This is a genomic window from Faecalibacterium prausnitzii, assembly GCF_003287405.1.
Taxonomy (GTDB): Bacteria; Bacillota; Clostridia; order Oscillospirales; family Ruminococcaceae; genus Faecalibacterium; species Faecalibacterium intestinale.
This window is the reverse complement of record NZ_PRLD01000004.1, coordinates 172013-224592: the sequence shown is the minus strand read 5'-3', so window position 1 is coordinate 224592 and position 52580 is coordinate 172013. Positions and strand designations below refer to the sequence as shown.

Annotated in this window: 60 protein-coding genes, 1 pseudogene and 1 riboswitch; of the genes and pseudogenes, 33 read left to right on the top strand and 28 right to left on the bottom strand. The window is 50.2% G+C overall.

Going from position 1 to position 52580, the window contains the following annotated elements; all coding sequences use genetic code 11:
• Positions 1-145 precede the first annotated feature (145 nt).
• The 4 genes from C4N24_RS06160 to C4N24_RS06145 all read left to right on the top strand — a co-directional run bounded on the left by C4N24_RS06160 (position 146) and on the right by C4N24_RS06145 (position 2567).
• Positions 146-478, top strand: a complete 333-nt coding sequence (locus C4N24_RS06160) for a plasmid mobilization protein (RefSeq protein ID WP_005921755.1) — start codon at positions 146-148, stop codon at positions 476-478.
• 108 nt (positions 479-586) lie between these two features.
• The gene (locus C4N24_RS06155; RefSeq protein WP_112090714.1) at positions 587-865 is read left to right on the top strand and encodes a hypothetical protein; all 279 of its coding nucleotides are present in this window, start codon (positions 587-589) and stop codon (positions 863-865) included.
• 8 nt (positions 866-873) lie between these two features.
• Positions 874-1131 carry a hypothetical protein gene (locus C4N24_RS06150; protein WP_112090713.1) on the top strand — a complete coding sequence of 86 codons (258 nt, stop codon included), beginning with the start codon at positions 874-876 and terminating at the stop codon, positions 1129-1131.
• Between the two features lie 53 nt (positions 1132-1184).
• Positions 1185-2567 carry a relaxase/mobilization nuclease domain-containing protein gene (locus tag C4N24_RS06145; RefSeq protein WP_112090721.1) on the top strand — a complete coding sequence of 461 codons (1383 nt, stop codon included), beginning with the start codon at positions 1185-1187 and terminating at the stop codon, positions 2565-2567.
• A gap of 54 nt (positions 2568-2621) precedes the next feature.
• On the opposite strand, the gene C4N24_RS06140 is transcribed toward C4N24_RS06145, so the two are convergent.
• The gene (locus C4N24_RS06140) at positions 2622-2816 is read right to left on the bottom strand and encodes a DUF3873 family protein (protein ID WP_044959886.1); all 195 of its coding nucleotides are present in this window, start codon (positions 2814-2816) and stop codon (positions 2622-2624) included.
• Between the two features lie 232 nt (positions 2817-3048).
• On the opposite strand from C4N24_RS06140, the gene C4N24_RS06135 reads away from it, so the two are divergent.
• The 3 genes from C4N24_RS06135 to C4N24_RS06125 all read left to right on the top strand — a co-directional run bounded on the left by C4N24_RS06135 (position 3049) and on the right by C4N24_RS06125 (position 5811).
• A complete protein-coding gene (locus C4N24_RS06135) occupies positions 3049-3381 on the top strand; it encodes a helix-turn-helix domain-containing protein (protein WP_005921759.1) in 333 nt (110 codons plus the stop codon).
• A gap of 111 nt (positions 3382-3492) precedes the next feature.
• Complete coding sequence (locus tag C4N24_RS06130; RefSeq protein WP_146746794.1) at positions 3493-4005, top strand: hypothetical protein; 513 nt, start codon at positions 3493-3495, stop codon at positions 4003-4005.
• Positions 4006-4473: 468 nt separating this feature from the next.
• Positions 4474-5811, top strand: a complete 1338-nt coding sequence (locus tag C4N24_RS06125; RefSeq protein WP_112090711.1) for an FMN-binding protein — start codon at positions 4474-4476, stop codon at positions 5809-5811.
• A gap of 177 nt (positions 5812-5988) precedes the next feature.
• Here C4N24_RS06125 and C4N24_RS06120 read toward each other — a convergent pair whose 3' ends face one another.
• Complete coding sequence (locus C4N24_RS06120; RefSeq protein ID WP_179859643.1) at positions 5989-6498, bottom strand: ferritin; 510 nt, start codon at positions 6496-6498, stop codon at positions 5989-5991.
• The gene (locus tag C4N24_RS15330) at positions 6488-6649 is read right to left on the bottom strand and encodes a hypothetical protein (RefSeq protein ID WP_181573057.1); all 162 of its coding nucleotides are present in this window, start codon (positions 6647-6649) and stop codon (positions 6488-6490) included. The genes C4N24_RS06120 and C4N24_RS15330 overlap by 11 nt, the downstream gene beginning before the upstream one ends.
• A gap of 220 nt (positions 6650-6869) precedes the next feature.
• Here C4N24_RS15330 and C4N24_RS15810 point away from each other — a divergent pair, with 220 nt between their 5' ends.
• The 7 genes from C4N24_RS15810 (at position 6870) to C4N24_RS06075 (ending at position 12590) form a co-directional block, all read left to right on the top strand.
• Positions 6870-7628: a rhodanese-like domain-containing protein gene (locus C4N24_RS15810; protein ID WP_333530349.1), complete on the top strand. Its 759-nt coding sequence runs from the start codon at positions 6870-6872 to the stop codon at positions 7626-7628.
• 373 nt (positions 7629-8001) lie between these two features.
• Positions 8002-8116, top strand: a riboswitch (FMN riboswitch).
• 151 nt (positions 8117-8267) lie between these two features.
• Complete coding sequence (gene ribD / locus C4N24_RS06100; RefSeq protein WP_112090710.1) at positions 8268-9392, top strand: bifunctional diaminohydroxyphosphoribosylaminopyrimidine deaminase/5-amino-6-(5-phosphoribosylamino)uracil reductase RibD; 1125 nt, start codon at positions 8268-8270, stop codon at positions 9390-9392.
• Positions 9356-9997 (top strand): riboflavin synthase, encoded by a 642-nt coding sequence (locus C4N24_RS06095; RefSeq protein ID WP_044959548.1) that lies wholly within the window; start codon positions 9356-9358, stop codon positions 9995-9997. Before ribD ends, C4N24_RS06095 begins: the two co-directional genes overlap by 37 nt.
• 12 nt (positions 9998-10009) lie before the next feature.
• Positions 10010-11206: a bifunctional 3,4-dihydroxy-2-butanone-4-phosphate synthase/GTP cyclohydrolase II gene (locus C4N24_RS06090; protein WP_097781397.1), complete on the top strand. Its 1197-nt coding sequence runs from the start codon at positions 10010-10012 to the stop codon at positions 11204-11206.
• Between the two features lie 21 nt (positions 11207-11227).
• Positions 11228-11704, top strand: coding sequence for a 6,7-dimethyl-8-ribityllumazine synthase (gene ribH, locus C4N24_RS06085; protein WP_112090709.1), 477 nt, complete (start codon positions 11228-11230; stop codon positions 11702-11704).
• A 20-nt stretch (positions 11705-11724) separates the two neighbouring features.
• Positions 11725-12141 carry a winged helix-turn-helix domain-containing protein gene (locus C4N24_RS06080; RefSeq protein ID WP_112090708.1) on the top strand — a complete coding sequence of 139 codons (417 nt, stop codon included), beginning with the start codon at positions 11725-11727 and terminating at the stop codon, positions 12139-12141.
• Positions 12138-12590: a low molecular weight protein-tyrosine-phosphatase gene (locus C4N24_RS06075; protein ID WP_112090707.1), complete on the top strand. Its 453-nt coding sequence runs from the start codon at positions 12138-12140 to the stop codon at positions 12588-12590. The genes C4N24_RS06080 and C4N24_RS06075 overlap by 4 nt, the downstream gene beginning before the upstream one ends.
• A 61-nt stretch (positions 12591-12651) precedes the next feature.
• Here the strand turns inward: C4N24_RS06075 and C4N24_RS06070 are convergent, their stop codons facing one another.
• The 5 genes and pseudogenes from C4N24_RS06070 to C4N24_RS06050 form a co-directional block, all read right to left on the bottom strand.
• Positions 12652-12882, bottom strand: a complete 231-nt coding sequence (locus tag C4N24_RS06070) for a 23S rRNA methyltransferase (protein WP_112090720.1) — start codon at positions 12880-12882, stop codon at positions 12652-12654.
• Between the two features lie 226 nt (positions 12883-13108).
• Positions 13109-14290, bottom strand: a complete 1182-nt coding sequence (locus C4N24_RS06065) for an FprA family A-type flavoprotein (protein ID WP_112090706.1) — start codon at positions 14288-14290, stop codon at positions 13109-13111.
• 19 nt (positions 14291-14309) lie between these two features.
• A complete protein-coding gene (locus C4N24_RS06060; protein ID WP_097771453.1) occupies positions 14310-15002 on the bottom strand; it encodes a DUF2249 domain-containing protein in 693 nt (230 codons plus the stop codon).
• Between the two features lie 4 nt (positions 15003-15006).
• Positions 15007-15264 carry a DUF2249 domain-containing protein gene (locus C4N24_RS06055; RefSeq protein ID WP_097771454.1) on the bottom strand — a complete coding sequence of 86 codons (258 nt, stop codon included), beginning with the start codon at positions 15262-15264 and terminating at the stop codon, positions 15007-15009.
• A 52-nt stretch (positions 15265-15316) separates the two neighbouring features.
• A pseudogene (locus C4N24_RS06050) lies at positions 15317-15454 on the bottom strand (ferredoxin); the annotation flags it as partial.
• A 115-nt stretch (positions 15455-15569) separates the two neighbouring features.
• Here C4N24_RS06050 and C4N24_RS06045 point away from each other — a divergent pair.
• The gene (locus C4N24_RS06045) at positions 15570-16265 is read left to right on the top strand and encodes a Crp/Fnr family transcriptional regulator (protein WP_112090705.1); all 696 of its coding nucleotides are present in this window, start codon (positions 15570-15572) and stop codon (positions 16263-16265) included.
• Between the two features lie 308 nt (positions 16266-16573).
• On the opposite strand, the gene trxB is transcribed toward C4N24_RS06045, so the two are convergent.
• The 10 genes from trxB to C4N24_RS06000 form a co-directional block, all read right to left on the bottom strand.
• Complete coding sequence (trxB, locus tag C4N24_RS06040) at positions 16574-17503, bottom strand: thioredoxin-disulfide reductase (protein WP_112090704.1); 930 nt, start codon at positions 17501-17503, stop codon at positions 16574-16576.
• Positions 17504-17517: 14 nt separating this feature from the next.
• Positions 17518-17841: a thioredoxin gene (trxA, locus tag C4N24_RS06035; protein WP_112090703.1), complete on the bottom strand. Its 324-nt coding sequence runs from the start codon at positions 17839-17841 to the stop codon at positions 17518-17520.
• 223 nt (positions 17842-18064) lie between these two features.
• On the bottom strand, positions 18065-18913 hold the full coding sequence (locus tag C4N24_RS06030; protein ID WP_242983196.1) for a nitroreductase family protein: 849 nt from the start codon (positions 18911-18913) through the stop codon (positions 18065-18067).
• A 49-nt stretch (positions 18914-18962) separates the two neighbouring features.
• A complete protein-coding gene (locus tag C4N24_RS06025) occupies positions 18963-20006 on the bottom strand; it encodes a ribonucleotide-diphosphate reductase subunit beta (RefSeq protein WP_112090701.1) in 1044 nt (347 codons plus the stop codon).
• A 10-nt stretch (positions 20007-20016) separates the two neighbouring features.
• Positions 20017-22533 carry a ribonucleoside-diphosphate reductase subunit alpha gene (locus tag C4N24_RS06020; protein WP_154266016.1) on the bottom strand — a complete coding sequence of 839 codons (2517 nt, stop codon included), beginning with the start codon at positions 22531-22533 and terminating at the stop codon, positions 20017-20019.
• A 166-nt stretch (positions 22534-22699) separates the two neighbouring features.
• Positions 22700-23911: an FprA family A-type flavoprotein gene (locus C4N24_RS06015; protein ID WP_005946385.1), complete on the bottom strand. Its 1212-nt coding sequence runs from the start codon at positions 23909-23911 to the stop codon at positions 22700-22702.
• Positions 23912-23934: 23 nt separating this feature from the next.
• A complete protein-coding gene (locus C4N24_RS06010) occupies positions 23935-25848 on the bottom strand; it encodes an acyl-CoA dehydrogenase family protein (RefSeq protein WP_112090699.1) in 1914 nt (637 codons plus the stop codon).
• Positions 25849-25870: 22 nt separating this feature from the next.
• Positions 25871-26302, bottom strand: coding sequence for an RrF2 family transcriptional regulator (locus C4N24_RS06005; RefSeq protein ID WP_112090698.1), 432 nt, complete (start codon positions 26300-26302; stop codon positions 25871-25873).
• Between the two features lie 130 nt (positions 26303-26432).
• On the bottom strand, positions 26433-26672 hold the full coding sequence (locus C4N24_RS15150) for a hypothetical protein (protein ID WP_146746793.1): 240 nt from the start codon (positions 26670-26672) through the stop codon (positions 26433-26435).
• A gap of 15 nt (positions 26673-26687) precedes the next feature.
• Positions 26688-27611, bottom strand: a complete 924-nt coding sequence (locus C4N24_RS06000; protein WP_112090697.1) for a helix-turn-helix domain-containing protein — start codon at positions 27609-27611, stop codon at positions 26688-26690.
• A gap of 156 nt (positions 27612-27767) precedes the next feature.
• On the opposite strand from C4N24_RS06000, the gene C4N24_RS05995 reads away from it, so the two are divergent.
• From C4N24_RS05995 to C4N24_RS05950, 9 genes are all read left to right on the top strand, one after another.
• A complete protein-coding gene (locus C4N24_RS05995) occupies positions 27768-29510 on the top strand; it encodes an ABC transporter ATP-binding protein (RefSeq protein ID WP_181573062.1) in 1743 nt (580 codons plus the stop codon).
• Positions 29510-31231: an ABC transporter ATP-binding protein gene (locus tag C4N24_RS05990; RefSeq protein WP_207657270.1), complete on the top strand. Its 1722-nt coding sequence runs from the start codon at positions 29510-29512 to the stop codon at positions 31229-31231. The genes C4N24_RS05995 and C4N24_RS05990 overlap by 1 nt, the downstream gene beginning before the upstream one ends.
• Positions 31232-31328: 97 nt before the next feature.
• Entirely contained in the window at positions 31329-32270 is a 942-nt protein-coding gene (locus tag C4N24_RS05985) for an ABC transporter permease (RefSeq protein ID WP_112090694.1), read from the top strand.
• The gene (locus C4N24_RS05980; RefSeq protein ID WP_098924537.1) at positions 32260-33084 is read left to right on the top strand and encodes an ABC transporter permease; all 825 of its coding nucleotides are present in this window, start codon (positions 32260-32262) and stop codon (positions 33082-33084) included. The genes C4N24_RS05985 and C4N24_RS05980 overlap by 11 nt, the downstream gene beginning before the upstream one ends.
• A complete protein-coding gene (locus C4N24_RS05975; RefSeq protein ID WP_112090693.1) occupies positions 33081-33884 on the top strand; it encodes an ABC transporter ATP-binding protein in 804 nt (267 codons plus the stop codon). The genes C4N24_RS05980 and C4N24_RS05975 overlap by 4 nt, the downstream gene beginning before the upstream one ends.
• Positions 33881-34648 (top strand): ABC transporter ATP-binding protein, encoded by a 768-nt coding sequence (locus C4N24_RS05970; protein WP_112090692.1) that lies wholly within the window; start codon positions 33881-33883, stop codon positions 34646-34648. Before C4N24_RS05975 ends, C4N24_RS05970 begins: the two co-directional genes overlap by 4 nt.
• A gap of 68 nt (positions 34649-34716) precedes the next feature.
• Positions 34717-36363, top strand: a complete 1647-nt coding sequence (locus C4N24_RS05965) for an ABC transporter substrate-binding protein (RefSeq protein ID WP_112090691.1) — start codon at positions 34717-34719, stop codon at positions 36361-36363.
• The gene (locus C4N24_RS05960) at positions 36363-36563 is read left to right on the top strand and encodes a hypothetical protein (RefSeq protein ID WP_098924533.1); all 201 of its coding nucleotides are present in this window, start codon (positions 36363-36365) and stop codon (positions 36561-36563) included. The genes C4N24_RS05965 and C4N24_RS05960 overlap by 1 nt, the downstream gene beginning before the upstream one ends.
• Positions 36564-37571: 1008 nt before the next feature.
• Positions 37572-38063 carry a transposase gene (locus tag C4N24_RS05950; RefSeq protein WP_112090689.1) on the top strand — a complete coding sequence of 164 codons (492 nt, stop codon included), beginning with the start codon at positions 37572-37574 and terminating at the stop codon, positions 38061-38063.
• A gap of 191 nt (positions 38064-38254) precedes the next feature.
• On the opposite strand, the gene C4N24_RS05945 is transcribed toward C4N24_RS05950, so the two are convergent.
• From C4N24_RS05945 to C4N24_RS15800, 5 genes are all read right to left on the bottom strand, one after another.
• Positions 38255-38629: a desulfoferrodoxin family protein gene (locus tag C4N24_RS05945; RefSeq protein ID WP_005946408.1), complete on the bottom strand. Its 375-nt coding sequence runs from the start codon at positions 38627-38629 to the stop codon at positions 38255-38257.
• A 21-nt stretch (positions 38630-38650) separates the two neighbouring features.
• A complete protein-coding gene (gene rbr, locus C4N24_RS05940) occupies positions 38651-39193 on the bottom strand; it encodes a rubrerythrin (protein WP_005946411.1) in 543 nt (180 codons plus the stop codon).
• Between the two features lie 79 nt (positions 39194-39272).
• Positions 39273-39929 carry a Crp/Fnr family transcriptional regulator gene (locus C4N24_RS05935; RefSeq protein ID WP_112090688.1) on the bottom strand — a complete coding sequence of 219 codons (657 nt, stop codon included), beginning with the start codon at positions 39927-39929 and terminating at the stop codon, positions 39273-39275.
• A 1-nt stretch (position 39930) separates the two neighbouring features.
• The gene (locus C4N24_RS15805; RefSeq protein WP_112090687.1) at positions 39931-40332 is read right to left on the bottom strand and encodes a NifB/NifX family molybdenum-iron cluster-binding protein; all 402 of its coding nucleotides are present in this window, start codon (positions 40330-40332) and stop codon (positions 39931-39933) included.
• A gap of 45 nt (positions 40333-40377) precedes the next feature.
• Complete coding sequence (locus tag C4N24_RS15800; RefSeq protein WP_173016327.1) at positions 40378-40710, bottom strand: DUF134 domain-containing protein; 333 nt, start codon at positions 40708-40710, stop codon at positions 40378-40380.
• A 276-nt stretch (positions 40711-40986) separates the two neighbouring features.
• On the opposite strand from C4N24_RS15800, the gene C4N24_RS05920 reads away from it, so the two are divergent.
• Positions 40987-41193: a DUF6219 family protein gene (locus C4N24_RS05920; protein WP_112090685.1), complete on the top strand. Its 207-nt coding sequence runs from the start codon at positions 40987-40989 to the stop codon at positions 41191-41193.
• Between the two features lie 318 nt (positions 41194-41511).
• On the opposite strand, the gene C4N24_RS05915 is transcribed toward C4N24_RS05920, so the two are convergent.
• From C4N24_RS05915 to C4N24_RS05900, 4 genes are all read right to left on the bottom strand, one after another.
• Positions 41512-42300 carry a DUF975 family protein gene (locus tag C4N24_RS05915; RefSeq protein WP_112090684.1) on the bottom strand — a complete coding sequence of 263 codons (789 nt, stop codon included), beginning with the start codon at positions 42298-42300 and terminating at the stop codon, positions 41512-41514.
• A gap of 191 nt (positions 42301-42491) precedes the next feature.
• On the bottom strand, positions 42492-42827 hold the full coding sequence (locus C4N24_RS05910) for a hypothetical protein (RefSeq protein ID WP_097778743.1): 336 nt from the start codon (positions 42825-42827) through the stop codon (positions 42492-42494).
• A 275-nt stretch (positions 42828-43102) separates the two neighbouring features.
• Positions 43103-43306 carry a helix-turn-helix domain-containing protein gene (locus C4N24_RS05905; RefSeq protein WP_242888864.1) on the bottom strand — a complete coding sequence of 68 codons (204 nt, stop codon included), beginning with the start codon at positions 43304-43306 and terminating at the stop codon, positions 43103-43105.
• Positions 43307-43325: 19 nt separating this feature from the next.
• Entirely contained in the window at positions 43326-44153 is an 828-nt protein-coding gene (locus C4N24_RS05900; RefSeq protein WP_112090683.1) for an XRE family transcriptional regulator, read from the bottom strand.
• 449 nt (positions 44154-44602) lie between these two features.
• On the opposite strand from C4N24_RS05900, the gene C4N24_RS05890 reads away from it, so the two are divergent.
• The 8 genes from C4N24_RS05890 (at position 44603) to C4N24_RS05855 (ending at position 51416) form a co-directional block, all read left to right on the top strand.
• On the top strand, positions 44603-44884 hold the full coding sequence (locus tag C4N24_RS05890) for a hypothetical protein (protein ID WP_005928337.1): 282 nt from the start codon (positions 44603-44605) through the stop codon (positions 44882-44884).
• Positions 44884-45591, top strand: a complete 708-nt coding sequence (locus C4N24_RS05885) for an ImmA/IrrE family metallo-endopeptidase (RefSeq protein ID WP_173016293.1) — start codon at positions 44884-44886, stop codon at positions 45589-45591. Before C4N24_RS05890 ends, C4N24_RS05885 begins: the two co-directional genes overlap by 1 nt.
• Positions 45592-46117: 526 nt before the next feature.
• Positions 46118-46405 carry a helix-turn-helix domain-containing protein gene (locus C4N24_RS05880; protein WP_005928332.1) on the top strand — a complete coding sequence of 96 codons (288 nt, stop codon included), beginning with the start codon at positions 46118-46120 and terminating at the stop codon, positions 46403-46405.
• A gap of 813 nt (positions 46406-47218) precedes the next feature.
• Positions 47219-47986 (top strand): type II toxin-antitoxin system PemK/MazF family toxin, encoded by a 768-nt coding sequence (locus C4N24_RS05875; RefSeq protein ID WP_242983194.1) that lies wholly within the window; start codon positions 47219-47221, stop codon positions 47984-47986.
• A complete protein-coding gene (locus tag C4N24_RS05870; RefSeq protein ID WP_112090682.1) occupies positions 47983-48768 on the top strand; it encodes a DUF6551 family protein in 786 nt (261 codons plus the stop codon). The genes C4N24_RS05875 and C4N24_RS05870 overlap by 4 nt, the downstream gene beginning before the upstream one ends.
• Before the next feature lie 30 nt (positions 48769-48798).
• Positions 48799-49044 carry a helix-turn-helix domain-containing protein gene (locus tag C4N24_RS15765; protein WP_005933015.1) on the top strand — a complete coding sequence of 82 codons (246 nt, stop codon included), beginning with the start codon at positions 48799-48801 and terminating at the stop codon, positions 49042-49044.
• Positions 49045-49134: 90 nt separating this feature from the next.
• The gene (locus C4N24_RS05860) at positions 49135-50025 is read left to right on the top strand and encodes a helix-turn-helix domain-containing protein (RefSeq protein WP_005928318.1); all 891 of its coding nucleotides are present in this window, start codon (positions 49135-49137) and stop codon (positions 50023-50025) included.
• On the top strand, positions 50025-51416 hold the full coding sequence (locus C4N24_RS05855; RefSeq protein WP_112090681.1) for a tyrosine-type recombinase/integrase: 1392 nt from the start codon (positions 50025-50027) through the stop codon (positions 51414-51416). The genes C4N24_RS05860 and C4N24_RS05855 overlap by 1 nt, the downstream gene beginning before the upstream one ends.
• 57 nt (positions 51417-51473) lie before the next feature.
• Here C4N24_RS05855 and C4N24_RS05850 read toward each other — a convergent pair whose 3' ends face one another.
• Positions 51474-51878 carry an AbrB/MazE/SpoVT family DNA-binding domain-containing protein gene (locus C4N24_RS05850; protein ID WP_112090680.1) on the bottom strand — a complete coding sequence of 135 codons (405 nt, stop codon included), beginning with the start codon at positions 51876-51878 and terminating at the stop codon, positions 51474-51476.
• Positions 51879-52580: the final 702 nt, after the last annotated feature.

Sequence of the window (52580 nt, the reverse complement as noted above, 5' to 3'; positions counted from 1 at the left end):
CCTCGCAGGATGCTCCCGAAGAAACCGAGGAAACCGAAACACCTGCAACTCGTCCGTCTGTGCTGGCTGCACTGGGGGAAAAGACCAATCAGCCGGAGCCTGTCAAACCGTTCCGCAGCTATTATGATAAGGATGGTGATGCACGATGAAAGAAAAGCGGGATGAAACCATCATCCTGCGCTTGAGCAAAACAGAAAAGAACCGTATCTATGAAAAGATGCTCAGCATGGGCATCCGAAGCCTGAGTGCCTATATCCGCAAGATGGCACTGGACGGCTATTGCCTACACCTTGACTTGAAAGAACTGCAACGCATGGCATATCTCTTGCAGATGTGTAGCAACAATCTGAACCAGTACGCCAAGCGTGCCAACGAGTGCGGCAAGGTCTACGCCGCCGACATGGAAGATCTGCGGCAGCGTCTGGATGAACTGATTGACATTGGCAAGCAAATTCTTTCCAAGCTGGCAGAGCTATAAAAATTCCCGCAGTTGGAGGACTGCGGGTGTACATATAATGCTTGACATCCTTGCAACGTAGTAGTCGATACCTTTATAATAAGGGCGAACAGAAAGGAAGTGCTTGATATGATGTCTATGCTGAAGAAAATTGTTCTTTTCCCGATTTCTCTCTTTGTGGCGTTTCTGGCTCTGATGGCAAGGTGGCTGCTAATCCTGTCCAGCTATGTAGTTGCTCCGCTGATGCTCTACATCTTCGGCTGCGGCATCTACACTGCTTACCGTCAGACTTGGAATCAGTTCTTTATCTTGCTGGTAGCCGAATTCCTCTGCTTTGTCTTCTTTTTCGGCGCAACTGCCATCACCGAGGGCATCGGGCGTTTCAGTGAGTGGCTTGCAGAACTGTGAGGGATATTATGGACAAACAGAAGTTAGAGGATTATTATTTTGAGCGCAACAGCACGATCTTTTCTGAAATGCTGGACGAGGACGAAAACTATCAACGGCTGAAAAAAGCCAAAAGAGCAGCCGAGAAAGCATTGCAGAACGTCATCAGCAAAGAAGCATGGAAGCAATATCTCGCCTTAGATGAGATCGGCAACGAGCTGGAGTGCACCCGATATAAGGCAATGTATCTGGCAGGTGCTACCGATTACGAAAAATTATCCAAATGATCTCGATGCCGCCTCCGGGCGGCATTTTTTCTTTGCAATAGGGGGTGATGATGCTGGCAGCAACACGGCTGATTGCGCTGCACAAAAACAAGGGCATGACCGTTGCGGCCTGCCTGAAAAATCGCACAGACTATATTGAAAACCCGGACAAGACCGAGCAGGGACAGTTTGTCAGCAGCTATGCTTGCAGCGCCCTGACAGCAGATGAAGAATTTATGCTTACCAAGCGGCAGTATGATCTCGTAAACGGACGCAGGCAGAAAAGCGATGTGATCGCTTATCAGATACGGCAGTCCTTTCGTCCGGGGGAAATCACTGCAGAGGAAGCTAACAAGGTGGGCTACGAACTTGCCATGCGTTTTACCAAGGGCAAGTATGCGTTTGTTGTTGCCACCCATACGGACCGGCAGCACATCCACAACCATGTGATCTTTAACTCCACGGCACTGGATGGCACCAGAAAGTTCCGGGATTTTTTCTTTTCGGCGTTGGCAGTGCAGCGGTTGAGCGACCTGATTTGCTTGGAACACCAGTTGTCCGTCATTGAGAAGAAGCCCTATCGGGAACGGCAGAAGCGTGTTCTCTATCCTCCCAAGGAAAGCAACAGGGACCGCCTATGCGGAATCATCGACACAATCCTTGCAGAAAAACCGGGAGATTATGAAACGTTTCTGCAAAAGCTAGAGCAGCAGGGCTACGAGGTGAAGCGTGGCAAGTACACGGCGGTGAAGGGCAAGGGACAGAAACGCTTTATTCGGTTCCGAACTCTGGGCACCGGCTATGGCGAGGACGAAATCAAGGCGGTGCTGGAGGGAAAGGCGAAGCACCAGCCGTACCAGAAAAAGCAGGCCAAAGAGCAGCCCTTCCAGTTGCTGGTGGACATTCAGGAGAAAATGGCAGAGGGCAAAAGTGTTGGCTACAAAAAGTGGGCAACCAAATTCAACCTGAAGGAGATGTCCAAGACGCTGCTGTTTTTACAGGAGCAGAAAATTGGCAGTGCCGAGGAACTGCGAGAACGTACAGCGGCGGCAACGGAACGCTATCATGCCATGGGCGATTCCATCAAGGCAGCAGAAGCAAGGCTGACAGAGATTGCCGTGCTGAAAACCCACATCATCAACTATGCCAAGACTCGCCCGGTCCATGATGCCTACCGCAAGTCGGGGTACAGTAAAAAGTTTTTGGAAGCCCATCGGGAGGAAATCACTCTGCACAAGGCGGCGAAAGCTGCCTTTGACGAAGCCGGGCTGCAGAAGCTGCCGAAGGTCAAGGAGTTGGATGCGGAGTTTGCAGAGCTACTGACCAAGAAGAAAGCCGCTTACCCGGACTACCGCAAGGCACGGAACGAGATGCAAGAACTGGTTCGGGCACAGAAAAACGTGGAACGATTTTTTGCGGGAGAAAAGGACACCATCGAAAAAGCGCAGACCCGATAAACGAATACCGCCGAGGACTCTTCCCATTTTGGGGAGATGTCCTCGGCGGCTTTTTTAGTTTATATAGCAGCGGTCCTGTTTTATAAGCCAATCTTCACACAGCCGCTGGGCTTCGTCCTTTGTGCAGCAGGTGCAGTTGAAAAGTTTGCCACGGATGGAACAGTAAGTGTAGTGTACCTTCGGGACTCCATTAGCATCTCGAAAATCAACGCAGCGTTCCTCACCGGGCAGCAGATAGATCGTATCCACGTTCAGCAGCTCCTTTTACCTTCGTTCATGTGCCAAGGGGCACAACATTTGCTATTGTACCATGTACCGTCCCCAAAGACCATTGCTTTTTTGACCAAAGATACGCACAAAAATTTTCCACCTTGAAATTATCCGAATAGCGTTGAATAAACGCAAATGGATTGTGTATAACAAAAATTGCGACAGGTATGCTATTGGTGTGCAACAAACACAATTAGAATGTGAGGTCGCTATGAATACGCTTTTGGGTCAACGAATACGAGAGCAGCGCAAGGAAAAAGGCTGGACGATTGAACAGTTTGCAGAACGGGTCGATTTGTCAGCAAATTATGTTGGAGATTTAGAGCGCGGAGTAAAAATCCCCAAACTGGAAACCTTTATCCGAATCGTAGAGGTGTTGGACGTATCTGCTGATGTGCTAATCCGGGATTCCGTTCCATCCGCATCCCATGTGGCAGATGACGAACTGAGCAGAAAGCTGAGCCAGCTCACACCGGGGCAGAAGAAAGCTGCCATTGACATTCTGAATGCATACACCGACAACATTCCCTATATTACAAAATAACACCTATGTCAGGGAGCGCAGCAAACGTGCTGACGCTCTTTCTTTTTGCCCTCAAATAGTTTATAATCAACACTAGAAGCGTGTATCTAACGCCAATGGCAAGTATTTGAGGTGAATGACATGACAATCCTACCCAATATCGAAGAAGCAATGGAAGATGCCCGGAATGGAAAGTTGAGCCCGTATTGGCAGAATAATCTAAAACGTGAATGCCTGCATGGAGAGCTATCGGCTGAAGAGCGGCTGGCTCTTTCGGAACTGAATTGCATTTTGTCCGAGACTCCACAATGGAGTAGCGAAGAAGAACTGTGCCATGACATGGAGAATATCGGCGGCAGGGTTCGCTTCTGCCGCTTTTGGAATGAGCACTATTCCATGGTGCAGTTGACGGAAGATCGCAACGGAAAATACTCCACAGCCTACGTTCTGGATACAGAAACCACCCCGGATGTGCGTAAGGTAGCGGCATTGCAGGCACAGAAAGAACTTGCGGACCGTATGCAAGCGTGGGGTGTTTCGCTTCTGGATACGTCTGTTCCCGAACAGATGAAGTACGATTTTCTTGCAGAAGCTGCTTCTCACCTCATGCAAGTCCTCAACGACCCGGAGCATATCACCGGGTAAAAAAGCGTCCCGTAGGGATGCGCAGCCTGCATTGGAAAATGCAGATCAAAGGGGCTTGGGGCATTCCCCAACAAGCGTTTTGCAACGCAAAATAAGCAGATGTATATACGTCTGCACTGCTTGCCGGTACAATGTCATCGATGAAACAAAACTAGTTTTATCAAAGACGGTTATATGGTTGTGCCGATTTCCAAAACATAGTAATATTGAAGTACTAACTGGGGCCGAAAGTGGCAAAACTGCTTGCTTGGTTTCCATTCAGGAATTACTAACAGCGTAGACCGTCCGTTCGCTTCGTATACCGTCAGCGTCACAAATTGACACCAATTTATCATTCTTCACGAAGTATGTGCTAAAATCTCTTGACAGCACCTCGCAAAATATGTTATCTTTTGTAAACATTCTTGAAAAGATATGACCTTTTCTGTGGACCGAACATAAACCGATTTTTCTCTGGAGGAAAGACCCATGAAACAGGAGATCATCCGCAAACTGATCGCTGCCGTGGCCATGAGCCTCGTTGTTGGCGTCTCTCTGGCCGCCTGCGGCGGCGGCAGCAGCTCCACCGCCGCTGGTGTAACTAAGACCGGCTCTGCCGAAGGCTTTGGCGGTGCTGTCACCGCCACTCTGACCGTGGATGCCAACGGCACCGTTACCGACTGCAAGCTGGAAGGCGCACAGGAGACCGAGAGCATCGGCGGCGCTGCACTGGAAGAGCTGTCCAAGCAGGTCGTGGCCGCCAACGGCCCCGCCATCGACGGCGTTGCCGGTGCCACGGTGACCACCAAGGCCGTCCGGAAGGCCGTTGCCGCCGCACTGGGTGTGGAGCTGGCCGAAGAAGCCCCCGCCGACTCTGCTGCCGCAGCCCCCGCTGAGCCCGCCGCCATCGTCCCGGTGGAAGGCGGCATCCAGATCGGTCAGGCTTATGCTGCCGCCCACGGCACCAAGTGCTTCACCGAAGCGGTGGCTGTGGTGAAGGATGACGTCATCCTCGCCGCCTACCTCGACGATTTTCAGTTCACCAGCACCGATGCAGGCGTGACCGCCGTGCCCAACTCCGACTCCGACTTTGCCGCAGGCTACGCCGAGGGCAAGGTGCTGATGTCCAAGCGGACCAACGCCGATTATTACAGCAAGATGATGGCTGAAAAGGGCGGCTCCACGGTCGCTCTGGATGCAAACTTCGACGCCATCCAGAACTTTGCCGTCGGCAAGACCATCTCCGAGCTGGAGGATGTAGCCGCCAAGGGTGCCGAGGCTGTGGACGCCGTCTCCGGCGCAACGCTGGTGGATACCGCCGGTTATCTCTCTGCCATCGTGGATGCCGCCAAAAACGCCCAGACCACGCAGGCCGTGGAGTTCAACGGCAGCTCCGAGGACCTGAAGCTGAATGTGGTCTATGGGGCCGCACACGGCACCAAGTGCTTCACCTCCGGCGCTGTCGCCACTGCCGGGGACACCATCGTGCTGAGCTACATTGACGAGTTCCAGTTTGCCGGTTCGGACGCCGGGGTCGTCGGTGTGCCCAACTCCGATTCTGACTTCGGCGCAGGCTACGCCGAGGGCAAGGTGCTGATGTCCAAGCGGGTCAACGCCGATTACTACAGCAAGATGATGGCCGAAAAGGCTGGTTCCACCGTTTCGTTGGATGCCAACTACGACGCCATCCAGAACCACGTGAACGGCATGAGCATTGCCGACGCCGAGGCTCTGAGCAAAGATGAAAAGGCTGTGGACGCCGTTTCCGGTGCCACGCTGGTGGATACTGCCGGCTACGTTGGTGTGCTGGTGGATGCCGCAAAGTAAGACAAGAAAAATAACGTTCCTCTGAACACAGCAGCGCCCGCCGGGAGATCTCCCGGCGGGCGCTGCTTATTTATTATACGCAGTTAGCAAAATCTAACCGTCTGGTGGAAGAAAAGGCAGGCCACCTGTATGCAGTCTGCCTTTTGCCTGATGCGAAAGCCCGCAGACGCGCGGGGCTTACAGCACCAGCGAGGGCGCGGTGTAGACCCGTGCCTTCAGCTCGCTGTTTAGCATATACAGCCCCTTGCTGTCACCGCCGAACAGCTCCATCTTGGTAATGAGGTCGGCGGCGTTCTTCTCCTCCTCGCCCTGTTCCTTGATGAACCAGTCCAGCGTCTGCATGGTGCGGAAGTCCCTGACCTCGTGTGCGGCGGCGTAGATGGCATCGATGCTGGCGGTGACCAGCTTCTCGTGCTCCAGTGCCTTTTTCAGCGGGGTCATGTGATCGACTCGCTCCCACTCCGGCTTTGCGATAGCCTCAAAGGTGACGCCCTCGCCGTTATTCTGCAAATACTGATAAAACAGCATGGCGTGATCCCGTTCCTCCTGCGCCTGTACCCGGTACCAGTTCTCAAAGCCGTCCAGTCCGACGGCGGCGTAGTAGTTGGCAAAGTCCAGATACAGATAGGCGGAGTAGAACTCCTTATTGATCTGCTCGTTGAGCAGCTTAGATACGTTAGCATTCATAATACTTCTCCTCCATAAGATTGTCTTTTTCCTGCTCCCGGCAGGGGGACAGATATACCGTACCCAGAGCGACACTGGGATGCTCCCTTTTCATCTCCAGGAACACCTGCTCCGCCTTGGGATGCTGCTGCAGCTCCGTTACGGCGGCCAATATCTCCTCTGCGTATTTTGGAATACCGCCAACCCTCTAAATGCAAGAATGAGTCTTATTATTTTGCTTTTATTATACCTATATTTTTTTCTCTGTCAACAACCACAAAGGGCTTGTGCTCCAAAAGCTGCCTCGAAGTACCTTAACAGTTTTAACTGTATCTGTTATATTTCAATATAAACTGTATCAGCAGTAAACACAGTTGCATTGGAGGTTGATTATGCGTCAGATATTGCTTTTCGCGGCACTTGCCGCCGTGCTTGCACTGCTTCTGGTGAGCTGCGGGGGAACCAAGGACAAGCCGGTGCCGACAGAGGAGGACGCTCCCGGCAAGGCGGCGTATCATAAGATCAGCGCCGAGGAAGCCTATGAGATGATGATCTCGCAGGAGATCGTGGTGGTGGATGTCCGCACCCGGGAGGAATACGATGGCGGGCATATTGAAAACGCCGTCCTTGTGCCCAACGAGAGCATCGGGAGCGAAATGCCCGAGACGCTGCCCGATAAGGAGGCGACGCTGCTGATCTACTGCCGCAGCGGCCGCCGCAGCAAGGATGCTGCACAAAAGCTGCTGGCGCTGGGGTATCAGAGCGTCTGCGACTTCGACACGATCCTGATTGTCCAAACTCAATTCAAGGTCATGGTCGATGATGGGCAGCTTGAACCAGACGGACTTCAGCCACTGTCCATTAGGCTGGCGTTCCGGGCAGATCTGCACCTCGTCGATCAAAATTTCCACCAGTCTGCGGCGTTCCGCCTCGGTCATGGTGGCATAAAACTTGTCAAAGCAAATCAGGATCTTATAGATGTTGTCGCCTGTGATTTTGTCGGCTTCAATGGCCTGCTTCTTTGCCCGGGCATCCATCAGTCCATTTTCCACCTCTTCGATTTTATCGTACATCTTATAAAGGCGGTCGTCCGGGTCAAGGCTGTCGATCTCCTCCATAAGCCGGGATTTTGTGGAGTAGTGCTGCCGTAGCTGCTTCTCATAGGCGGCGATCTCCTGCTCAATGGCAGTGGTATCTACCTTCATGTGTAGACCTTGGTCTTTTCTGCTGCCATTTCCAGCACCTCCCATTCGTACCGTCTTGTTCGGAATAGACTTTGCAAGCAAAGTCGTGTGCCAAAGGGCGCTGCTCTCGCCTGTCGGCTCGGTCAAGCGCTTCAAAATGCAACGCATTTTGAGGTCGCCACTGGCGACCCGCGCCCCTTTGGATTCTCCGTTCACATTGTCCTACGGACGATGTGATTTTATTGTTGTAGCGATTCGCTTCATCCCGGTTTCGTCCCGGTTTGCAGAATGCCCTTGCAATCCGAAAGGAGCCGTGCTATAATGCCGCTGTAATTGAATCAGAAATCTTCAGGGCAGGGTGCGATTCCCTACCGGTGGTACAGCCCACGAGCCGTAAGGCATGATTCGGTGAAACTCCGAAGCCGACAGTACAGTCTGGATGAAAGAAGATACCAAGCGCAGAGTCCGCACGGTTCTGCGCTTGTGGAGGCTGCTCTGGGATGCGTTTGCATTCTGGAGCTTTCTTTTTTGCACAAGGGTCCCTTGTGTCTTTTCGGCTTGCCCTGAACGTTTTTGTTCAGGGCTTTTTCTTTTGGAGGCGACACGATGAACGACAAAGACTATATGCGTCTGGCTTTGCAGCTTGCAAAAAAGGGTTGCGGATGGACATCGCCCAACCCGATGGTGGGTGCCGTGGTCGTAAAAGAGGGCAGGATCATCGGACAGGGCTGGCACCAGAGATACGGTCAGGCTCATGCGGAGCGCAATGCGCTGGCATCCTGCACTGAAGATCCGCAGGGAGCGACCCTGTATGTGACATTGGAGCCGTGCTGCCATTACGGAAAGCAGCCGCCCTGCGTGGATGCGATTCTGGACGCGGGCATTCACCGGGTGGTCGTGGGTTCTGCTGACCCGAATCCGCTGGTGGCTGGAAAAGGAATTGCAATCCTGCGCGCACACGGCATAGATGTGACCGAAAATGTTCTGCAAGAGGAATGCGATGCGCTGAACAAGGTGTTCTTCCACTATATCACCACAAAACGCCCCTTCGTTTCCATGAAATACGCCATGACGATGGACGGAAAAATCGCCACATACACAGGCGCTTCCAAATGGATCACCGGGGAAATTGCCCGGAATCATGTTCAACGGCAGCGACACCGATTCCGCGGCATTATGGTGGGAGTCGGAACCATCCTAGCAGATGACCCGCTGCTGACCTGCCGGATAGAGGGTAGCCGTGATCCCGTCCGGATCATCTGTGATACACATTTGCGGACACCGCTGCAATCACAGGTGGTCACGACCGCCAAACAGGTTCCGACCATTCTTGCGACCTGCTGCGGCGACCCGGAGAAGCAGGCGGCATATCAACAGGCCGGGTGCCGGGTCCTTTGTCTGGAAGCGCATTGCGGTCATGTGAATCTTCTGCAACTGATGGAACAGCTGGGGCAGGAGCAGATCGACAGCATTCTGCTGGAAGGCGGCGGAACCTTGAACTGGTCTGCACTGGAAAGCGGCATCGTGCAGCAGGTACAGGCTTACATTGCCCCGAAGCTGTTCGGAGGAAGGGATGCCAAAGCACCCATTGAGGGTGCGGGTGTCCCGTTTCCGGATGCTGCATTCCGCCTGAAGAACAGCCGATTGGAACAGCTTGGCAAAGATTTTCTGATCGAAAGTGAGGTGGAGTACCCGTGTTTACCGGAATCGTGGAAGAAGTCGGAACAATAAAATCCATCAATCGGGGACAGCATTCCGCCGTACTGACTGTTCGTGCAAAAACGGTTCTGGAAGGAACCAGGATCGGCGACAGCATCGCCGTCAACGGCATCTGTCTGACCGTCAGGCAGCTCTTCCCGGATAGCTTTGCTGCGGATGTCATGCACGAGACCTTGAACCGCTCTGCGCTTGCACAGCTCACCGTTGGAAGTGCTGTCAATCTGGAACGTGCCATGCCGGCCAACGGACGTTTTGGCGGACACATCGTAGCAGGCCATGTGGATGGCGTCGGACGCATTGCTAATATCCGAAAAGACGATACGGCTATCTGGTACACTATTCATGCAGATCCTGCGATCCTTCGCTATGTCGTTGAAAAAGGCTCTATCACAATAGACGGTATCAGCCTGACCGTGGCTGCGGTGGAACCTACGGGCTTTTCCGTGTCCACGATACCGCACACCGTCCGTCAGACGAACCTGAATCAACGGCACAAAGGGGATTTTGTCAATTTGGAAACCGATGTTGTTGGAAAATATATCGAGAGGCTGCTTCCATCAGAAACACCGAAGCAAAACACGCTCACAAAAGAAATGCTGCTGCGCTGCGGCTTTTAAGGAGAGTTTACGATGAACTTCAATACCATTCCCGAAGCTTTGCAAGACCTGAAGCAAGGAAAAATCATTCTGGTAACGGATGACCCCGACCGTGAAAACGAGGGGGACTTCATCTGTGCTGCCGAATTTGCCACCACCGAAAACGTCAACTTTATGGCGACCCACGGCAAAGGTCTGATCTGTATGCCGATGTCCGAGGCTTTCGTCCAGAAGCTGCAATTCCCGCAGATGGTGCAGCATAACACCGACAACCATGAAACGGCATTTACGGTGTCCATCGACCACGTTTCTACTTCTACGGGCATTTCTGCCGCAGAGCGTTCCATTACGGCGATGGCTTGTGTGGACGATCACGCAAAAGCAGAAGATTTCCGCAGACCGGGTCATATGTTCCCCCTTCTGGCAAAAAAGAACGGTGTGTTGGAGCGCAACGGTCACACGGAAGCAACCGTTGACCTGTGCCGTCTGGCAGGGCTGAAAGAATGCGGCCTGTGCTGCGAGATCATGCGGGAGGATGGCACGATGATGCGCACCGCTGAACTGGCAAAGCTGGCAGAGCGTTTCCAGATCAAATTCATCACCATCCGTGATTTACAGGAGTACCGCAAGTGTCACGATAAACTGGTCGATCAGGTGACGGCAGTGAACCTTCCCACCAAGTATGGCACCTTCAGAGCGTATGGTTTTGTGAGCCGCCTGAACGGAGAGCATCACATTGCACTGGTAAAAGGTGACATTGGCGATGGAAAGGATATTCTGTGCCGCGTCCACTCGGAATGCCTGACAGGAGATACATTTGGCTCTTTGCGTTGTGACTGCGGCCAACAGCTGGCCGCTGCCATGACGCAGATCGAAAAAGAAGACCGGGGTATCCTGCTCTATATGCGGCAGGAAGGCCGGGGCATCGGTCTGATCAACAAGCTGCGTGCCTATGAACTTCAGGAGCAGGGCATGGATACGCTGGAAGCCAATCTCGCTCTGGGGTTCCATGGAGATGAACGGGAGTATTATCTCGGCGCACAGATCCTCCGGGAACTTGGCGTAAAAAGCCTGCGCCTGCTTACCAATAACCCGGACAAAGTATATCAGCTCTCCGAGTTTGGGCTGGAGATCTCCGAGCGCGTACCCATTCAGATGACGGCGACCCCGTATGACCTGTTTTACCTGAAAACGAAGCAGGCACGGATGGGACATCTTCTGGAATATTAACAACGAAAGAGGTATTTAAAAATGAAAACATTTGAAGGTAAGCTGGTTTCTCAGAACGTCAAGGTCGGTATCGTAGCTGCCCGATTCAACGAATTTATCACGTCCAAACTTCTGAGCGGAGCAATGGATGGTCTGCTCCGGCACGATGTGCAGGACGCTGATATTCATGTTGCATGGGTTCCGGGTGCTTTTGAGATCCCACTGGTTGCCTCTAAAATGGCAAAAAGCGGAAAGTATGATGCTGTGATCTGCCTTGGTGCCGTGATTCGCGGTTCTACCAGCCATTACGACTATGTGTGCAATGAGGTTTCCAAAGGCATTGCCACGGTCTCGCTGGAAAGCGGGGTTCCCGTCCTCTTTGGTGTTCTGACCACCGAAAACATCGAGCAGGCCATCGAGAGGGCAGGCACCAAAGCAGGTAATAAAGGCTATGACTGCGCAGTCAGTGCCATCGAGATGGTAAACCTGCTCCGGGAAATGGATACCGCCGCAGAGTAAAATACACGCAGGAGTTTGCCATGATCGTTATAAAAACCCGACAGCCTGACCCGGAATTGGAGCAGAAGATCCGGATGCTTCTGGAACGAGAGCACATCGAGGCAGAGCAAATATCCATTGATTCATGGGAGAAGTTGGTTCTTCCGGGGCTTACACTGGATGGAATGACCCACGAAGTGTCGTGCAAAGGCAGAAAAGTCTCCCTTACACGACTGGAGTTCGATTTGCTGCTGATGCTTGCCTCCCACGAAGGACAAATCTTCTCAAAAGAAGAGCTTTTCCGTGCTGTGTGGGGACAAAACTGTGACGACACCTTAAAGGTCGTGGCAAATACCGTTTCCAATCTGCGAAAGAAGCTGGCCGGCTGCGGCAGCTTTATCCGCACTACCCACGGCGGCTATACTTTTGTAAGCCAAAAGGAGAACGACCCGGCATGACCAGAATCTTATTTATTTGTCTCGGAAATATCTGCCGAAGCCCAATGGCAGAGTATGTGATGAAAGACCTTGTGTCTAGGGCAGGACTTTCCGAGCAATTTGAAATTGCATCAGCCGCCACCAGTGCATGGGAAATCGGAAATCCGGTCTATCCTCCTGCACGGCAGAAGCTGGCAGAACATGGCATCGACTGCAACGGCAAGACCGCCCGGCAGATGACCCGGCTGGATTATGCACGGTATGATCATCTGATTGGCATGGACGAAAGTAATCTGTGCGACATCCTGCGGCTTGTCGGCGGAGACCCACAGCATAAAGTCTCGCTGCTGATGGCGCATACGGATCATCCCCGTGAAGTGGCAGACCCATGGTTCACAGGAGATTTTGAAGCCACATGGCAGGATATACTGGAAGGATGCACGGCATTGCTTGAGGAACTGCGATCATAACAGATTATCATAAAAATGGACGATGTCTGCCAGTTGACAGACATCCGTCTATTTTTTTATTTCAAATCATCTTAAAATACTTCAGTGCCTCCCGGATGGCTTTTTCCTTCTCCGGCGGGCACTTAAGCTGCTTGGGGTTCTCAGCCTTAGGCTTGTTGTAGTTCTGCCGCTCCTTGATGCCGCACTTGCGCTTGACCTGTGCAATATAGAGGTTGCTCACGTTCAGACCGGTGTGCTCCTTGACGTACTCCCGGATCTCTTCATATGGAGCAGATCTATGATACGCTTCCATGTAGCACACTTCGTGTCTCTTTAGAAACCGAGGGTAACGGTCAAAGCCATCCGTTTGCACCATGGTCAAAATGCAAAAAGCGCAGCCGCAGATATTCTCTACGGCTGCGCTTCGATCCATTTTCAAAGCTTCGGCATCACTCAACGCCATATTGTTGTCTAAATAAATCAGCGACGATGTTTTGCTTTTGAGGCATCGGGCGGCCGGACGAAGCCAGACTCGCCGCCTACTCCGCGCAGAGCTCCGCCACCAGAGCGTCCATCTGCGCTTCGCTGGTTTGGTTCAATGCACCACGCAGAGACACTACCGTTTCGTAAAGGTAGATATCCTTCATCTCCTCCAATTTGGTGCGCATCAGCCGAGCGGCAGCAGGGGCCCAAGAGCCGTTTTCAATAAGGCCGATCCGGCGGTTTCGGAATCCCTTTGTCTGTAAATGATCCAAAAACTCCTTCATGGGCGGAAACAGTCCTCCGTCATAGGTGGCGCAGGCCAACACCAGTTTCCCACAGTAGAATGCGCTGGTCACGGCATAGGAAAGGTCTGTTGCCGTCAGATCGCACATGGTGACTTGCGCACCTTTTCCCTCCAGCTTGCTCTTGAGGGCCTCCGATGCGTATGCGGTATTTCCATGGATGGACGCGTGGACGATCAGGATGCCCTCCGGTTCTTCCGGTTTCCATTGTGACCAGAGATCATAGAGCCGCAGATACTTCCCCAAGTCTTCTGTGAGCATGGGGCCATGGAGCGGGCAGATCGTTTTGATCTCCAGCGCGGAGATTTTTTTCAGCAGCGCCTGCACCTGTGCGCCATACTTTCCGACGATGTTGTAATAATACCGCCGGGCCTGCGGCGCCCAGGGGGCACGGGCAGTCCGTTCCAGTGAACCGAAGCGGCCGAAGGCATCCGCCGAGAACAGGATCTTTTCCTCCTCTTCATACGCTGCCATCACCTCCGGCCAGTGTACCATCGGCGCCAGCAGAAAGCGCAGCCGGTGCAAACCCAAGGAAAGCGTATCTCTTTCACCAACCTCCAGCATACGGTCTTCCGACAATGCACCTGTGCCGAAGAACTGCTTGAGCAGGGTAAATGTTTTCGCGTTTCCCACGATCTTCATCTCCGGGTACTTTTGTGCCAGCTGCATGAGGCTGCCGGAATGATCCGGCTCCATATGTGTGACCACAAGATAGTCGGGGTTGCGCCCCTCCAACACCTGCGCTACATTGGAAAGCCATTCCTCCGCCGCCCGTGCGTCCACGCTGTCCATCACGGCGATTTTCTCGTCCAGAATGACATAGGAGTTGTAGCTCACTCCCATAGGCTGGACGGGGTACTGGTTTTCAAAGAGTGCCAATGTGTTATCATCCACCCCTACATAGCGGATGGCATCTGTTACCGTTTGAATGGTCATAATACAAAACAACTCCTTATCATCTGTTCAAGACCTGCATCTCTGGGTTCTTCTCCCCGAATTTCTCGCGCAGCGCGCTGCAGATATCCTCCCGGGACTTGCCCTGCTTCTCACCGTTTTTAATGAGCTTGTACGCCTGAAACAGCGCCGAGGGGCCGATCTCGCTGCTGAAAAAGCCGATGCCCTGATTCCATGCCAGCAGTTCGAACACGTCGTCCAACGCGGCGCTCTCCACACCGTGGATATATGCCTTTACCAGCTCCCGCGCCGCCTGCCTCATCCGGCCCGCACCGACAGCGTTGGTCAGGGACAGCAGCAGCCGCGTTTCGTAGGGCAGTACGCGCTTCTCGCTCTGCCATGTGGTCTCCCAAAAATCCACGGCGATCTGCCCCAGCTTTTCATCGATCATGGGATAGTTCAAAAGAGCCAGCGGCTTGAAGGGAGCGGAGCTGTCGCCTTCCTTCTTCTCCACACGGCAGAACCAGACATGGAACTCCGCCTCACTCCGCCGCTCGGTGTGGTGCTCGTAGCCCAAGCCCTCCATGACAGCGTACAGTGGATGCGGCTCAAAGGTCTGGATGATGTGTAATCCTTCGCCCACCTCCAACGCCTCGGCTCTTTTCTTCAGCCCTTCAAAGAAGCTGCCCTGTATATGGCGCACATCCACGGTCTGAAACCCCTGCGCCTTATTCTTCCAGTTTTCGTAGCTCATGCGGTTATTCTCCTTTCTTCACTCGATAAAACCAGATGTGATATTCGCTGCCGCTTACCTTCTCCGTGTGATGCTCAAAGCCCATAAGAGCCAGCACCGGGTACAGGGGGACAGGCTCGAAGGTCTGGATGATATGCAGTCCTTCGCCGTTTTTCAGCGCGGCAGCCTTCGCCTTCAATGCGGGGAAGAAGTCCATCTTTTTGCCCCGCACGTCCATCACTTCAAATGTGCCGATTTTGTCCTTCCAGTTTTCATAACTCATAGTCTTTGCCTCTCTTGCAGAAAGCTCACGCCTCTTCGAAGGAATCCTTACCCACGCCGTCCAGCTTAGGACAGCCCACCAGGGTGGTGTGTCCCTTGATGAACCGCTCGTGGAAAGCGGCGTAGGCGTAGGCGGTGCAGTCGGCGGCAATCAGGAGCCGTGCGCCGTCAAAATACGGGGCGTTTATCCTGATCGATTTCAATGATCCGTCGTTTCATGTTCGATCCTCCTGTTGCCTTTGTGCGTTCATTGTACTATACTAAGAGCAACAAGTCAGTTGAATTTTCAACGAAAGAGAACTTTTTATGAAAGAATTTTTTCCGCTACTTCATACGGCGGCGCTTTTCTCCGGCATTTCCGACGATGAGCTTGCCGTCATGCTCTCCTACCTTGGGGCGAGGATCGACACCTTCCCCAAAGGCTCACGCCTGCTCCGCGCCGGGGAGCCGGTGGAGGAGGTGGGTCTCGTGCTGGCGGGCAGCACCCTCATCGTGCAGGAGGATATCTGGGGAAACCGCAACATCCTCTCTAAGACCGGGCCGGGGCAGACCTTCGCGGAGGTATTCGCCTGCGCGCCGGGAGCGGTGCTGAACGTGAGCGTAGAGGCGGAGAGCGCGGTGACGGTGATGTTTCTGCACATAAGGCGCGTTTTGAGCGTGTGCCCCTCCGCCTGCTCCCACCACAGCCGGATCATCCGCAACCTGCTGGACGAACTGGCAGAGAAGAACCTGCGGCTCAACGAAAAGCTCACCCACATGGCCCAGCGCACGACGCGTGCAAAGCTGATGTCCTATTTTTCCGCCGAGGCACAGCGGCGCAGCGTCTATGAGTTCGACATTCCGTTTTCAAGGCAGCAGCTTGCGGATTACCTCGGTGTGGATCGCAGCGGGCTGTCTGTGGAGCTTGGAAAAATGCGGGATGAGGGCCTGCTCGACTTTCACAAAAGCCATTTCCTTCTCAAAACGCCGGAGACTGACCGTCCCTTTCCTTCTGCGCGTTAAGGAGCCCTCTTTGGGCGTATTGGCAAGTGCGGATAACCCCGTCAGCCACGGAGCGTCGGGGTTTTGCAGATGGAAGAAGCAGCTATACTACGCAAAAAAACACAGCCGCAGAGTACATCTGTGGCTGTGTTTTGTGTTCAGTTGCTTACTGTTGCGTGGACTGGATATGGAGAGACAACATATCTCCCGATCTTACATGGGTTTCTTATCTGCCATCACTCTGGCAGTTTGCCTTGCAGATATGTCGGCATCCCCACTGCGGTCGTATCCGGCCTGACCTTAAACATGGCTTTTTCAATCTACCTTCCTTATCGGTTTTCCGCGATATACTTCTCCGCCATGTGAACTGCCACCGCGCCGTCCGCCACGGCGGTGACCACCTGACGGAGGGGCTTCGTCCGCACGTCGCCCACGGCGTAAACGCCGGGAATACTGGTTTCCGTGGTCTCTCCGGCCACGATATAGCCGCCGCCGTCCAGCTCCAGTTGACCCACCGCCAGCGCCGTGGCGGGCTGTCGGCCCACGCTGACAAATACGCCGTCGCAGTCCACCACGCTTTCCTCACCGGTGACGGTGTCCCGCAGGCGGACGCCGGTCAGCCTGTCCCCGGAAAGCAGTGCGGAAACGACGCTGTTCCAACGGAATTCCACGTTTTCGGCCTGTGTCAGCGGCTCGTGATAGATTTTGGTGGCCCGCAGGGTGTCTCTGCGGTGGACGAGGATCACTTTTTTCGCCACGCGGCTGAGAAGGAGGGCATCTGCCGCGGCGGAATTGCCGCCGCCCACCACGACCACCGTTTTGCCCTTGTAAAACATCCCGTCGCAGGCGGCGCAGTAGGCCACGCCTCGGCCCACCAGTTCCGACTCTCTGGCCACGCCCAGCTTTCTGGGGTTCGCACCGGTGGCCAGCACCACGGTTTTCCCCAGGAAAATCCCCTCGCTGGTCTCCACGAGCTTGGGAACCGCCGTCAGATCCATGCGGAGGACTTCTACGTATTCGCTGCGTGCCCCGAAGCGCTCCGCCTGCTTTTGCATCTTCTCCGCCAGAGAGAAGCCGTCGATCCCGTCCTCAAAGCCGGGATAGTTGTCGATCTGCTCGGTCAGGGCCATCTGCCCACCGGCGGACAGTTTTTCCAGCACGATGGTGTCCAGCCCCGCCCGTGCCGCGTACAGGGCGGCGGTGTAGCCGCCCGGTCCGCCGCCCACCACGAGCATATCATAAACATGATTGTTGTTCATATCTGAACCCTCCGTTATTTCGCCAAGGCTTCCTGAATGAAACGGTCGATTTCTGCCTTTGAGCCGGGCGCGATGATGGAATCCACGGCCTTTCCGTTCCGGTACAGCACCAGAGTTGGGATGTCCTCGATCCCCTCGGCCCTCGCCAGCCGCGGCTCCTCGTCAATGTTGATTTTGCCGACGGCAAGGCTGTCCGCGTATTCCTCTCCAATCTTCTCATACGCAGGGCCGATCCTCCGGCAATAGCTGCACCAGGGCGCCCAGAAATCCACCAAAACAGGCTTTTCCTCCCGGATCAACTGCTTAAACTGCTCCTGATTCATATTCATAGCTGCCATATCTGTCAGCTCCTTTCCTTTGTTTGGGTATTCTCAAGACTCCGGTCTCGCCCCACACCACATTGTGACCTCATCCTGAGATGACGGTAGCCATATAAAAAATACCTCCTATTTTCCTTACTCAGACTCTGACTGATAGGTTCTTCCTTTCTAATGAAACATACGCTCAACCGCGGATCGACGGTCGCGCATTTCACCGTTGCCTTGCTTCCCCCCAGAGTCGTTACATGTGGTACACCGCAGCGGAGCGAAGTCCTTCCGGCAGGCCGTCGGGCGCAGCAGGTGAAAGTTCCCAGCGTACCTGCCCCGCCCACTGGGAGGCGACGGCGGAGAAGTGGAGCATGACAATACCGAGATCCAATGCGGCATCCAAATTATCGGTGTAGGCATCCTCCTGCTGCACCAAATAGATGCTGTGGTCCTGCACAAGGAAGCCATAGGGCTGACGGTTGAGATAGCTGGGGGAGAGCGAAGCGGCGTAGATGGACTGCCAGAGCATATCGTCGTAGAAGTCCATCATCTCGTCAAGCCCAGACTTGTTGCTCCAGCTCCCCATGTGAACCAAATCGTGCACGCCCTTTTTGGGCGCGTAGTACTGCTGCTCGGCCCGCACATCGATCTGAGACATACTTAGGATATTCAGCCGCAGCTTTTTTGCGGTCTTTTCCCCGTAGCCAAAGGCAACGATTGCCGCCACCTCTAACGGGGTGGCGAGAGACAGTGCCATTTTGATTTTGTCGCTGTCGGTGAAGGTCATCCAGCAGGTGTCAATGTCCAACTCAGTCAACTTGAGGACGAGATCTTCCATCATGTAGCCGGCGTTGATGGCCGCATAGGAATGCGGGGCAGACATAAGGAGCAGGTAGTGCGGTGCTCCGATGAGAAATTGATTATAGCCCGCTGAGCTCTCCAGCGCCGGCTGTGCATCCTTGTCCAAGACGATCAACTCCGTTGCAATCTCCGGGACAAGACGGGGGCAGGTCTTTTCATAGTAGGATCGGAGCTGGCCGATAGCCTCGCTCGGAACTTCCTTTTCGCGGAATGCGCGAACGGATCTGCGATTTTGAATCATAGCGCTGTAATTCATAGTAGTATCTCCTATTCTGATGTCTTTGGTTTTCTTATAAATCGTCTATCAGTGCGGTGCTCTTGGCGTAGGCGGTACTGCGTGCCTCAAAGAAATCGGTCTTGACCATGTTGGCGTCGGCGTACTGGCTGACCCATTCCATGCTCTCCGGTTCGCTCTCAAAGCCTGGATACAATGCGGGATAGCCAAGGCTCGTCCAGCGGAGGTTGCCGAGATAGCGGATGTAATCGCTGATCATCTGCCGGTTCAGCCCTGGGATGTCGTCGCCGATTACATAATGCCCCCATGCGATCTCCTGCTCCACGCCCTCACGCATCATCTCGCGCAGCGCTTGTACGCTCTCGGCGGTGAACAACTCCGGCTGCTCCTTTTGCAGCTCCGTGATGATATTGCGGAACAGCCACAAGTGCGTGTTCTCATCGCGGTTTATGTAGCGAATCTCCTGCGCCGAGCCGGGCATCTTCCCGTTTCGGGAGAGATTGTAGAAGAACATAAAGCCGCTGTAAAAATAGATGCCCTCCAAAATATAGTTTGCCATCATCACGCGCAGCAGCGTGGGAGCGTCCTTCCGCTCCTGAAACGCGTTGTAGCAGTCCCCAATGAAGGTGTTGCGGCGCAGCAGATGCTCGTCCGTTTTCCATTGGTAGAGGATGTCATTGCGCTCCACGGGGGAACAGATGGTGTCGAGCATATAGCTGTAGCTCTGTGAGTGGACACACTCCTGAAACGCCTGAATGGACAGGCAGAGATTGACCTCGTTGGCGGTAATGTAGGCGCCGATATTAGGCAGGTTCGCTGTCTGAATGGAATCCAAAAAGACAAGAAAACTCAGAATTTTATCGTAGGCGTTGCGCTCGGCTGACAGCAGGCGGGGATAGTCCTTCACATCCTGCGAGAGATTGATCTCCTCAGGAATCCAAAAGTTGTTCATGGCCTGCCGGTACCAGTCGCTGACCCAAGCGTACTTCATATTGTTGAAGTCGTTGAGGTTAGTGGTATTGCCGCCGATCATGCGCCGCAGGCGCACATCAGGGTCGCCCTCCGGGTTAAAGAGGGGCTTTTTCTTCAGTTCCGTCATGCTATCCTCCTTATGACGAGCAGCTTTCGCAGGTCTCGACCTCAAGGGCCTTGCTGCGGACATAGTAAATGGTCTTGACGCCGGCCCTCCACGCCTCCAAATACAGTCTGAGCACCTGACGCATGGAATAGTCGTTGGTGATATAGAGATTCATGCTCTGCGCCTGGTCAATATGTCTCTGGCGAAGGCCCGCGGCGCGTACCGACCAGCTTTGGTCGATTAGATGCGCTGCCTTATAGTACCACCATGTGTCCATAGAAAGCTCCGGAGCAACGCGGGGCAGCATGCTGCCCTTTTTTTCCTCTAAGAAGAATTTCTTCATAATTGGATCTATGCCCGCCGACGTGCCGGAGAGGATAGATGTGCTGGAGGTCGGTGCGACCGCCAGCAGATAGGCGTTGCGCATTCCCTGCACCGCCACCGTTTTCGCAAGTGCCCGCCACTTTTCGGAGGTATAACCCCGCTTTTCAAAATACGCGCCCGTCTGCCAGTCGCTGCCCTCAAAGAGCGCGTAACGACCCTTTTCCCGTGCCAGTGCTGTGTCCGCCTTGACGGCGGCGTAGTTGATGAGCTCGAACACTGCGTCGGTGAAGGCAAGGTGCTCATCGCTCTCCCAGTGGATGCCGCGCTTTGCCAGCATGTGGTGGTAGCCGCTGACGCCCAAGCCGATGCTGCGGTACTTCTGATTGGTAAGCCGCGCGTATTCCAACGGGTAGAAGTTGAGGTCGATCACATTATCCAGTGCGCGGATGGCCGTTTCCACCGTGCGTTCCATATAGGCCTCGTCCTCCACCGGCAGATTACCGAGAGACAGACTCGCCAGATTGCAGACCACAAACTCACCTGGGCGTGTGGCCGTCACCACTATTGTGTCGCCGTTCTCCGTGTGCACCTCAGTGCTGATGTGCTCGATGGGCGCCATGTTCTGCGCGATCTCCGTACAGAGATTGGAGCAATAGATCATTCCCGTGTGGCCGTTTGGGTTCATATGATTTACACTGTCGCGATTGAAAGCGAAGGGCGTGCCGGTCTCCACTGCCGAGCGAAGCACCAGCCGCACGATGTCCTTGACGGTGACGCTGCGCTTTTCGATGCGCGGGTCATTGACGCAGTCCAGATACCGCTTCTCCCATTCTGTACCCCAGTAATCCTCCAGTGCGTAGCCCTTGACCGTGAGGATCTCATGCGGACACATGAGATGCCACGGCGCGTCTATGTTCTCCTCCGCCAGTCGCCAGAAGAGATCCGGATAGCACACGGCGGGAAACACATCATGTGCCTTCATGCGGTCGTCGCCGTTGTTGGTGCGCAGTTGAAGGAATTCCGGCAGATCCCGGTGCCATGCGTCTAAGTAAACCGCCACAGCGCCCTGCCGCATCCCCAACTGATCCACAGCCACGGCGGTGTCATTGACCAGCCGAATCCAGCGGATAACACCGCCCGCCGCCCCTTGAAAGCCGCGGATGGTGCTGCCTGCAGCGCGCACCTTACCGAAGTACATCCCCATTCCACCGCCGAATTTAGAGACCTTTGCGAAGTTGTCCAGCGAGCGGTAGATGCCGTCCAGACTGTCCGGCACAGTGTCCACAAAGCAGCTTGAAAGCTGATGGTAGGGCTTTCGTGCGTTGGACATGGTAGGTGTCGCCATCGTGACCTCCATACGGCTGAGCATATCGTAAAAGCGTTTTACCCACCCCATGCGGTCAGAGCCTTCGTTCATAGCAAGATGCAGCGCGATACCCAAAAACATCTCCTGCGGTGTTTCCAGCGGCACGCGGCTGCGTGACTGGATCACATAGCGTTTGAGCAGCAGGTCAAGGCCGGAGTAGGTGAACAGCTCGTCCCGTTCCGGGCAGAGAAAGTCCTCCGCCATGGCAATCTCCTCGTGGGTATAGTGGGCAAGGATATAGTCACCGTAGAGTCCCTTATCCGTCAGATAGCGAAGCTTGCCATAGAGGTCGCCGACGCCGCGCCCCTCCCATTCCTGTGCGTTGCGACAGCGAAAGGAGTGGTTCAGAAGCCGCGCCGCGATGAACTCCCACTTGGGTGCCTCTGCCGTAGTCAGCTCTACCGCTGCCTTGGTCAGTGCCTCAGCCCGCTCATCCTCCGTCATGCCCAGGCGACAGAAGCTCTCAAACTTCATTTGAAGCGCCGCGAGGGAGTAGACTTCCTCGGTAAAATCCATCTGGATGCGACGCAGCACCTCGTCAAGCGAGTCATCCCCTACCGTCCGCGCGATGGTATGCCGGACACGGCGCAGCGCAGACCGCTTTTCGCGGTAGAGAATGTACGCCTTGGCCACCTCATAGTGTCCGCGCTCCATGAGCGTTCGCTCCACCTCGTCCTGCACACGTTCTACGGTGAGCGGCACTGTGACGGAGAGATTGTTGAGAACGGTGGCGAGGATCTCATCCATCTCTCTGCTCCCGATCTCCTTGCCCTGTCCGTCAAACGCCTTTTTCATGGCGTTGAAAATTTTCTCCTGTTGAAAGGGAACAGACTCCCCGTTTCGTTTTCTGATCTCCATTTCGATCCTCTCATCTTCTCCGGTCACTTCTCATGTCCTTTTGGGCAAAGAGCGGGCAAGCGCAGTATCACGCTTGCCCGCTCTGTTTTTGAAAGCCGGTTTTTCTGCAGCCGACGCGGCGGGGCTGTTTGTTGTCTGTTGTCTTGGTTTTGGCTTTCCTTGCCAGTTACTTCATAGATTCCAGAATGGCGTCCGCCAGTGCTTCCAACTCAGTGCGCTTGTCCGTGCCCATGGACGAGGCGAGACTGAGCCGCTCGTTGAGCACCGTCATGTTCTTAAGCTCATTGTTGACGAATTTCTGCATGAGGTCACCGGACTTCACCGCCCATGAGCCGTTTTCAATGATGGCAAAGGTGCGGTTTTGCAGATTCAGTGCCTTCATATCCATGAGGAAGTCATGCATGGCGGGGTAGATGCCGAGGTTGTAGGTCACAGAGGCCAAGACAATGTGACTGTACTTAAACGCCTCGGAGATTAGCTGGGAGACATGAGTGGAGGACACATCGTACATCGCCACCTTGCTCATGCCCTTATCGCAGAGCGAGGTCGCCAGCGCCTGCGCCGCGTTCTCCGTGTTGCCATACATAGAGGCGTAGACGATGAGCACGCCCTGGGTTTCAGGGGCATAGCGGCTCCATGTGTCGTACTTTTCGATGAACCAGCCCAGATCCTTGCGCCACACGGGGCCGTGGAGCGGGCAGATGTACTTGATCTGATCCAAAACGCCGCCGGCCTTTTTCAGCAGGAGCTGGATGTGGGGGCCGTACTTGCCCACGATGTTGGTGAGGTAACGGCGGGCGTCGTCCAGCCAGTCCCGCTCGAAGTCCACCTCGTCGGCGAACAGCTTGCCGTCCAGCGCGCCGAAGGTGCCGAAGGCGTCGGCGGAAAAGAGGACGCCGTCGGTGACGTCGAGGGTCACCATGGCCTCCGGCCAGTGAACCATAGGCGCGCCCACAAAGGTGACGGTGTGCTTGCCGAAGGAGAAGGTGTCGCCCTCCTTCACCTCGATGCACTCATGTCCGTCCACATGGAAGCCGAACTGCCGCATGAGCATGAATGCCTTCTCGTTGGAGATCAGTTTCACCTTGGGATGGCGCAGCAGGATCTCCTCGATGCAGGCGGCGTGATCCGGCTCCAGATGGTTGACCAGCAGGTAGTCCAGCTCGCGGCCATCCAGCACATACGCCAGATTTTCCAAAAGCTGGCGGCAGGCAGACCAGTCCACCGTGTCAAAGAGCACCGTCTTTTCATCCAGCAGGCAGTAGGCGTTGTAGCTTACGCCCCGGGGAATGGGAAAGCAGTTTTCAAACAGGGCCAGGCGATGGTCGTTGGCGCCCACCCAGTAGAGGTCGTTCGTTACTTTACGCACGCAATACATCTTATCTTGCCTCCTTCACGGCCTCAAGCCTTTACAAATTGATCCTTCGCCTCCGCGCACTCGGGACATACCCACTCGGCGGGAAGCTGCTCAAAGAGCGTACCGGGCGCGATCTCGCCGTCCTCGTCGCCCAACTCCGGCACGTACTCGTAGCCGCAGCCGCTGCAGACGTAGCGGTCGCCGATGGGGGCGGGCTTCGGCGGCGTGGGTCGCTTCATCTTTACCATGGGCGGCGCGGGCAGCTTTTCGCCGCTATCCAGCGCGGCAGTGAGCAGGGGCAGGATCTCCTCCACATCGCCTACGATGCCGTAGTCGCAGTTCTTGAAGATAGGCGCGTTACCGTTCTTATTGATGGCCACGATGGTGGAGGCGTCCTTGATGCCCTTAAGGTGCTGAGATGCGCCGGAGATGCCGCAGGCGATGTACAGATTGCCGGTGAACTTCTGACCAGACATACCCACATAGCGGTTCAGCGGCAGATATTTGAGAGTCTCCGCCACAGGGCGGGAAGAACCGATGGCCGCGCCGGCGGCCTTGGCCAGCGACTCTACCAGTTTCATGTTCTTTTTCTCCCCGATGCCCTTGCCCGCGGAGACCACCCGCTCCGCCTGCGGGATGGGCGTATCCATAGGAATGCCGACGGAGAAGTCGTGACCATCCTTCTTCAGCGCCGCCACAAGGTCGGCCACCTGCTGGGCAGCATCCCCCTCCCGGAAGATGGTCTTTTTGCGAATGCCGGTGATGGGCGCGGGTTTCTTGGCCGCCGAACGGCTCTCGCCGCCGGAGCTCTTGCCCAGCCTGCCCAACAGATGAGAGGCGATGACCACCCGCTGGATCTCATTAGTGCCCTCGTAGAGGGTGGTGATCTTGGCGTCGCGGTAGGCCCGTTCCACCTCCATGCCCTTGAGGTAGCCGCTGCCGCCGTGGATCTGCAAGGCATCGTTGGTGACCTCCAGCGCGATGTCCGAGGCGTACATCTTCGCCATGGCGGACTCCATGCCGTAAGGCGCGTGCTGCTCCTTCAGCTCCGCCGCGGAGTAGATGAGGAACCGGGCGCAGCGCAGCTTGGTTGCCATATCCGCCAGCTTGAAGGCGATGCTCTGCTGGGCCGCGATGGGCTTGCCGAACTGGACGCGCTCCTTGGAATAGCTCAACGCGTGCTCAAACGCGCCCTGGGCGATGCCCAGCGCCTGCGCGGCGATGCCGATGCGTCCGCCGTCCAGCGTGGACATGGCAATCTTGAAGCCCTCGCCCTCCTTGCCCAATAGGTTTTCCTTGGGAACCTTCACGTCGTTGAAGATCAGCTCCGCCGTGGAGGAGGAGCGAATACCCATCTTGTCATAGTGGTCGCCGAACTCAAAGCCCTTCCAGCCCTTCTCCACGATGAAAGCGGAGATGCCCCGAGTGCCGATGTCCGGCGTGGTGACGGCGAAAATCACATAGGTGTCCGCCTTAGGGGCGTTGGTAATGAAGATCTTGCCGCCGTTGAGGAGGTAGTAGTCCCCCTTATCCAGCGCCGTGGTCTCCGTGCCGCCGGCGTCGGATCCGGCGTTGGTCTCCGTAAGGCCGAAGGCGCCGATCTTCTCGCCCTTGGCCAGCGGAACCAGATATTTCTTCTTCTGCTCCTCGGTGCCATAGGCGAAAATGGGCCATGAGCCGAGGGAGACGTGGGCGGAGAGGATTACGCCCGTGCCGCCGTCCACACGGGCCAGCTCCTCCACCGCGATGGCGTAGCTCAGAGCATCAAGACCGGCACCGCCGTACTCCTTGGGGTAGGGAATGCCCATCCAGCCCAGCTTACCCAGCTTCTTGACAGCCTCCTCGGGAAACTCATTGTTCTGATCCATTAAAAATGCGAGGGGCTTGATCTCCTCCTCCGCAAAACTCCGGATCTTCGCGCGCAGCTCTTCGTGCGCCGACGTGGTTTGAAACAGCATACGGGTACCTCCTTTTACAATTTTACAGCTTGCTTGTATCTTGGGGATCGGATCCGCCGGTCAGCAGCCTGCGCAGGCTCACGGCACGGAACGCCTCGTCCTGCTTTTTCTGCAAGGCCGCCAGCTGACAGTGGATGGCGCACCGCCCATGCTTGTCCTGCCAGCGGCATTCATATCCCGGCTCCATGCAGGCGCACAGGATGCCCCGCTCCCCCACGACCCCCATGAGATCGTAGAGGGAGGTCGCGTCCAGATCGCAGGACAGCTCGCAGCCGCCGAGAGCGCCGCGGCTCACCCGCACCAAATTGCCGGCGGAGAGCTTGCGCAGAATCTGGTAGGCAAACTGATTGGGGATCAATTCCGTTTCCGACATCTCGGCCACCGAATGCTTCTCCCCGTCCAGCAGCACCCGCAAAATGCGCAGCGCGTAGTCCGTCTCTTTGGTGATGATCATGCTCCACATCCTCTTTTCGCTTGCTTGTTAATACCATCATATCAATCTTGATAATTTTTGTCAAGATTATTTCAAAAAAAATATCGCTTTATTACAGACCGCCCCAGCCCGGGTCAGCTTCGCTTTCCATTCAGCGAAAAGCCATGTTCCTTTTCATATTGACAATCTCCTGATCGGGATTGAGCTTGATTTTCATGTTCGCCACCTCTTTCTTGTTTATTGATTGTGGCTTTATCATACCGCAGGGCAAAGTCTTTTTCTGTGACGAGGTTACATTGATAAAAAGGGGCTGCTGCACTGGCTTTCTTCCTTGTGCAACAGCCCCATAACGATTGATTTGGTTGATTTTTAGGGGGTTAGGTTTATCCAAATTAGTATAACACTTTTATTTTCTGTATTTTGAGGGAGTAAATCCATAATACCTTTTGAATATTTCAATCAATCTACTGGGGTTGGAGTATCCAACAATTCTTGAAATTTCCGCAATGGTGAGGTCGGTCTGAATAAGCATATGCTCGGCTACAGAGATCCTTTTCCTCTGAATGTATTCAGTAATGGACATATTATAAACTGACTTAAATAGCTTTTTCATTTTGCTTTCACTCATACATGCAATGGTGGAAAGCGTCTGCAACGTAATATTAAAACTGTAATGTTCGTCCATATAATGCGTTAGTTCATCTAATGCCTGCAAATCTGTTTTGTTAATGGGTTGGCCATTCTCTTCATTTAGTCTGTTTTCTTTCAAATATGAAGCAAGATAAGAGATGATTTCATATATTTTTACTTCTACTGTAATTCTGGACGCTTTCATGGAAAGCAGATACTCATATAGGCTTTGCATAGCATGATTAACATTTGGTAAATAGAATTTCCCTTTTTCTTTGAAAAAATCAGAAAAGTTTACTTCAAGATCACCGGAAATTTCCTGGAGATACTGATCAATAAATTCCTGGTCAAACTGCACGGTAATACATCTTAATGGAATCTGAGGATGATAAATAGCTTTATACTTTTCAGATGGTTCATAGCAGCGCAATGTATTCGGAGAAATATTTTGATACGGATAGAATTCATCTCCTGCGCCACTAATATAGAGAGCAAGTACATAACCAGACCCAATATGTTCTCCGACCATAGTTTCCTGGTTAAATCTTATATCTGTCACTGTAATGATGAAATCGTGGTGAACCTCACTCGTCCATTGAAATCCGGTTCCATATTTTGGGTTGATCTTATAATATGTTCCGTACTCTATTGGATTCTTTATCGATTCAACAAAGAAATCATCTCGTTCAACTTCTATCATTGGCTCCTCCCAAGGATACCTCGTTTAGATTTATTAATACCTTGTTTAGACTTTATATCTGTTTTGTCCTTTACAGTTAGCTACATCTAATTATAATGAAAGAGCTGATGTATGTCAAACCGTTTTTAAGCAAAAAGAGGTGTATATTTGAAGTCAATGCGCAGTTTATATAAAAAACTATTTCATTATGTCCCAGATAAAAGAATTTTGGCATATTTCTCCATGGCACTATCTGCCGCTGCCGTCTGCTCATATATGGGAGCATATTGGTTTCTGTGGCGGTTCATTGTGTCTATTCTGGTTATTCCCGTATATGAGAAGGCTATGTATGACGCAATTATTGTAGTCATACTTATGATTTTACGAGGCATTCTCAACATTGCATCGGCAACGTGTTCCCACTACTTAGGCTTCCGGCTTGAAACAAACTTAAGGAAAAATGGGCTTCATAAATTATTGGATGCCTCTTCTTCCTTTTTTGACCATAACAGCTCTGGAGAAATTCGAAAAATTATTGATGATAACGCAGCAGAAACACACAAAACAGTGGCCCATTTGATTCCGGACAACGTCACTGCTGTTATGACGCCGGTGTTAATGTTTGTGCTGATGTTTGCAATAGACTATCGCCTTGGTATTCTCCTGATTCTTACAACTGTGATTGGTGTTCTTCAGTATCGTAAAATGTCCGGTGGTACTGAATTTCTGTCTGGCTATTCAGCGGCGCTTCAAAAGATGAGTGCGGCAACAGTAGAATATGTCAGAGGAATGCAGATCATAAAAATCTTCGGTGTAACTGTACAGTATTACAAAACTCTGATTAACTCGATCAAAGAGTACAAACAGTACGTCTATCAGTATAGCCTCAGCTGTAAGAATCCCTACGTTGGATTCCAGGTTCTGTTCAACGTGTTTTATGCTTTTGCTGTACCAGCCGCAGTTGTATTCATCAGCTATGGAGAACCTGCTATGCTAATCCTGGCAAAGATTGTTTTCTTTGCTGTGTTCTCCGGAGCTGTATTTACTTCTTTCACATCGATCATGTTTACGGGGCAGGATAACTTTGGCGCACAAAATACGCTGAATCAGCTTGATGAGCTGACTACTTCTATGGATCAGGCAAAGCTTCCACATGGAAACGAAGAGACCTTCCAAGATTTCAATGTTGAATTTCGTCATGTTGACTTTAAGTATGATGACAACTTCGTGCTGAAGGATTTCAGCCTGACACTTCATCAGAATAAAACTTATGCGCTCATCGGGTCTTCCGGGGGAGGAAAATCTACCATTGCAAAGCTGATTTCAGGTTTTTATCCTGTCGATGGCGGCGAAATTCTGATTGGTGGAAAGAACATTCAGAGTTATTCTGAAAAAGCTCTCATTCAGAACATCGCATTTGTTTTCCAGCGCAGTCAATTACTAAAGACCTCAATTTACGAAAATGTCCGAATCGGAAATCCTCAGGCAACACGGCAGCAGATTATGGATGCACTTGACGCAGCGAACTGCACATCCATCCTTGACAAATTCCCCCAGCGGGAGATGACCGTCATAGGGGCAAAGGGCGTATACCTTTCCGGTGGTGAGGTGCAAAGGATCGCCATTGCAAGGGCTATTCTAAAGAATGCGAATATCGTCATTATGGATGAGGCTTCTGCAGCTGCAGATCCGGAAAATGAATACGAGTTGCAGCAGGCTTTCCAAAAACTGATGAGGGGCAAAACAGTTATCATGATTGCACACAGGCTGTCCTCTATTCAGAATGTAGACCAGATCCTGTTTGTCCAGAATGGAAAAGTTGTGGAACAGGGAACCCACAATGAACTGATGGCCTGCAATGGACGTTATAAGGATTTTCAGGATGTATACTGCAAGGCAAATCAGTGGAGGTTGGCATGATAAAGACATATCTAAAAAGAGCCTTCCAGCTGAGTGATTCGGGTGTGAAGGGCCTTGAAAAATCAATCTGGTCATTCTTTCTCTATTATGTTTCTTTTGTACCGCCGATGATCTGTGTTTTTCTGTTTGCAGACAGGCTGTTGAATGGAAATGCCGGGAAACCGGTGGTATATCTCCTGTTTATGCTGGCAGCGACCCTGGTGATGTACTTAGTTATTAACTATAACTATAAAACGACCTATGATGAAACCTACCAGGAATCTGCAAATTTAAGAATTGATCTGGCGGAACAGCTTTCCAAACTGCCCCTATCCTATTTTTCAAAGCACAATTTGTCTGACCTTGCTCAAACAATCATGGCAGATGTGGCTTCGATTGAGCATGCTTTTGCGAACGCAGTGGCTAATTCCATAGGGTTTGCAATTTACTTTTTGGTTATCAGCGTAGCCCTTCTGATCATGAATTGGAAATTAGGTCTCTGTGTATTGCTTCCCGTTCTTACTTCTGCTTCGGTTCTTTTCTTGACAAAGAAACTGCAGGTCAGAGATGTAAATAAACATTATGATAAGTTGAGAGATATTTCCGAAAGCTTTCAGAATGCAATCGAACTGAATCAGGAAATTAAAAGCTATGGGTTGAAAGAAAAAGTAGAAGCTCAAATGGACCAGCAGTTGGATGAGTCAGAAAATCTTCAATGGAAAGCTCAGATCACCCAGACAATTCCTGTTACAATCGGCCAGACTTTATCTATTCTTCCTATTGGAATCACGGCGACTGTTGGCCTTTCAATGCTCGCCTCCGGTCAGGTAAGTATCCTGATTCTTCTGGGCTATATTATTATGGCGGCGAAACTCAGCGGGGCCATGGGTGGTGTTTTGCTCTATCTGACGGAAATCTTTTATTTGGACGCAAGAATTGCCCGGATTGGTGAAATCAAGAATCATGAACTTCAGGGTGGAGAAAAGGCAGTCCTTTCAGATTTCAATGTAGAAATAAAGGATGTTTGTTTTTCCTACCAGAAAGACACCCAGGTGATTCGCCATGCATCCTTTACGGCGGAGCAAGGACAGGTAACCGCATTGGTCGGTCCCAGCGGCTGCGGAAAAACAACAATGCTTAAGCTCATCAGCAGACTATATGATGCAGATTCCGGTACCGTTCAGATCGGAGGAACCGACATACGAGAAATTCACACTGATAGCTTGTTCAAGTATGTTTCCATTGTTTTTCAGGAAGTCATTCTATTTAATACTTCTATTATGGAAAATATTCGCCTTGGGCGGCTGGATGCTTCTGACGAAGAAGTAATACGAGCTGCAAAACTGGCTGGTTGCAATGAGTTTGTCAGCCGTCTGCCAGACACCTACCAGACAATAATCGGGGAAAATGGAGCCAAACTCTCCGGCGGAGAACGTCAGCGGCTGTCCATTGCCAGAGCAATCCTGAAGGATGCTCCAATTATCATTCTGGATGAGATTGCTGCATCGTTAGATGTGGAAACAGAAGTCCAGATACAGACTGGATTAAATCATTTGATTCAAGGCAAGACCGTGATTGTTATTTCACACAGACTGAAGTCTATTGAAAATGCAGATAAGATCGTCGTTATGAAAGCAGGTACGGTAGAAGCCTGCGGAAAACATGCTCATCTGCTGAAACAGTCGCCCACATATAGAAAGATGATTGAAAAGTCCAATCTGGCAGAGAAATTTAACTACTAAGCAGGTTACCCTTCAGATGCAGACCGCACTGTAGGGTAACATAAAGGCATTTGATTAACTATGTCTAACTGATTTCTGATGTGAGGAGGTGCATTATTTGAAGAAATATATTGGAAAAAGGATCATTAACTTCCTCATTGTGCTGGTAGGCGTCAGCATTCTAAGTTTTTTGTTGATTGCTTGGTCCGGAAAAGATCCTGCAGAAATTATTGCACACCGAGGCGTATCCAATCCTACGCCGGAACAGATTGAGATGATTCGGGTGGAAATGGGATTGGATCAACCTCTCCCTGTGCGATATATTCAGTGGCTTTCCGGAATGTTTACAGGAGAACTTGGGACTTCTTTGACCACTCATCAACCGATTGTAAAGGATCTGCACAAGTATCTGGCTACGACCACATCTCTTGTAGGGATGGCCATTCTATGGATTATCGTACTCACCGTTCCGATTAGTTTGCTCTGTGCCAGAAAGCGGAACCGCCTTTTCGATCAGGTTACCAGAGGCATTACTATCTGCGGTATTTGTATGCCAACTTTCTGGCTGGGATTCCTTCTTCTACTGTTCTTTGCGATTCATCTGAAATGGTTCAGTGTCTTACCAAGTCCAGGTTGGAGGGGCTTTTTACTACCTTCATTTGCCCTGGCGGTCCCCAGTTCGTGTTCACTCATCCGAATTATGCGTTCCTCTCTTCTGGCTGAATTATCTTCTGATTATGTTCGGTTTGCAAAAGCCCGTGGACTATCTGCCAACAGAATCCTGGTATGCCACATTCTGCGAAATGCCTTACCGCCTGTTGTTACAATTTTCTTTCAGCAATTCGGCTTTCTAATTGCCGGAGGGGCGGTAATCGAAAGTATTTTTTCAATCAAGGGAATCGGAACTTATCTGGTGGACAGTGTGATTGCAGCAGATACGATTGCAGTTTCTACCTGTATAGTCGTCATTGCAGCAATTTTTGTCGTCGCAAATTTCATGGCAGACATAATCAACCGTCTGCTTTGTCCATGGATGGTGAGGGAAGAAAATGATACATAAGCTACTCAAAAGGCCGCAGGCAATTATCGGTCTGTGCCTGATTGCTATTGTGATTGTGATTGCGATTGCAGCACCTGCTTTTTCGCCTCACGACCCTGAATTGGTGAATTTATCGCAAAAGTATGCTCAGCCTGACGCAGAATACCCTCTTGGAACAGATCAATTGGGCAGGTGTACCTTATCAAGGCTGCTGTATGGAGCCAGATATTCCATCGGAATCAGTTTACCTGTGCTGCTGATTTTGTCTGTGATTGGTCTGATTGTCGGTACTTTTAGCGCCTGTGCTGGAAAAAAAGCAGACCATTTCATTACTATACTCTGTGATGTGTTTATTGCTTTTCCTTCTCTTATCATTGCTATTGCTGTTATAGGCGTTCTGGGGAACGGACTCCAAAACATTGCCGTTTCTGTTGTGATAGCGACCTGGGCTTGGTTTGTTCGTGTTGTCAGATCTTATTCCGTTCAAGAAATGGGTAAAGATTATATCTTGGCAGCCCGGATTTCTGGGTGCAATACAGGAAAGCTGGTCTTCAGACATCTGATTCCTAACATTCTGCCACAGTTTCTTGTGTATGTTTCCACTGGTGTCGCTTCTTCCATCATTATGGTTTCCAGCTTTGCTTTCCTCGGACTTGGCCTTCCCTCCGGCACACCGGAATGGGGTGCCATGTTAAATGATGCCAGGACAGCGCTTTACTCTCATCCGGAATTGCTAATCTATCCAGGCTTGTGCATCTTCGTAACGGCAGCAGGCTTCAATTTATTTGGAGAAGCACTCCGTGATATTCTGACGCCGGAGGAGGACAGCCTATGATGCCATCACTTATAATTGATCATTTAAGCATTAATCTTCGGCCAGGCACGGATAACTTGGTTTCTGAAATATCCTTTGCAATCAAAGAAGGAGAGTCTTTGATCTTGTTAGGCCAGTCAGGCAGCGGCAAAACAATGACCTGTAGTGCGGTGCTAAACTTATTGGACCCTAAAAAATTTAAGGTGTCGGGTTCCGTTTTCTTCGGCGAGACTGATCTTTTGAATTCGTCAGAAAAGCAGAGACGAGGAATATACGGAAACCAGATTGTCTATATCCCGCAAAATCCAATGACTGCATTGGACCCTTCTATGCGTATTGGCAGACAGATGGATGAAACGCTACGGCTTCATTCCGACAAATCCCGCCAGCAACGTTACAACTATATTCTGCGGCTTCTGCATGATGTAGGCTTAGATGATCCTGACAGGGTATACAGAGCATACCCCCATATGCTTTCCGGAGGAATGCTTCAGCGTGTCATTATCGCAATGGCTATGATGCTTGATGCAAAATTCGTGCTTGCCGATGAGCCAACAACTGCTTTGGATGTGATTCACAGAAATGGAATCATAGATTTATTTTCGCAGATGAAAGCAAATGGTGTTGGGATTCTTATGGTAACTCATGATTTCGCAACAGCTCTTCAATTAGGTGGAAACATATTGGTGATGAAGGAAGGAAAAATTATAGAATCCGGTGAAGTTCAATCTGTCTTCGATCATACCACAGAACCTTATACAAGGTCGCTGATTGAAGCTTACTCCCTTTCCTATGCTTTCACGAAAGGGGCGGAATCATGATTAAAGTCAACAACCTATCAAAAGAATTTCACGAACAAGGCACAAGCAACGAGCTTCTGGCCGTTGATCATGTAGATTTTACTATTCAGAATGGTTCATTTTGCGCTTTGGTAGGAGAAAGCGGATCTGGTAAAAGCACTTTGGCTCAGCTCATGTGCGGTCTTCTGGTTCCATCTTCTGGAGAGGTACTGTTTGAAGGAAAAAACATTTCCCTCTGCCGGGGCAAGCAAAAGCAGGTACTGCAATCTAAAATACAGCTGATTCTTCAGGATGGCAAGGGAGCAATGGACCCTCGCTTTACGGTATATCAAATCATTGCAGAGCCAATTCGCAATTTCAGAAAACTCAGCAAAAAGGAAGAAGAACGGGAAATCAATGATCTTCTTACCATGATGGAGCTTCCCGAAGAGATCAAGCTGCGAAAAGCTCATGAGCTATCCGGTGGACAACAAAAACGTGTATGTATTGCAAGAGCGTTAGCGGCTCAACCGGATGTGTTGATTTTTGATGAAGCAGTCAGTGGGCTGGATGTCCTGGTTCGTAAACATATTCTTGATTTGCTGAAGCGACTCCATCAGGAGCGAAAAATGACTTGCTTTTTCATTACCCATGACCTGGACGTTGCGCTATATCTTGCAGACCGTGTAATGGTGATGCGCTGCGGTAAGATTATCGAAGACCGTACATTTCACGGTTCGACAGACTGCTTTACACATCCGTATACCAAGCTTCTGCTGCATTCTATTGCTCCATATTTGGGTTAAACCATTCAATAAATACGTATACCCTGCTGAAAAGCATGATATAACAATAAATAAAGGAGATTTTGTACATGAAACTGAAAAAACTTTTAGCTTTCGGACTCGCACTTGTGATGTGCCTTGCTATGGCAGCTTGCGGCGCGAACCCTGACGAGAAACCGGAGGAATCCACCTCTCAGACCGATGCAGAGCCGGTCTCAATCACTGTCACCGAGAATTGGGACTTTTCTGTAGGCTTCTATCCTGTCATCACGCCTATGGTATCCAGCACTTACGGTGCCGGATTCTGGAGTCGTAATTTTTACAACACTCTGGTAAGCTACGATGATAACGGGAAGATTCAGGGCGAGTTGGCTGAAACCTGGGAAATCAGTGATGACGGCAAGACTTACACCTTCCATCTGCGTGATGGTGTCAAATTTTCTGACGGTACTCCTCTGACTTCCGAGGCAGTAAAGATGACCCTTGAAGCAGTAGTAACCAATCTGGGGCCCCAGAATGGTGCCTTCGGTAAGCTCACTACTTTGTTTGACAAGCTGGAAACCCCGGATGAAAAAACCTTTGTAATGACTTTGAAGACCCCTTATTACGCTGCTCTTGACAATCTGACCATGGCGCTGCCTTTTGGTATTGTGAATCCCGCAGCCTTTGAAGGCGGCGTAGAAAAGGCTTACGAGAATTGCGTGAGTGCAACTATGGGTACTGGTCCCTATATGTTTGACCGGGTCGAGGAAGATACCTATACCTTTATCCGCAATCCCTACTACTGGGGCGAAGCTCCTGAAGTGGACGAGTTCAAGGTCAAAGTGATTCCTGATAATGCTGCAAAAATTCTTGCTCTGCGCAACGGCGAAATCGATGCGATTCTCGGCTCCAGCAGACTTAGCGCAGAAGGCTACACGGAAATTTCCCAGGATGCCGCTTTCGGTCATGCCATGGATGACAGCACCAACCAAACTCGTTATCTGGGTATGAACCTGAATAAGGCTCCCTTTAATGATCCTCTTGTAAGGGAAGCAATATCCTACGCTGTTAATCAGCAGGAGTTGGAAACCTCTGTTTTCGATGGCCTGGAGACTGCTGCCGAAACCCTCTTTACGAATGAAAAGCCCAACTGCGGTGTGGAGGTTAAGACCTATCCTACCGACATGGAAAAGGCAAAGCAGCTCATGAAGGAAGCCGGCTATGAGGATACCAATGATGACGGTATCCTGGAGAAGGACGGAACTTCTCTCGCCATTCATTTCAACTATTCTCAGAGCCTTGCAAGTGTTGACAATGCAGTTCTTTCTATTGCAGCTTCTCTTAAAGAACTCGGCTTCGATGTTACTATTGATGCAGTAGACATGAACACCTGGTATGGAGCCTTGATGGCTGGCGAATATGATCTGACCTTCTACAATACTGCTGGCGGTTCCTTTGACCCTGCAACAGATATGAGCAATATGGCTCCTGGCGCTATAGGTGATCCGATCCTCTGCCAGTTCTCTGCTTTCTTTGAGAATCCTGAAATTTTCGCAGAATTGGACTCCACTTCTGATTCTCAGCGTGTGCAGGAAATCTATGGAATGATTCTGAATGGTATTGCAGATCAGAATCTTCTGGTGCCTGTAACCGGCACTCACGATCTGGCTCTGTGGAATACTGATAAGATAACTGGCTATGACTTCTACACAGATGCCAGCTACGTAGACATTGCATCTGTTCATGTGAAATAATGTCCAGCAGTGTGGCTGAGGCGGTTACAAAAGAAAGACTTCATTCTTCAGGAGAAGACTATCTAAAAGCCATATTTATTCTTGAAGCGCAACATGGTTCAGTTCGTTCAGTAGAGGTTGCTGAGTACATGAATGTATCTAAAGCGAGCGTTAATCACGCAGTTAGGCACACGCGAAATCAGGCACATTATTTTGAATAATCAGGTTGTCAACTCATTCAGGGCGCTCCATTCACTCAAACACACCGTGCCAAAATCACACAAAAATATTGCCATACATATGGTAGATCACATTAGAAGATTGGGCGTTTTCCCAGCTAACTACGCATTAGATTTAGGCGAATTTATTGACAGCAACGGTAATTCGTATATAGACATTGTAGAGTTAAATCCCATATCATGTTCTATGTGCTATGTAAATAATAGCATCTATGCTGATGTGGTTCCTGAGATTGGCGAATGTCAGCGCCAACTAATGATGGGTGCTGAGTTTTGCTACGATGCCATCGCAAATCCAAAGGATTACGATATGCTGAGAATATCCAATAAGAGTTATACTTATACTTCGGATAACCAATACGCTCTTTTATAGTTTGCATATCATAGAGGGTTTTAGAGCAATTCTGGAAGTGACGCTTGTTTCTTTCTCTGTGTTAAATCTCCGATAGAGTGAGTCCTTCTGGGAGGTCCATCATGAACCTCCCCTGGGTTCAGCAAATGGGGGGCTGTTGCACAAGCCCCAACAAAAAGACCAGAGTTATTTAGCCAAAAGGCTTTACAACTCTGGTCTTTTGCTTTAACGTTAACAGTGCAAAAATGAAACGGATAAAGCAAGAACAGCATATCGAAATTGAGGAGAAAAGTCAACAGTTAAAATTTCGAATGCAGACAGAAATTCAAATCGACAAACATCATGCGCTCTGTCAGGCAAGCGACCAGCTTGAGGAACTGGACTATACAAAATTGTATTTCGCTTATTCGGGAATCCGAAAATCGCAGATCGAGCCGCGTGTGTTATTCAAAGTGCTGGTATGCGCCTACATATATGCAAAGGAAACACGGACAGAAGTACGAGAAGGTCGTTGCGGATTCCGGTTATGAAAGTCTTGCCACTACCGCTGGCTCGAAGAAAATGGGCAGACCGCTTTCATTAAGCCTAACAATTACGAATCTGGTCAGAAGCATTCCTTTAAGGCTCAGATCGGCAGAATGGAAAACATGGGCTACTACAAACCGGATGACTGCTTTATCTGCAAGAATGGCAGACATCTGGACTATGTTTCAAAATATACTTCTCACGCCAAAGATGGTACAGAGCGAGAAATCTCTGTTTACCGTTGTGAAGACTGCTCGGATTGTCCTTACCGTTCTGTCTGCTGCAAGGCAAAAGAGGAGAACAGAAGAAAAGAGATTTCCGTCTGCTGGGAATTCCAGAAAATGCGCCAGCAGTCTTACCGGAATATTACCACCGAAGAGGGAAAACTGCTTCGGTGCAACCGTTCCATCCAGGTGGAAGGAGCTTTCGGACAGCTCAAGCACAACCGCAGCTTCAAACGCTTCCTGACCGGTGGGAATATTAAGGTTCTGGCAGAACTGCTCTTTCTGGGGCTTTCTCAGAACATTGCACATTTCGTTTCCAAGTGCAACAGCAGCTTACAGAAACAGCATCTCATCCAGCCAAAAGCCTACCTGAAATTCTGATTTTCTGAAAATCGAAAAAGCAGACTCTTCCAAAGACTTCTAAAAGTCGGAAGGGTCTATTTTTGCTGACTGAGTTTTCAACATTTTACTCGTTTGACGCTTGTTTTCCACATTTTTACGCCGAGAGATATATAAAAAGGGCTGCTGCACTGGCTTTCTTCCTTGTGCAACAGCCCCTTTAAGAAGGTGAATTACGCTTTCCACAGACTGTGGAGGTTGCAGTAGGCGTAGACCGCCTCGACCTCATCGCCCTCGCAGAGAGCGAAGCAGACCTCCGGCTTTTCGCCGGGATGCAGTTCCTTACGCTGATTGCCCTGCTTGGTCTGGAGAGATACCCATTCAATGTAGTGCTCCGGCAGCATGGGGTGCTCCACAGAGCCGACCTTGACATGGACGATGCCGTTTTCCACCGTCCAGACAGGGACGTGCTTTTCCACGGCGGCATCGGTGGTGCCGGGAACGATCTCGCTCATCGGCTCGCCGCAGCAGACAACAGGGACGCCTGCGTCCTTAACTTTGGCAATGATGTTACCGCAATGCTTGCAAATGTAAAACTTCTGCTCCATGATAATTCTCCTTTTCTTTCTTTAATAGTTTTCTGCGTGAATTTCAAAATAGCTCTGGGGATGGTTGCAGGTGGGGCAAACCTCCGGAGCCTTCTCGCCCACGACGATGTGACCGCAGTTGCGGCACTCCCACACCTTGACCTCGCTCTTGGCGAAGACCTCCGCCATCTCCACATTGTGCAGCAGGGCACGGTAGCGCTCCTCGTGATGCTTTTCAATGGCGGCGACCAGGCGGAAACGCTGAGCCAGCTCATGGAAACCTTCCTCATCGGCAGTTTTGGCAAAGCCATCGTACATATCCGTCCACTCGTAGTTCTCACCCTCAGCGGCGGAGAGAAGGTTTTCTGCGGTGTCGCCAATGCCGTTCAGTTCTTTGAACCACAGCTTGGCGTGTTCCTTCTCATTATCAGCGGTTTTGAGGAACAGTGCCGCGATCTGCTCAAAGCCTTCCTTCTTGGCCTTGGATGCAAAATAGGTGTACTTGTTGCGTGCCTCGGACTCGCCGGCAAAGGCAGCCATCAGGTTTTTTTCGGTTTGAGTTCCTGCGTATTTCGTCTCTTTCATGGTGGATACTCCTTCCTGCTTTTCTGCTTTTATTGTAGCAAATCTATGATTTTATTCCGTGACGAAGTCACATTCCTTTTTATTTTAGACGATTTAGTCTGTTCTTATCCCGCAGCGTGATTGCACCACGCTTCAGCTCCACCAGTCCGTCCTCCGAGAAGCTTTTGAGCATCCGTGCCACTGCCTCCCGTGCCGAGCTGATGTGCTGGGCGATCTGCTCATGGGTCATACGTATCGTGTCGGAGCCGGTACGTTCCGCTTCGGCAAAGAGAAATTCTGCCAGCCGCTGATCCAGCCCCTTGAACATGATCTGCTGCATCGCCCACATCACATCAGAAAACCGTTTCGTTGTCAGTTCATAGAGAAAACAGCGGACATGGAGATTTTTCTCCTTGAGTGCAGCAATGACATTTGCAGGGATAATCAGAACGTCCGTATCCCTTCCGGCAGTCATTTGCGTATCAAAGGTGATCTGACTGATCACGCAGGAGGCGGAAAGCACGCATAGTTCGCCCGGATACAGGCGGAACAGCGTTACCTCCCGCCCCTCATCAGAGAGAAGATAGGTGCGGATCTCGCCGGAAAGAATAAACAGCATTCCGAGACATTCATTGTCGCTACTGTGAACGAACGCACCCTTTTTATAATGACGAACAAAGGCACTTCGGCGTAGTGTGTCCATTTCGCGTTCGGTCAAGGATGACCAGAACGGAAGTTGTGTCAGTGTGCGTTCCATATCAATGGCAGCTATGCTTGCCGCAGCCGTGGTCACCGCAGGAGTGACCAGCCTCGCCGTGCTCATGGTCATGGTGGTCACAGTGAACATTGGGATCGTAGCCCAAACTTCCGTTGAGCAATGCGCTCACCGCCGCGTCAGCGTCCCCGCTGACACCGCCGTAGAGCTTGATGCCCGCTTCGGCGAGTGCTGCCTGCGCACCGCCGCCGATGCCTCCGCAAACCAAAGTGTCCACACCGTGCTGCATTAGGAAGCCTGCCAGTGCGCCGTGACCACTGCCGTTGGTGTCAACGACTTTCGCATGAGTGATTTTGCCGTCCACAGCTTCATAAAGCTTGAACTGCTCGGTGTGACCGAAGTGCTGAAAGATTTGACCGTTTTCATAGGCAACTGCAATTTTCATAATAGAATCTCCTTTGCAAGTTTTGCCTGATTTTTCCATGTTGGCTCACTGCATCCGGCAGCAACGGCTGCAGTGAGATGCCTCCTGTCCTCCGCAGATGCGGTAGTTTCCCCCGGTGATGTGCAGCGGTTTCCCGTGAACAAGACACGCTGCGATCTTGCTCCGTGCGCTTTCGTAAATCTCCTGCACGGTAGAGCGGGAAATGTCCATTTGAGCGGCACACTGCTCGTGGGTTTGCTGCTCCAAGTCAACCAGCCGAATGACCTCGTATTCGTCTAGCGTCAGCAGGATCGGCTCGGTATTCTCGCACCCGTTGGGACAGAATGTATCGACCTGTGGTACGCCACAAATTTGACGGCACCGTGGCGGTCTTGGCATGGGAGCTTTCCTCCCTTTGTATTCGGTATATTCCGATTGTAGCACTTTGAGCAGAAAAAAGCAATTTTTTTCAAAAGCTGCTACATTTTCCGTCCTCATATGTGTGCCGGCTGATATTCGGAGTCGAATGCTACATGTGAGCCTTGTTCGTAATGCCCACCGATCATGACCGTAGCGGCAGTCACAGCATCCACATGAAAGCGTTCCCGGTAATGCTTGCATTTTCGTAAAAAAACGTTATAATTGAATCAGTTAAATCAAAGGAGGTATCAAATCATGAAATCACATAAATACTGGTCCTTAGGCGCACTTTTCTGTATGTTTGGATGCATTTATTCTGGAATCAAAAAATCTATGACTGCGCATAAATACTTTGCCTATTCTTCATTGCTTTGTATGGGTATGTCCATTTATTCCGGTCACAAACTGGTTTCTCCAAAGAAGAAAAAAATCACTAAATCAAATAATAGTGAGAATAGTTAAACAAAAAATTTCCTTTATTCATCAAAGACAAAGTTGCTGGAGAATTTTTTTCTCCAGCAACTTTCTTTCATAGAGAAAACGCTGGGAGAGATCTCCCAGCGCAAGCAGCCCTAATCACAGTACCGACGTGTGCCAAGCCAAAGTGGACCCAGTACCCACAACCAAGGCAGTGAAAACGTTCTCGTCACTTTTAATACCGTAAGCACCAGCGTTAAAGCATACAAGAGGCTCATTGTAATTATTTCGGAACGGTCAGGTTTCTTATCCATACGCAGACCACCTCGAAAATCCGGTCACATCTGCGAAATAGTATAAAAGTCAGTATGCTTCATCCGGTTCGGTAGGTGCTGCGGTAATATCGCGGTAGAAAGTGGCCCATGCAGCTTCCTCATAGGGGCGTACAAAAAAGAAGCCAATGCTCAATGGAATTGTCAGCAGAAGAACAAGAGAAATCGCCATAGCCTCTGAACCGGTGAAATATTTGAGAACCAGAAAACCCCCGGCATACAGTGGCAACGAACAGAGCAACTCCCAGCCAATGAAGCTGAAATCCAGACAGAACAGCCGCCATTTGTTGCCATTCATGATCCGCCGGGATTCTGTGATCGCTTCATTTGCGGTCAGCGAAGGATGTTCGGACATGATGTAAGGTGTCATCGCATAGCTGTATGTTTTCACGATTCCCGGAATCACCAACAGCAGCGACCAGAGGGCGATGTACAGACCCTGCAGGAATTTCATGCAGAAGCCATCCCACAGACGGTCTTTCTGAGAGAACAAGTCCGAGATGGCAGCATCATTTCCATCTACAAGGTTCAGATTAAAATGAGCATATCCCAGTTGAACTGCACCGCCCACGATCAGTTGGAGGATTGCCCACAGACCAATGCCGACAAGCAAAACAGCAAGCAGCCGACCGCCGTTTGGCTGGGCGAACAGGTTAAAATGAATGTCCTTTGCCTGATTGGAATTGGAAACGACACTGTTGGAACTGCTCACAATGGTAGCACCGAGCGCACTGGCGGCAATACCTGTCAGAACAGCAGTTTTCCATTTTCCGCGCAGAGCATCGAGAGCGAGCATACGATAGTCGGCAGATATTTTCATAAAAGCAACCTCCTGTCTGAAAATGGCAAGTATGTGTGAAAAGGAATATGATATGCCACTTTAATTTAGATACGTTTGAAACGCTGAAAAAATTGCAGCATGAATGAAAAAGAGGCTGTTGCACCGGCTTTTATCCGTGTGCAACAGCCCCTTCCTTTACTTCAGCAGCTTGTCCAGTTCATCATATTGCATTACTGGAGCTTTGCAAGGATTTCTTCAGCCGTCATACCGCTGGCAAGCAGCTTCTTCAGCACATCTTCTGCTTCGCCCTTCTTTGCTTCTTCTGCTGCTTTTGCTTCGGCGGCAGCTTTTTTGTTTTCGGCTTTGGCAAGTTCCTTGGTGGCGGCTTTCAATTCTGCTTTCTTGGCTTTCAGCTGCGTTTTCAGATCATCGAGATTTGCAGTCAGCGTAGCAACCTCAGATTCGATTTTTTCCTTTTCAGCGGTCTTTTCTGCAACGACGGCTGCATAATCAACGCTGGCCTTTACAGTACGAGCCTTATTCTTGCTTCCCTTGGGTCTTGCCATAATAATTTCCTCCCATAAAGTGAAATAATTTGATCCTTACAAGTATATTTCCAAATAGTCAGAATTGCAATAGGTAACATGAGCCGTTTTCTACTGCCAATGCAAATCTTATTCGGTATGCCCGAAGATCGTCGCAAATGTATTCCTTCAATGGTAACAATCATGGAGATTAGTGTTTATCTGGAGATTACCAAAGGATAAATAGAAGCAGTATTAAAGCCGTTCACCACGCAGATTTTCCAGCGTGGCGAACGGCTTTTTTGCTGCCCCTATATTTACAGGTAGGAGGAATCGAAGAAGTCTTTTAATGTAATTCCTAAACCCTGACAAATTCTTTCAATCGTCTCTACGCTTAACTGCCCTCCCCGACGGGCGGTGGTTTGAATCGTGGAGTACGATATTCCGCATTTCTTTGCCAACACACACAGATTCATATCACGCGCTTGCATCAAATCCTGAACACGCTTGATCGTATCCACGAAAACTCCTCCCATCTTTTTAGTTCAAAACTTTTCCAACAACCTCGAATCTTTGCTCTGGAGATATAAGGATCGGCGAATATTTGGTGTTAAGAGAAACCAAAACCGGTTGGTTATGCACCACGCCATAGCTGTCGGTAAGGAACTCTGCTTGGGATTTGTCTGGGGTATGTTCATCGTATTTTTTCAGATATCCACAGTCATCATATACGAATATCCCGATATCCCCGCATTTAAGTTCTTCGCAGCGCTTCACCCATACGATTTGTCCGTTATGATAACGTGGCTCCATACTATCACCGCTAACGTATATCCCGAACTCGGCACCAGCCGGAACGCTACTGGCAGGCACTTGTATCTGCTGGAACATTTCACCCTCAAGAAAAGCTCCTAGACCTGCCGATACTGGCAACTCTGATACAGGCATCATTATGTAGTCGATTTCCGCGGGCTCTTCTGCGTCTGGCTGGTAGCGCCGGGATGCAATCAAGTCCATTTCGTACTCAGCGACTTTTTTTTGCCCGATGTCATTTAGAAGGGCGGGTTTCTGAAAGTTCTTTGTAAAGTAGGAAGGACCCTCCTTGATGTTCAATGCGTAGCAGATTGCAACTAGTTGATAGATGCTAGGAGTGGTATAGCCTTTTTCCCATTTGCTGATTCCTTTATCACTGACATCGACGCCATAGTGACGGAGAAGTTCAGAGAAAGCTACAAGTGAATAGCCATTCCTTTTTCGTGTGCCTGCGAGAATCTGACCAACCTCATTGCTATCCCTCGCAGCGACTGCATCATAGCGCACTGTGGATGGGGCTATGTGTATTTTGGTGAGCGTGGTTTTCTTTTTCATAACAAGAACACTCCTTTGTGATCCGGTAGCTCTATTATAGTATAGAAAATACAGGAAATCAATAAGAAATCTCTAAAATAGCGATAAATGCGTAATTGACATCTCCATAAAGTAGGTATATAATCGAATCAAATCCACGAATAACAGCTTTTTGGTGTTGATTCTGGACCGAAATCGTATTTGTTCGGTGTTTTTAAGAGGTGATATTATGAGAAAAGAAAACGTAAGATGCCCGATGTGCGGAACCATGAACTATGATGTAGATCTTGATGCAACCGATGGCTAGACAAAATGCCGTCTGTGCAAAGCAGTAACCTGCTCTATGGATGAGTGGAAAAAGCATACAGTGTCCGTTCCTCTGTTAAACGAAAAACAGTTCGTGGCACGCAGTATGACTCGCAAGTAATGCACGCTGCATTCTGATAAATCTGCAAAAAGGAGGAATTCTGATGTGTGGTGATTACAACCTTCGCCGTGAGAAAAGATACGTCGAAGTGGATGTTCGTTTTACTCCTGACGGCAAGATCCGTCCTCTTGCCATAAACTATGACAAGACTCGCACTTATGGAATTGATCGTGTCTTGGCAGTCAAGCACGGTACATCACGTTTTGGCGTGAAAGGACATTGCTTCACCTGCCTGATTTGCGGGCAGAAGCGGAATCTTTGGCTTGAAAAGGGCAAGTGGTTCGTGGAAGCCTACTGTGCCACATCAGAAGGTAGGGCTTCATAATGGCAAGATACTTATCGCGTGCAGAACTTTCGTACATAGCAGGCAAATATATTGAAATGTACTATGCACTCTTCGGAATAAGCAAAAATGACCCCGCTCCTATTAACCCAGAGCAGTTTGCAAATTCTGTTCTTGGACTGAACCTGAAGATGTTGCCGCTGTGTAGCGATGGTCACATCCTTGGATTAACGGTTTTCCAGAGATGTAGCTTCACAGCAACCCTTGAGGATGGAACAAAGCTTGTTGAAGTATTTATGCCAAGGGATATCGTAATCGATTCTGCTCTTGCGGCAGACAGATGCACTGGATGCCGGAATTTCACAATAGCGCATGAAGCAGCACATCAGATTTTGGCTGATCTGTTTCCGAACGACTACGGAAAAGCAGTCAAGTGCCGTGGGCACATTGCCTATCGGGAGAGAAACGGAAATGCCTCGTGGGAAGAATGGCAGGCGGATACCCTTGCAGCAGAGCTGCTGATGCCAACATTTCTGATCAATGCCGAAATAGAACGTGTATCGTTGACTCTGCCAAATGGGATTCTGTACAAATCAGTGTCTGACCCTAACTATGAAAAAATTCTGGAGATGGCTCGACGGATTGGGGTTTCTTGGTCTGCAATCAGGATCAGACTGCAGCAGATGCAGGTTATAAAAGGAAAACCCATCCACTGCCATCCATTGGACATCATGCGATTTGGAGAATGAATATGATTCAGTTAAAGAACCGTCCCTTTGCCGGTAAAGCACCGACTACTACACAGCAGGCAGAATTTAGCATAGGCTGGAGATTTTGCCCTGTTTGTGGAAATAAGTTATACCAAAAAATCGAGGGGTGTTCAGGTATACTACAAGTTAAGTGCAATAGATGCAAAGAAACCCTGAGACTTGATCTGGCATTTAGATGCCGGTGATTTTCCAGTCATTTTAACAAATACGGGTGCATTGCACCCTGAATATGGACTGTTCGCTCCGAGCAACGGGCCATTGCCGCAAGGCAATGTATGAAACGTGCTCCAAATAGCCGGGCAACAGCTGATTGAGAGATTTTCTTTGAAGATCCCTCAGTTGGTTGTTGTCCGGCTATTTTTTTAGCCTTCAGGAAGCCTGCTCCCGTAAAAAGGAGCAGGCTTTATGTTTGTCCGTTTTTCGTGGATGCCCCAAGCGGCTAGATATCCGTAGCAACTCCGAGTTTTCGACTTCTCACGCTTTATCGAAAATTTGGAGGTCACACATGAGCTTTGATCCGAATGCTATTGGTAACCGTATTTTTACTTTGCGTACAAATGCGAAGTTATCGCAGGAAAAACTTGCTGAAAAACTTGGTGTTTCCCATCGACACCTCGGCGATCTTGAAAGGGGAAGCTCCAATGGCTCTGTAAAAATCCTGATCGATATTGCAGAATACTTCCATGTCAGTATGGATTATCTTCTTTTGGGTCGAGATCCTTCTAGGGATCAGTTTCAAAATGAACTGCAAGCCGCTATAGATCATCTTGAAAAAATCAAAGGTCTTTTATAATCACTTCAACAAGAAACGCTCCTGCCAGTTTTACACCGGCAAGAGCGTTTCTTGTGTTATTCAAAAATATCGGCAAGGGTAAGCAGCTGTACTTCTCCGCGTTCCTGTGCCTGAAGTAGTCCGTCCGTAAATCCGCCTTTCGAGAAAATGTAGTAGTGGTAGTTTGTTCCCTCCCCAAAGTGTATTTATCGAATTTATATACTCGTAAGTTAGTTTCTTACGAGTATAATACTTCATTTCTTACATAAAGTCAGGAAATATATTTTTGACGGCTCATCGATAAACAGGAACGATACTTCCTATTTCCCTCAAAAATTGTGAACTCTGAGTTCCTGTTCATTTCGTTCCGCATCGGTTACAATACAGCCATAGCTTCTGCAAGCGTTCAAAGCGACCCTCAAGCTATCCTGTCCCTTGAAAACTGAACAAGCATTCTTCAGTCACGTTCCTGTGATGATGAGCCACGTCCGTAACAAATGCGATGATCTCCCACTGAGGGAATGAGCGGTAGGTTGACGGTAAATGGATGACAGCTTCTCCATAGCTAAGAGCCATCACAGAATAATGATACTTCTGCCTTCGGGCAGCTCGGTGAGAACCACGGAGAGGTGAGAACCCTATGGATTCGGTACGCTGCCGGACGGCTGAAAGATTTCCCACACGAAAACAGAGTTTTCGGTTTCCGGGGATGTCGGGGACAAATACGGAAAGGTATAGAACTATAAATCACAGCATTTTTGCTGTTTGAGATAGTAGGGTGGGCTGTGCGAGCAGCCCACTGTTACATATACGGATAGAGAGGAGAAATCTAAATTGGCAACACGAGGCAAAAAAGAGAAAGAGTATCCGCCTATGCCAGCAAACTGGATGTACAAGCGCGGCGATGTCTACATGATGGACCTGAATCCTTACAGCGGTTCCGAGCAAGGCGGCATCCGACCTGCCATTGTTGTCCAGAACGATGATGGTAATTTTTATTCCAATGTTCTTCTGGTCGTTCCGCTGACAACACAGATCAAAAAGCGAAATATGCCGACGCATTTTATTCTGCACAATCGTTTTTTGAGTGCGCCATCTATGGCGATTTGCGAAAGTCCGCGCCCCGCAGATAAATCCAGAGTGTTAAGCTACCTTGGGCACCTGTCCAAATATGAAATGCGGCAAGTGTCAGTGTGTCTGCAATACAGCTTTGGGTTCATTGGATACAAGTCATTCCGAAAATACCTTACGGCTCCTCCGCAGGAGGATGTTCTCGCCGCTGCAAAAGAGCTGCTCTCCCAGCAGTTTCAGAATCTTCGGGTGCTGAACAGTCAGCCCCCTGCTCTCTCCAAGCACACAAAAGGCGAGCTACATAGCATTGAGCAGATATCGGAAAGGATGCTCTCCACCCCGACGGAATCTTCTGTTGAGTTCATGGTTGCAGAACTGGATGATGCGCTTCAATCGCTTATGTTCCGCTGGAATATCTGCTATGAACGGTATTCCAGTTTCCGCTTATCCGATAACGAAAAGAAGAAAATCGGTTTGATTATCCAATCAGGAATTGATTTTCTGCAAAAGAAGAAGGAGGTTCCTTTATGATGAACGCAGTTGTAAAACCTTACCATGAGATGTGCCTGAACAGCAGCGAACTGATCGTGCCGCGCGACACTTATCAGCGTGCTCTTCACCCCGCTCGTGTTGCCCGCATCGCAAAAGAATTTGACGAGTGGGTTGCCAATGAGCCGAAGATCAGCTTCCGGGATGGTCACTACTATGTGATGGACGGACAGAACACCATCGCTGCACGGAAATTTCTGAACGGCGGCGAAGATTTGCAGATTCGCTGCAAGGTTTATTTTGGTATGACAGAACGAGAAGAAGCCCTCCTGTTTGCACAGCAGACAGGCATTTCGGAACGGCTGAGTGCAGGACAGAAGCTCCGTGCCCTGATTTTTGCAGGGGAGCCTGCTGCCGTTGCATTCCAGCAGGCCACCGAATTGGCTGGCGTTCATCTTTCTTTTGAAGAAGGCCGGGGCAAGCAGCGGATCAGCTGCATCGCAACCGCCTATCACGAATTCATCCGGCTTGGTCCTGAACTGTATATCGAATCCCTTGATGTTTTGCTGAATGCGTGGGACGGAGAACCTGATTCCATGAGTTCTGCAAATCTGCTCGGCATCTGCCGCTTTGTAGAACTGTACCACTCCGAATACAGTAAAAGCCGTCTGATTGCCAAACTGCGGCAGGTCGATGCATTCACGATTTTTCGCCTTGCACGAACCGCAGGCGTAAGCCTTCCCGGCAAGACGAAGTACCTTCAGCAGGTCTATACTATTTATAATGGTGGCAGCCGCCGGGCTGCATTGCCGCTCAAGTTTTAACTTTAAGTATATTTAACGAGGTATTATCCAATGATTATCCATGAAGAACCTTCGCCCAACTCGGTTTCCTCCCCTGTTTCCACAGCAAAGGACAGCCGCTGCTATACCGTAGAAGACCTGATGGAAATGCTGCTCCTGAGCCGTCCCACTGTCTACCGTCTACTGAAGCAGAACGAATTCCGCTGGTTCAAGGTAAGCGGCGCTTACCGTATTTCCAAAGCCAGCTTTGAAGCATGGCTCAATGATGGCACTGTTGAACGCAATCCTGCTGTTTGACATCCTCAACATTTCACGCGAAATCTGCTATTCTTTAGCCTGGATGAGAAATCCCGGCTAAACTTTTACATAGATAGAGAGGTGTCTTTCATGGATGATATGCGGAATACTTCGGCTCCCTTATACGGAAAAGCTGAACCTGCCACTACCAAAACCACCATGTCGGTTCGTGAGATGCGGCAGCTTCTCGGCCTTGGCAAAACAGACAGCTATTGGCTGCTTCATAAGAATCTCTTTGAAGTCATTCTGATAAACGACAAAAGGCGTATCGTTATTTCCAGCTTTGAGAAATGGTATGCCAATCAGGTCAAATATCATAAGGTCAATGGTTCGCCACCGGGCGAGGAACTTTGCAAACGGTCCTATTCCGTTCCTGACGCCGCCGAGATATTGAAGGTGAAACCCGAAACGATCTATACACTCATCCGACAGGGCAAGTTGAAAACAGAAACGGCAGACTTCTGTATGAGAATTCCCAAAGAGGACTTTGAGCGGTGGTACCGATCACAAAGTCGCTACCGCACAGCAGCCGACCGTGAGCGTGACCGGGAGATTGAAGCGCAAACCATCTCCATCCCGGAAATGGCAAAACTACTCGGTATCCCACGCAAGAATGTTTATGGGATTCTTGATTGCAAAAAATACCGAGATTGTTTCGTCATTGAGCGCGTGGCCGACAGGCCGCGCATTACCAAAAAAAGTTTTAAGGCATGGCTTAAAAGCCAATCTACATACCAACTTCAAAAACCGAAAAAAGAAACGCATGAGGAGCCGCCGCTAAAACTGCAATGTCCCAAGAATGGGAAATACTACAGTTTTCAGGAAATTCAGGCTTTTTACGGAATCAGCCGCCCAACACTTGACTCGTGGGTTCTCAAAGAAGGAATTCCAACGATGAAGTTGGGAAGGGTAAAACGCATCCAAAAAGATGCTTTCGATGAAGTTCTGAAGTCCAAACGTAAAGTAGAGGAGGATGTATAATGGCTAGCATTGTCAAACGCAATAACCGATACTGCGTTGTCTATACCTACAAACACACTAATGGAACGCTAAAGCAGAAATGGGAAACCTTTACCGACCTTGCAGATGCCAAAAACCGTAAGAAAGAGGTCGAATACAAAGAATCCGTCGGTACCTTTGTGGCACCCCAGTGCCGAACTCTAAAAGACCTGCTTAAAGAATACGTCACCCTGTACGGAAGAACCAAATGGGCACTTTCAACCTATCAATCAAACACTGCACTGATTTCAAACTACATAGAACCGCTTATCGGCTCAATGAAGCTGCAAGATCTCACCACCCGCGTAATTGAGGGATATTATCAGCGGCTGCTTAAATACGAAGCCGTTGACCCTATGTGTGGAAAGCGTCAGCATCAATACGTTTCTCCCGGCACGGTTCGTTCGGTTCACAAAATTTTGAGAAGTGCCTTTGAGCAGGCTGTAAAGTGGGAACTTATGGAAAAGAATCCCTGTATTTATGCCACCTTGCCCAAATACACTGCAAAGAAGCGTGATATCTGGACTGCCGAGACCCTGTTCCATGCCTTAGAAGTCTGTGATGATCCACGGCTCCGGCTTTGCATCAACCTCTCCTTCTCTTGTTCCCTGCGCTTAGGGGAATTGCTCGGTCTGACATGGGATTGTGTGGATATCTCCCCCGAAAGCATTGAAGCCGGGCGAGCCTCCATTTACATAAATAAGGAATTGCAGCGTGTAGATATTGCTTCGCTGAACGCCTTGGAAAATAAAAATGTCATCACTCGTTTTCCCTCGCTGAGTTCCCGCTGCACCACGGTCCAGGTTCTGAAAAGCCCTAAAACAGACAGCAGTATCCGAACCATTTTTCTCCCCAAAACAGTTGCTGAAATGCTTGTCCACTATAAAGCCGAGCAGGACATGACAAAGGACGCACTGGGTGCAGAGTATGCAGACTATAATCTCGTGGTTGCCGGCCCGCTGGGAATGCCGACCGAACAATCCACCATTAACGGTGCATTGAAGCAGCTGATTGAGGAAAACGATCTCCCCAAAGTGGTTTTCCACAGCTTCCGACACTCCAGCATTACATACAAGCTCAAGCTGAACGGCGGCGATATCAAAGCCGTGCAGGGCGATTCCGGTCATGCACAGGCTTCGATGGTCACCGAGCAGTACGCACACATTCTGGATGATGATCGGCGTTTGAACGCACAACGATTCGACGATTTCTTCTATCAGCATCATGGTGCAGAGCCTGAAGTCCTCCCTCGCGCAGAGCAATCCACTCCCAAAGCCAGTCCCGTCGATACAGATGCGGCAGCAGCTCTTGCTAAACTGCTGGCTGACCCCTCTATGGCTACACTCATTAAAAATCTTGCAAAGAACCTATAAGCCTCTATACATAAACAGCGGCAGTTTTCCGTATATGGAAAACTGCCGCTATCTGTTTTAGGATGATCCCGTTTCTTTGTGTTTTTTCGCCTTAGCTTCCTCTATGTCCATCTTCAGCTGATGTGTAAGCTGTTTTACATAATCGAGTGAAACTTCATAGCCTTCTGCGATTTTTTCTGCCGGCATCCCATCAAGGATACAGGAGATCACAATGTTCTGAGTGGCTTGTTTTCTCGACTCTGCAATCATTTCCTCAATAGAGGGGCAATGTTTATTATGCATCCAATTCAAGTAATCCAAGCGTTCAGCTTCTATCCGCGATAGAAGCCTGACTGCATAGAAATTGTCATCTACCTCGAAGCGAACTTCCTCTCCGGGTTTGACTTCAAGTTTTTCCAGAACCGCATCTGGGAGTTTTACAGTTCCATCTTCACCGACTACAATATTAAATTTCTTTTCCATCGCACACTCCTAAAATCACGCAAAGTTCCTTGCATCCAGTGCCTTTACTCCCGTAAGAATACCATAAGCCCTTTCCTTTTACAAGACAATGCGCATTTCCATTCGCACTGTTACATAGACCAGAGTTTTCTCGCAGAAAGCTCTGGTCTTTTTCTATTGAAAACATTTGTCCATCACACCAGCTACGGCTGTATGGTCTGGTTCACAAATGCTAAACAAGCAAATATCCGTAGGGAAACGTACACTTCCCAGCTAATGAAAGGTGGGCATTTTACAATGAACCTTCCACTTTTCATTAGCTCTGCTAATTTTCTGCTAATGAAAAGCCTTTTACTCGTTTTATTTCGGGGGTTGTGTTCTTTACTCGGATTGACAGCACAACAAAAAATCAATTGATAAAACGTTACTTGTTTTACCTACTTTTGCCTAGGATTTATGGCTTCAGCCCCTACTCCTAAGCGGAAGGCCGTGTGTTCGAATCACATCGGGGACGCCACTTAAAAATGCGAAGATCATTTTTCCATGGGAAAGACGATCTTCGCATTTTTCATTTTGAACCTATCACCAAAATCAGCCAGCGAATACCATTAGCAGAATTTTCGGTTTCAGCTAATAAAATCGGGTTTCCAGCTAATGATGCCCCATAAAGCACCTTTTGAACTCTGTTTTCCGGCTCTCTGCTAAAATTGGTAGCCGCTTTCC

Bases quoted from the DNA above. Each gene is read 5' to 3' on its own strand.
- C4N24_RS05885 (WP_173016293.1), top strand. From the start codon at position 44,884: ATGGCAAGATACTTATCGCGTGCAGAACTTTCGTACATAGCAGGCAAA.
- C4N24_RS06015 (WP_005946385.1), bottom strand. From the start codon at position 23,911: ATGTATTGCGTGCGTAAAGTAACGAACGACCTCTACTGGGTGGGCGCC.
- C4N24_RS05980 (WP_098924537.1), top strand. From the start codon at position 32,260: ATGATACATAAGCTACTCAAAAGGCCGCAGGCAATTATCGGTCTGTGC.
- C4N24_RS06150 (WP_112090713.1), top strand. From the start codon at position 874: ATGGACAAACAGAAGTTAGAGGATTATTATTTTGAGCGCAACAGCACG.
- C4N24_RS05890 (WP_005928337.1), top strand. From the start codon at position 44,603: ATGTGTGGTGATTACAACCTTCGCCGTGAGAAAAGATACGTCGAAGTG.
- trxA (WP_112090703.1), bottom strand. From the start codon at position 17,841: ATGGCAGCTATGAATATGAATCAGGAGCAGTTTAAGCAGTTGATCCGG.
- C4N24_RS06055 (WP_097771454.1), bottom strand. From the start codon at position 15,264: ATGAGTTATGAAAACTGGAAGGACAAAATCGGCACATTTGAAGTGATG.
- C4N24_RS05910 (WP_097778743.1), bottom strand. From the start codon at position 42,827: ATGGCAAGACCCAAGGGAAGCAAGAATAAGGCTCGTACTGTAAAGGCC.
- C4N24_RS15765 (WP_005933015.1), top strand. From the start codon at position 48,799: ATGATTATCCATGAAGAACCTTCGCCCAACTCGGTTTCCTCCCCTGTT.
- C4N24_RS05915 (WP_112090684.1), bottom strand. From the start codon at position 42,300: ATGAAAATATCTGCCGACTATCGTATGCTCGCTCTCGATGCTCTGCGC.
- C4N24_RS06060 (WP_097771453.1), bottom strand. From the start codon at position 15,002: ATGAGCTACGAAAACTGGAAGAATAAGGCGCAGGGGTTTCAGACCGTG.
- C4N24_RS05965 (WP_112090691.1), top strand. From the start codon at position 34,717: ATGAAACTGAAAAAACTTTTAGCTTTCGGACTCGCACTTGTGATGTGC.
- C4N24_RS06065 (WP_112090706.1), bottom strand. From the start codon at position 14,290: ATGACCATTCAAACGGTAACAGATGCCATCCGCTATGTAGGGGTGGAT.
- C4N24_RS05935 (WP_112090688.1), bottom strand. From the start codon at position 39,929: ATGGAACGCACACTGACACAACTTCCGTTCTGGTCATCCTTGACCGAA.
- C4N24_RS06070 (WP_112090720.1), bottom strand. From the start codon at position 12,882: ATGGAAGCGTATCATAGATCTGCTCCATATGAAGAGATCCGGGAGTAC.
- C4N24_RS06030 (WP_242983196.1), bottom strand. From the start codon at position 18,913: ATGATTCAAAATCGCAGATCCGTTCGCGCATTCCGCGAAAAGGAAGTT.
- C4N24_RS15810 (WP_333530349.1), top strand. From the start codon at position 6,870: ATGCGTCAGATATTGCTTTTCGCGGCACTTGCCGCCGTGCTTGCACTG.
- C4N24_RS05970 (WP_112090692.1), top strand. From the start codon at position 33,881: ATGATTAAAGTCAACAACCTATCAAAAGAATTTCACGAACAAGGCACA.
- C4N24_RS05860 (WP_005928318.1), top strand. From the start codon at position 49,135: ATGGATGATATGCGGAATACTTCGGCTCCCTTATACGGAAAAGCTGAA.
- ribH (WP_112090709.1), top strand. From the start codon at position 11,228: ATGAAAACATTTGAAGGTAAGCTGGTTTCTCAGAACGTCAAGGTCGGT.
- C4N24_RS05950 (WP_112090689.1), top strand. From the start codon at position 37,572: ATGGAAAACATGGGCTACTACAAACCGGATGACTGCTTTATCTGCAAG.
- rbr (WP_005946411.1), bottom strand. From the start codon at position 39,193: ATGAAAGAGACGAAATACGCAGGAACTCAAACCGAAAAAAACCTGATG.
- C4N24_RS06075 (WP_112090707.1), top strand. From the start codon at position 12,138: ATGACCAGAATCTTATTTATTTGTCTCGGAAATATCTGCCGAAGCCCA.
- C4N24_RS06010 (WP_112090699.1), bottom strand. From the start codon at position 25,848: ATGCTGTTTCAAACCACGTCGGCGCACGAAGAGCTGCGCGCGAAGATC.
- C4N24_RS06125 (WP_112090711.1), top strand. From the start codon at position 4,474: ATGAAACAGGAGATCATCCGCAAACTGATCGCTGCCGTGGCCATGAGC.
- C4N24_RS06005 (WP_112090698.1), bottom strand. From the start codon at position 26,302: ATGATCATCACCAAAGAGACGGACTACGCGCTGCGCATTTTGCGGGTG.
- C4N24_RS06135 (WP_005921759.1), top strand. From the start codon at position 3,049: ATGAATACGCTTTTGGGTCAACGAATACGAGAGCAGCGCAAGGAAAAA.
- C4N24_RS06160 (WP_005921755.1), top strand. From the start codon at position 146: ATGAAAGAAAAGCGGGATGAAACCATCATCCTGCGCTTGAGCAAAACA.
- trxB (WP_112090704.1), bottom strand. From the start codon at position 17,503: ATGAACAACAATCATGTTTATGATATGCTCGTGGTGGGCGGCGGACCG.
- C4N24_RS15800 (WP_173016327.1), bottom strand. From the start codon at position 40,710: ATGCCAAGACCGCCACGGTGCCGTCAAATTTGTGGCGTACCACAGGTC.
- C4N24_RS05880 (WP_005928332.1), top strand. From the start codon at position 46,118: ATGAGCTTTGATCCGAATGCTATTGGTAACCGTATTTTTACTTTGCGT.
- C4N24_RS06000 (WP_112090697.1), bottom strand. From the start codon at position 27,611: ATGATAGAAGTTGAACGAGATGATTTCTTTGTTGAATCGATAAAGAAT.
- C4N24_RS06045 (WP_112090705.1), top strand. From the start codon at position 15,570: ATGAAAGAATTTTTTCCGCTACTTCATACGGCGGCGCTTTTCTCCGGC.
- C4N24_RS06155 (WP_112090714.1), top strand. From the start codon at position 587: ATGATGTCTATGCTGAAGAAAATTGTTCTTTTCCCGATTTCTCTCTTT.
- C4N24_RS05960 (WP_098924533.1), top strand. From the start codon at position 36,363: ATGTCCAGCAGTGTGGCTGAGGCGGTTACAAAAGAAAGACTTCATTCT.
- C4N24_RS05870 (WP_112090682.1), top strand. From the start codon at position 47,983: ATGATGAACGCAGTTGTAAAACCTTACCATGAGATGTGCCTGAACAGC.
- C4N24_RS06090 (WP_097781397.1), top strand. From the start codon at position 10,010: ATGAACTTCAATACCATTCCCGAAGCTTTGCAAGACCTGAAGCAAGGA.
- ribD (WP_112090710.1), top strand. From the start codon at position 8,268: ATGAACGACAAAGACTATATGCGTCTGGCTTTGCAGCTTGCAAAAAAG.
- C4N24_RS06080 (WP_112090708.1), top strand. From the start codon at position 11,725: ATGATCGTTATAAAAACCCGACAGCCTGACCCGGAATTGGAGCAGAAG.
- C4N24_RS05945 (WP_005946408.1), bottom strand. From the start codon at position 38,629: ATGGAGCAGAAGTTTTACATTTGCAAGCATTGCGGTAACATCATTGCC.
- C4N24_RS05995 (WP_181573062.1), top strand. From the start codon at position 27,768: ATGCGCAGTTTATATAAAAAACTATTTCATTATGTCCCAGATAAAAGA.
- C4N24_RS15805 (WP_112090687.1), bottom strand. From the start codon at position 40,332: ATGAAAATTGCAGTTGCCTATGAAAACGGTCAAATCTTTCAGCACTTC.
- C4N24_RS06120 (WP_179859643.1), bottom strand. From the start codon at position 6,498: ATGAATGCTAACGTATCTAAGCTGCTCAACGAGCAGATCAATAAGGAG.
- C4N24_RS05975 (WP_112090693.1), top strand. From the start codon at position 33,081: ATGATGCCATCACTTATAATTGATCATTTAAGCATTAATCTTCGGCCA.
- C4N24_RS05850 (WP_112090680.1), bottom strand. From the start codon at position 51,878: ATGGAAAAGAAATTTAATATTGTAGTCGGTGAAGATGGAACTGTAAAA.
- C4N24_RS05920 (WP_112090685.1), top strand. From the start codon at position 40,987: ATGAAATCACATAAATACTGGTCCTTAGGCGCACTTTTCTGTATGTTT.
- C4N24_RS06020 (WP_154266016.1), bottom strand. From the start codon at position 22,533: ATGGAGATCAGAAAACGAAACGGGGAGTCTGTTCCCTTTCAACAGGAG.
- C4N24_RS05855 (WP_112090681.1), top strand. From the start codon at position 50,025: ATGGCTAGCATTGTCAAACGCAATAACCGATACTGCGTTGTCTATACC.
- C4N24_RS06025 (WP_112090701.1), bottom strand. From the start codon at position 20,006: ATGACGGAACTGAAGAAAAAGCCCCTCTTTAACCCGGAGGGCGACCCT.
- C4N24_RS05900 (WP_112090683.1), bottom strand. From the start codon at position 44,153: ATGAAAAAGAAAACCACGCTCACCAAAATACACATAGCCCCATCCACA.